This is a genomic window from Pseudomonas sp. TH10, from assembly GCF_016651255.1.
Classification (GTDB): Bacteria; Pseudomonadota; Gammaproteobacteria; order Pseudomonadales; family Pseudomonadaceae; genus Aquipseudomonas.
Map to the genome: position 1 here is coordinate 1 of NZ_JAEKEG010000029.1, position 57,671 is coordinate 57,671.

Annotated in this window: 42 protein-coding genes and 10 pseudogenes; 27 read left to right on the forward strand and 25 right to left on the reverse strand. The window is 57.1% G+C overall.

Annotation, left to right across the window (positions count from 1 at the left end; all coding sequences use genetic code 11):
* From JFT80_RS03765 to JFT80_RS03775, 3 genes are all read right to left on the reverse strand, one after another.
* Positions 1–879, reverse strand: an 879-nt coding sequence (locus tag JFT80_RS03765; RefSeq protein ID WP_201146964.1) for a VWA domain-containing protein, incomplete at its 3' end; no start/stop codon positions are given.
* 32 nt (positions 880–911) lie between these two features.
* Positions 912–1,757, reverse strand: a complete 846-nt coding sequence (locus JFT80_RS03770) for a MoxR family ATPase (protein WP_201146965.1) — start codon at positions 1,755–1,757, stop codon at positions 912–914.
* A gap of 142 nt (positions 1,758–1,899) precedes the next feature.
* Entirely contained in the window at positions 1,900–2,976 is a 1,077-nt protein-coding gene (locus JFT80_RS03775) for a DUF748 domain-containing protein (protein WP_201146966.1), read from the reverse strand.
* Between the two features lie 127 nt (positions 2,977–3,103).
* Between JFT80_RS03775 and cysK the strand changes: the two genes are divergently transcribed.
* Together cysK and JFT80_RS03785 are read left to right on the forward strand one after the other, a co-directional pair.
* Positions 3,104–4,078 carry a cysteine synthase A gene (gene cysK / locus JFT80_RS03780; RefSeq protein ID WP_201146967.1) on the forward strand — a complete coding sequence of 325 codons (975 nt, stop codon included), beginning with the start codon at positions 3,104–3,106 and terminating at the stop codon, positions 4,076–4,078.
* 328 nt (positions 4,079–4,406) lie between these two features.
* Positions 4,407–5,345 (forward strand): aspartyl/asparaginyl beta-hydroxylase domain-containing protein, encoded by a 939-nt coding sequence (locus JFT80_RS03785; RefSeq protein WP_201146968.1) that lies wholly within the window; start codon positions 4,407–4,409, stop codon positions 5,343–5,345.
* Between the two features lie 112 nt (positions 5,346–5,457).
* On the opposite strand, the pseudogene JFT80_RS23770 reads toward JFT80_RS03785, so the two are convergent.
* The 4 genes and pseudogenes from JFT80_RS23770 to JFT80_RS03805 form a co-directional block, all read right to left on the reverse strand.
* Positions 5,458–6,400 (reverse strand): annotated as a pseudogene (locus tag JFT80_RS23770) (LysR family transcriptional regulator).
* Positions 6,401–6,469: 69 nt separating this feature from the next.
* The gene (locus JFT80_RS03795; protein ID WP_122837863.1) at positions 6,470–7,999 is read right to left on the reverse strand and encodes a tripartite tricarboxylate transporter permease; all 1,530 of its coding nucleotides are present in this window, start codon (positions 7,997–7,999) and stop codon (positions 6,470–6,472) included.
* Positions 7,996–8,529, reverse strand: a complete 534-nt coding sequence (locus JFT80_RS03800) for a tripartite tricarboxylate transporter TctB family protein (RefSeq protein ID WP_122837864.1) — start codon at positions 8,527–8,529, stop codon at positions 7,996–7,998. Before JFT80_RS03800 ends, JFT80_RS03795 begins: the two co-directional genes overlap by 4 nt.
* A gap of 53 nt (positions 8,530–8,582) precedes the next feature.
* Entirely contained in the window at positions 8,583–9,599 is a 1,017-nt protein-coding gene (locus tag JFT80_RS03805) for a tripartite tricarboxylate transporter substrate binding protein (RefSeq protein WP_122837865.1), read from the reverse strand.
* Positions 9,600–10,011: 412 nt separating this feature from the next.
* Here JFT80_RS03805 and JFT80_RS03810 point away from each other — a divergent pair, with 412 nt between their 5' ends.
* From JFT80_RS03810 to JFT80_RS03830, 5 genes and pseudogenes are all read left to right on the forward strand, one after another.
* Positions 10,012–10,968, forward strand: a complete 957-nt coding sequence (locus JFT80_RS03810) for an amidohydrolase (protein ID WP_201147024.1) — start codon at positions 10,012–10,014, stop codon at positions 10,966–10,968.
* Positions 10,965–11,967: pseudogene (locus JFT80_RS03815) on the forward strand (4-hydroxythreonine-4-phosphate dehydrogenase PdxA). Before JFT80_RS03810 ends, JFT80_RS03815 begins: the two are co-directional and overlap by 4 nt.
* Before the next feature lie 253 nt (positions 11,968–12,220).
* Entirely contained in the window at positions 12,221–13,396 is a 1,176-nt protein-coding gene (locus JFT80_RS03820; RefSeq protein ID WP_122476260.1) for an L-rhamnonate dehydratase, read from the forward strand.
* Positions 13,397–13,449: 53 nt separating this feature from the next.
* Complete coding sequence (araD1, locus tag JFT80_RS03825) at positions 13,450–14,445, forward strand: AraD1 family protein (protein WP_122837868.1); 996 nt, start codon at positions 13,450–13,452, stop codon at positions 14,443–14,445.
* A gap of 42 nt (positions 14,446–14,487) precedes the next feature.
* Entirely contained in the window at positions 14,488–16,068 is a 1,581-nt protein-coding gene (locus JFT80_RS03830; RefSeq protein WP_122837869.1) for an aldehyde dehydrogenase (NADP(+)), read from the forward strand.
* 116 nt (positions 16,069–16,184) lie between these two features.
* Here JFT80_RS03830 and JFT80_RS03835 read toward each other — a convergent pair whose 3' ends face one another.
* Positions 16,185–17,093, reverse strand: a complete 909-nt coding sequence (locus JFT80_RS03835; protein WP_201146969.1) for a DMT family transporter — start codon at positions 17,091–17,093, stop codon at positions 16,185–16,187.
* Between the two features lie 129 nt (positions 17,094–17,222).
* Here JFT80_RS03835 and aceK point away from each other — a divergent pair, with 129 nt between their 5' ends.
* The 3 genes from aceK to JFT80_RS03850 all read left to right on the forward strand — a co-directional run bounded on the left by aceK (position 17,223) and on the right by JFT80_RS03850 (position 24,495).
* A complete protein-coding gene (gene aceK / locus JFT80_RS03840) occupies positions 17,223–18,944 on the forward strand; it encodes a bifunctional isocitrate dehydrogenase kinase/phosphatase (RefSeq protein ID WP_201146970.1) in 1,722 nt (573 codons plus the stop codon).
* A gap of 193 nt (positions 18,945–19,137) precedes the next feature.
* A complete protein-coding gene (hrpA, locus tag JFT80_RS03845) occupies positions 19,138–23,049 on the forward strand; it encodes an ATP-dependent RNA helicase HrpA (RefSeq protein ID WP_201146971.1) in 3,912 nt (1,303 codons plus the stop codon).
* 324 nt (positions 23,050–23,373) lie between these two features.
* Positions 23,374–24,495, forward strand: a complete 1,122-nt coding sequence (locus JFT80_RS03850) for a beta-ketoacyl-ACP synthase III (protein WP_201146972.1) — start codon at positions 23,374–23,376, stop codon at positions 24,493–24,495.
* Between the two features lie 238 nt (positions 24,496–24,733).
* Here JFT80_RS03850 and JFT80_RS03855 read toward each other — a convergent pair.
* Positions 24,734–26,057 (reverse strand): annotated as a pseudogene (locus JFT80_RS03855) (putative porin).
* Between the two features lie 282 nt (positions 26,058–26,339).
* On the opposite strand from JFT80_RS03855, the gene JFT80_RS03860 reads away from it, so the two are divergent.
* A complete protein-coding gene (locus tag JFT80_RS03860) occupies positions 26,340–27,464 on the forward strand; it encodes a GNAT family N-acetyltransferase (protein ID WP_201146973.1) in 1,125 nt (374 codons plus the stop codon).
* Between the two features lie 15 nt (positions 27,465–27,479).
* On the opposite strand, the gene aqpZ is transcribed toward JFT80_RS03860, so the two are convergent.
* From aqpZ to JFT80_RS03885, 5 genes and pseudogenes are all read right to left on the reverse strand, one after another.
* Entirely contained in the window at positions 27,480–28,175 is a 696-nt protein-coding gene (aqpZ, locus tag JFT80_RS03865) for an aquaporin Z (RefSeq protein ID WP_201146974.1), read from the reverse strand.
* 203 nt (positions 28,176–28,378) lie between these two features.
* Positions 28,379–30,210: pseudogene (locus JFT80_RS03870) on the reverse strand (ABC transporter ATP-binding protein).
* A gap of 88 nt (positions 30,211–30,298) precedes the next feature.
* Positions 30,299–30,856: a peptidylprolyl isomerase gene (locus JFT80_RS03875; RefSeq protein WP_201146975.1), complete on the reverse strand. Its 558-nt coding sequence runs from the start codon at positions 30,854–30,856 to the stop codon at positions 30,299–30,301.
* 3 nt (positions 30,857–30,859) lie between these two features.
* A pseudogene (locus JFT80_RS03880) lies at positions 30,860–31,664 on the reverse strand (alpha/beta fold hydrolase).
* 14 nt (positions 31,665–31,678) lie between these two features.
* Positions 31,679–32,602 carry a LysR family transcriptional regulator gene (locus JFT80_RS03885; RefSeq protein ID WP_201146976.1) on the reverse strand — a complete coding sequence of 308 codons (924 nt, stop codon included), beginning with the start codon at positions 32,600–32,602 and terminating at the stop codon, positions 31,679–31,681.
* A gap of 49 nt (positions 32,603–32,651) precedes the next feature.
* Between JFT80_RS03885 and JFT80_RS03890 the strand changes: the two genes are divergently transcribed.
* From JFT80_RS03890 to JFT80_RS03900, 3 genes and pseudogenes are all read left to right on the forward strand, one after another.
* Entirely contained in the window at positions 32,652–32,966 is a 315-nt protein-coding gene (locus JFT80_RS03890) for a 3-phosphoglycerate kinase (RefSeq protein WP_201146977.1), read from the forward strand.
* A gap of 230 nt (positions 32,967–33,196) precedes the next feature.
* Entirely contained in the window at positions 33,197–33,796 is a 600-nt protein-coding gene (locus tag JFT80_RS03895) for an FMN-dependent NADH-azoreductase (RefSeq protein WP_201146978.1), read from the forward strand.
* 348 nt (positions 33,797–34,144) lie between these two features.
* A pseudogene (locus JFT80_RS03900) lies at positions 34,145–35,010 on the forward strand (carboxylate/amino acid/amine transporter).
* 63 nt (positions 35,011–35,073) lie between these two features.
* Here JFT80_RS03900 and JFT80_RS03905 read toward each other — a convergent pair.
* Positions 35,074–35,679 (reverse strand): annotated as a pseudogene (locus JFT80_RS03905) (mechanosensitive ion channel family protein); the annotation flags it as partial.
* A gap of 472 nt (positions 35,680–36,151) precedes the next feature.
* On the opposite strand from JFT80_RS03905, the gene JFT80_RS03910 reads away from it, so the two are divergent.
* The 7 genes and pseudogenes from JFT80_RS03910 to JFT80_RS23635 all read left to right on the forward strand — a co-directional run bounded on the left by JFT80_RS03910 (position 36,152) and on the right by JFT80_RS23635 (position 40,472).
* Entirely contained in the window at positions 36,152–36,469 is a 318-nt protein-coding gene (locus JFT80_RS03910; RefSeq protein WP_201146979.1) for a hypothetical protein, read from the forward strand.
* Positions 36,470–36,521: 52 nt separating this feature from the next.
* Complete coding sequence (locus JFT80_RS03915; protein ID WP_242482763.1) at positions 36,522–37,334, forward strand: hypothetical protein; 813 nt, start codon at positions 36,522–36,524, stop codon at positions 37,332–37,334.
* Positions 37,335–37,377: 43 nt separating this feature from the next.
* Positions 37,378–37,602 (forward strand): annotated as a pseudogene (locus tag JFT80_RS25035) (ABC-three component system protein); the annotation flags it as partial.
* Positions 37,599–38,029: pseudogene (locus JFT80_RS25040) on the forward strand (ABC-three component system middle component 2). The pseudogenes JFT80_RS25035 and JFT80_RS25040, both read left to right, overlap by 4 nt.
* Positions 38,029–39,495 carry a hypothetical protein gene (locus JFT80_RS03920; protein ID WP_242482764.1) on the forward strand — a complete coding sequence of 489 codons (1,467 nt, stop codon included), beginning with the start codon at positions 38,029–38,031 and terminating at the stop codon, positions 39,493–39,495. Before JFT80_RS25040 ends, JFT80_RS03920 begins: the two are co-directional and overlap by 1 nt.
* Positions 39,496–39,559: 64 nt before the next feature.
* Positions 39,560–39,847 (forward strand): hypothetical protein, encoded by a 288-nt coding sequence (locus JFT80_RS23775; RefSeq protein WP_242482765.1) that lies wholly within the window; start codon positions 39,560–39,562, stop codon positions 39,845–39,847.
* A 478-nt stretch (positions 39,848–40,325) separates the two neighbouring features.
* Positions 40,326–40,472 (forward strand): hypothetical protein, encoded by a 147-nt coding sequence (locus tag JFT80_RS23635; RefSeq protein WP_207187697.1) that lies wholly within the window; start codon positions 40,326–40,328, stop codon positions 40,470–40,472.
* Positions 40,473–40,618: 146 nt separating this feature from the next.
* Here JFT80_RS23635 and JFT80_RS03925 read toward each other — a convergent pair whose 3' ends face one another.
* The 3 genes from JFT80_RS03925 to JFT80_RS03935 all read right to left on the reverse strand — a co-directional run bounded on the left by JFT80_RS03925 (position 40,619) and on the right by JFT80_RS03935 (position 44,735).
* On the reverse strand, positions 40,619–41,329 hold the full coding sequence (locus tag JFT80_RS03925) for a hypothetical protein (RefSeq protein ID WP_201146980.1): 711 nt from the start codon (positions 41,327–41,329) through the stop codon (positions 40,619–40,621).
* Between the two features lie 211 nt (positions 41,330–41,540).
* Positions 41,541–42,917, reverse strand: coding sequence for a hypothetical protein (locus tag JFT80_RS03930; protein ID WP_201146981.1), 1,377 nt, complete (start codon positions 42,915–42,917; stop codon positions 41,541–41,543).
* Between the two features lie 210 nt (positions 42,918–43,127).
* Positions 43,128–44,735 carry a hypothetical protein gene (locus JFT80_RS03935; RefSeq protein WP_201146982.1) on the reverse strand — a complete coding sequence of 536 codons (1,608 nt, stop codon included), beginning with the start codon at positions 44,733–44,735 and terminating at the stop codon, positions 43,128–43,130.
* 394 nt (positions 44,736–45,129) lie between these two features.
* Here JFT80_RS03935 and JFT80_RS03940 point away from each other — a divergent pair, with 394 nt between their 5' ends.
* Together JFT80_RS03940 and JFT80_RS03945 are read left to right on the forward strand one after the other, a co-directional pair.
* Positions 45,130–46,293 carry a hypothetical protein gene (locus JFT80_RS03940; protein ID WP_201146983.1) on the forward strand — a complete coding sequence of 388 codons (1,164 nt, stop codon included), beginning with the start codon at positions 45,130–45,132 and terminating at the stop codon, positions 46,291–46,293.
* A gap of 35 nt (positions 46,294–46,328) precedes the next feature.
* Positions 46,329–46,424: pseudogene (locus JFT80_RS03945) on the forward strand (transcriptional regulator); the annotation flags it as partial.
* 206 nt (positions 46,425–46,630) lie between these two features.
* Here JFT80_RS03945 and JFT80_RS03950 read toward each other — a convergent pair.
* From JFT80_RS03950 to JFT80_RS03970, 5 genes are all read right to left on the reverse strand, one after another.
* Positions 46,631–48,829, reverse strand: a complete 2,199-nt coding sequence (locus JFT80_RS03950; RefSeq protein ID WP_201146984.1) for a hypothetical protein — start codon at positions 48,827–48,829, stop codon at positions 46,631–46,633.
* Complete coding sequence (locus tag JFT80_RS03955; RefSeq protein WP_201146985.1) at positions 48,829–49,974, reverse strand: hypothetical protein; 1,146 nt, start codon at positions 49,972–49,974, stop codon at positions 48,829–48,831. The genes JFT80_RS03950 and JFT80_RS03955 overlap by 1 nt, the downstream gene beginning before the upstream one ends.
* A gap of 24 nt (positions 49,975–49,998) precedes the next feature.
* Positions 49,999–50,430, reverse strand: a complete 432-nt coding sequence (locus JFT80_RS03960; protein WP_201147025.1) for a pyrophosphatase — start codon at positions 50,428–50,430, stop codon at positions 49,999–50,001.
* A gap of 242 nt (positions 50,431–50,672) precedes the next feature.
* Positions 50,673–51,929, reverse strand: a complete 1,257-nt coding sequence (locus JFT80_RS03965) for a hypothetical protein (RefSeq protein ID WP_201146986.1) — start codon at positions 51,927–51,929, stop codon at positions 50,673–50,675.
* 35 nt (positions 51,930–51,964) lie between these two features.
* On the reverse strand, positions 51,965–52,999 hold the full coding sequence (locus JFT80_RS03970; RefSeq protein WP_201146987.1) for a glycosaminoglycan attachment site: 1,035 nt from the start codon (positions 52,997–52,999) through the stop codon (positions 51,965–51,967).
* 329 nt (positions 53,000–53,328) lie between these two features.
* On the opposite strand from JFT80_RS03970, the gene JFT80_RS03975 reads away from it, so the two are divergent.
* Positions 53,329–54,192 carry a hypothetical protein gene (locus JFT80_RS03975; RefSeq protein ID WP_307833039.1) on the forward strand — a complete coding sequence of 288 codons (864 nt, stop codon included), beginning with the start codon at positions 53,329–53,331 and terminating at the stop codon, positions 54,190–54,192.
* Positions 54,193–54,217: 25 nt separating this feature from the next.
* Here JFT80_RS03975 and JFT80_RS03980 read toward each other — a convergent pair whose 3' ends face one another.
* Together JFT80_RS03980 and JFT80_RS03985 are read right to left on the reverse strand one after the other, a co-directional pair.
* Positions 54,218–55,147, reverse strand: coding sequence for a bacteriophage abortive infection AbiH family protein (locus JFT80_RS03980; protein WP_201146988.1), 930 nt, complete (start codon positions 55,145–55,147; stop codon positions 54,218–54,220).
* Positions 55,148–55,241: 94 nt separating this feature from the next.
* Positions 55,242–55,769 carry a helix-turn-helix transcriptional regulator gene (locus JFT80_RS03985; RefSeq protein ID WP_307833042.1) on the reverse strand — a complete coding sequence of 176 codons (528 nt, stop codon included), beginning with the start codon at positions 55,767–55,769 and terminating at the stop codon, positions 55,242–55,244.
* Positions 55,770–55,986: 217 nt separating this feature from the next.
* On the opposite strand from JFT80_RS03985, the gene JFT80_RS03990 reads away from it, so the two are divergent.
* From JFT80_RS03990 to JFT80_RS04000, 3 genes are read left to right on the forward strand one after another with little or no spacing between them, the layout of a single operon-like run.
* Positions 55,987–56,490 (forward strand): hypothetical protein, encoded by a 504-nt coding sequence (locus tag JFT80_RS03990; RefSeq protein WP_201146990.1) that lies wholly within the window; start codon positions 55,987–55,989, stop codon positions 56,488–56,490.
* A 3-nt stretch (positions 56,491–56,493) separates the two neighbouring features.
* Positions 56,494–57,222, forward strand: coding sequence for a metallophosphoesterase family protein (locus JFT80_RS03995; protein ID WP_201146991.1), 729 nt, complete (start codon positions 56,494–56,496; stop codon positions 57,220–57,222).
* A 16-nt stretch (positions 57,223–57,238) separates the two neighbouring features.
* Positions 57,239–57,643, forward strand: a complete 405-nt coding sequence (locus JFT80_RS04000; protein ID WP_201146992.1) for a hypothetical protein — start codon at positions 57,239–57,241, stop codon at positions 57,641–57,643.
* Positions 57,644–57,671: the final 28 nt, after the last annotated feature.

Below are 57,671 nucleotides of genomic sequence, written 5' to 3' on the forward strand. Positions count from 1 at the left end.
CTGGGTTGACGTGCGCTCGGAGGTGCGGCGCATGTTGTTCTTCCACACCGATTCATAAATGAAGTTGTGGAAGTAGAAGTACTCCAGGTGTTTGAACTCGGTCTTGCAGGCCGAGAACAGCTCCTCGCAGATCTTCACGTGCGCGTCCATCGAGCCGCCGATGTCAAACAGCAGCAGCAGTTTGACCGTGTTGCGCCGCTCCGGGCGCATCTGAATATTCAGCAGGCCGGCGTCGCGAGCGGTGTGGTCGATGGTGCCATCGATGTCCAACTCTTCTGCCGCGCCTTGGCGAGCGAATTTACGCAGACGGCGCAACGCCACCTTGATGTTGCGCGTGCCCAGCTCCACCGAATCGTCGAGGTTCTTGTACTCGCGCTGATCCCAGACTTTCACCGCTTTGCCCTGGCGCTTGCCGGCATCGCCAACCCGAATGCCTTCCGGGTTGAAACCGCCGGAACCGAACGGGCTGGTGCCGCCGGTACCGATCCACTTGTTGCCGCCGGCGTGACGTTCCTTCTGTTCTTCCAGACGCTTCTTGAACTCTTCGATCAGTTTGTCGAGACCGCCGAGGGATTGGATCTGCGCGCGTTCCTCGTCGCTCAGCGAACGCTCGAATTCCTTGCGCAGCCAGTCTTCGGGAATCAACGCCTGCAAGTGATCGTCGAGTTTTTCCAGACCATTGAAGTAGGCGCCGAACGCGCGGTCGAACTTGTCGAAATGGCGCTCGTCCTTCACCAGAATCGCCCGCGACAAGTAATAAAACTCGTCCATGTCGGCGAACGTCACGCGCTGCTTCAGCGCGTTGATCAAGTCGAGCAGCTCGCGCACCGACACCGGCACCTTGGCTGCACGCATTTCATTGAACAGGTTGAGCAACATGGCTATCGCCCTCTATCTTGTTAAAAGAGGGATCAGCGGGTGCCACGACGGCTCATGAACGCCAGACGCTCGAGCAATTGCACGTCCTGCTCGTTCTTTACCAGGGCACCGGCCAGCGGCGGGATTGCCTTGGTCGGATCGCGTTCGCGCAGCACTGCTTCGCCGATGTTGTCGGCCATCAGCAGCTTCAGCCAGTCGACCAGTTCCGAGGTCGACGGCTTCTTCTTCAGGCCCGGCACTTTGCGCACATCGAAGAACACGTCGAGCGCTTCGCTGACCAGATCCTTCTTGATGTCGGGGTAGTGCACGTCGACGATTTTTTGCAGGGTCGGGCGATCCGGGAAGGCGATGTAATGGAAGAAGCAGCGGCGCAGGAAGGCGTCCGGCAGCTCTTTTTCGTTGTTGGAGGTAATGATGATGATCGGGCGCTTCTTGGCCTTGATGGTCTCGTCGATCTCGTAAACGTAGAACTCCATCTTGTCGAGTTCTTGCAGCAGGTCGTTCGGGAACTCGATGTCAGCCTTGTCGATTTCGTCGATCAGCAGAATGACGCGCTCTTCGGACTCAAAAGCCTCCCAGAGCTTGCCCTTCTTCAAGTAGTTGCGCACGTCGTGGACTTTTTCAGTGCCCAGTTGCGAGTCGCGCAGACGGCTGACCGCGTCGTACTCGTACAGGCCCTGATGCGCCTTGGTGGTCGACTTGATGTGCCAGGTAATCAACCTGGCGTTGAACGATTCGGCCAATTGCTCGGCGAGCATGGTCTTGCCGGTGCCCGGCTCGCCCTTGACCAGCAGCGGCCGCTCCAGGGTGATGGCGGCATTGACCGCCAGCTTCAGGTCATCGGTGGCGACGTAGGCCTGGGTGCCTTCGAACTTCATCTGCTAATCCTCGAACGGTAACGCCGACCTGAGCGGGCAGGGCGGGGGCGAAATAATCGGATGCCCGACTATAACGCGCAGGCCGGTCGACTGTGAACGCAGACGGCTTATTCAGTCTCTGAATGGGGCGTCACCCGGTGACTCAACCCGCATCCGGCTTCGGTCGCTCATAGCGGGCATTGAACGCCTGGACGAATCCGTTGCGCAAAATCTGCAAAAACGCCTGGAAGGCGTTGATATCTTGCCGATGCACGTTGCCGCTCAGCTCGACCCGGGTGGCGAACTGATTTTTGACCTGGTTTTTCAGCACCGTCTCCGAACCGCCGACGATGGCTTCCCAGACAGAGCGGAACAGGCCCTTGTCTTTGTTTTCAACGTCCTGTTGCCAGTTGAACACGTCGACATCCTTGAGCAGTGGCTTGATGTAACCCTTGAGTCGACCCTTGTTGGCTTCCGCTTCGATGACCACGTCGCCATGGCCGGCATTGAAGTCGAACTTGCCATAGGCAGAGGCGAAATCGTTCATGCGCTTGAGTTCGATGTCCCGCGCCCGCAGGCGGAAGTCGAAGTCTTCGAAGTTGCTCAGCGGGTCGAAGGTCGCCGTGGTTTCCAGCGGCGCATGGCCGAGCAGCAGGGCCTTGCCCTCGAAGCGTGCGTCACGCCGGCCTTCGGTATCTACCACGTTGGTCAGGTTGTAGATGCTGGCCTCGACGTTGGTGGCGTTCATGTTCACTGGTGGCTTGGAATTGAAGTTGCGGAAACTGATCTTGCCGTCGTGAATCTGCACTTCGTCGAGAGTGATCGGCAGCAATTTTCCCAGCTGGGCGCGCCAGTCAGTACCTTGACCGGTCTGGGAATTCTGCTTGTTGCCTCCACCATCGACGAAGTTGACCTCGGGATTGAAGAATTTCACCTGCGCCACCACGGCATGGTCGTACCACAGCGAGTGCCAACTGACCGCCAGATCAATCACCGGTGCATTGACGAACGGCACCGGCACTTTGCCGTCGACCTTGACGATTTTCAGCCCGTTGATGGTGTAAGCGCCGCGCCACAGTGCGAGGTCAACGTCGGTCACCTGGCCACGGTAATCGCCCATGTTCGCCAGTTTGTCGTTCAGATAGTCGCGCACCACATAAGGCAGGGCGATGTGCAATGCGATCAGCAGCACAACGATTCCTGCGAAAGTCCATAACGGCCAGCTGTAGCGACGCTTCATGGGGGCGATTCCCTGACGGTGTAAAGCGATTGACTACTGCGTGTTGCAGACGTTCGCTCCGACTGGACTGTAATGGGCAACAGGCATACCTTTGGCGCTGAATTCAATGCTGCATAAGGACCCAGCCATGAGCCGTATTTTTGCTGACAACGCCCATTCCATCGGCAATACGCCGTTGGTGCAGATCAACCGTATCGCGCCGCGTGGTGTGACCATCCTGGCCAAGATCGAGGGGCGCAACCCCGGTTATTCGGTCAAATGCCGGATCGGCGCCAACATGATCTGGGACGCCGAAAGCAGCGGCAAACTCAAGCCGGGCATGACCATCGTCGAACCGACTTCCGGCAACACCGGCATCGGTCTGGCGTTTGTCGCTGCCGCTCGTGGTTACAAATTGATGCTGACGATGCCGGCCTCCATGAGCATCGAGCGACGCAAGGTGCTCAAAGCCCTTGGCGCTGAACTGGTCTTGACCGAACCGGCCAAAGGCATGAAAGGCGCGATCGAAAAGGCCGCCGAAATCGTCGCCGGCAATCCCTCCACTCACTTCATGCCTGCGCAGTTTGAAAACCCGGCCAACCCGGCGATTCATGAGAAGACAACCGGGCCGGAAATCTGGAATGACACCGACGGTGCGGTCGACGTGCTGGTAGCGGGAGTGGGAACCGGTGGAACTATCACCGGTGTTTCGCGGTATATCAAGAATACCCAGGGCAAACCGATCCTTTCCGTGGCCGTGGAGCCGGTGTCTTCTCCGGTGATCACCCAAGCGTTGGCCGGTGAAGAGATCAAGCCGAGCCCGCACAAGATTCAGGGCATCGGTGCCGGTTTCGTGCCGAAAAACCTCGATTTGTCGATGGTTGATCGCGTCGAACTGGTGACTGACGAAGAATCCAAGGCCATGGCTTTGCGCCTGATGCAGGAGGAAGGCATCTTGTGTGGTATCTCCTGCGGAGCGGCGATGGCCGTCGCGGTGAGACTGGCCGAGACCCTGGAGATGCAGGGCAAGACCATCGTGGTAATCCTGCCTGATTCCGGTGAGCGTTATCTCTCGAGCATGTTGTTCAGTGATTTGTTCACCGAACAGGAAAACCAGGCGTAACAAGCATCATCGCTATTTTTTGGATGTGCCTTTGTGGGAGTGAGCCTGCTTGCGATGGCGGTAGATCAATCGGCATTGATGTTGAAGGGTTCGCCGCTATCGCGAGCAGGTCGCTCCCACAGGTTGCAGGTTGCAGAGGGCTGCGGGGCTTGACCCAAGTCAGCCCTCGTTCAGCAACTCTGTGCTACTAATTAATTTGTTACTGAATCCTTAACACTGAATGTCGAAATTTGCGGGTTTTTCCCGAAGCCGGTAGTGTTTATCATGGCCGGCTGCCATGCCGGGTACATGGCATTGCGCAGCGTTGTCTTTTTTCAAGGAGTTGTTGATGACCTTTTCGTTTGCCGCCAAGGCGTTTGTGCTGCTGCTGTTTCTGGGCAGCACGCTCTATGTGCATTTGCGCGGCAAGGCGCGCTTGCCGGTATTGCGCCAGTTCGTCAACCACTCGGCGCTGTTCGCTCCGTACAACGCTTTGATGTACCTGTTCTCCAGCGTGCCGTCCAAGCCGTATCTGGATCGCAGCAAATTCCCGGAACTGGATGTGCTGCGCGATAACTGGGAAACCATTCGCGACGAAGCCATGCACCTGTTCGACGAGGGCTACATCCGCGCTGCGGAAAAGAACAACGACGCCGGTTTTGGCTCGTTCTTCAAGAAAGGCTGGAAGCGCTTCTACCTCAAGTGGTACGACAAACCCCTGCCATCGGCCGAAACCCTGTGCCCGAAGACCGTGGCGCTGGTCAGTGCAATACCCAACGTCAAAGGTGCGATGTTCGCGTTGCTGCCGGGCGGCAGTCACTTGAATCCGCACCGCGACCCGTTTGCCGGTTCCCTGCGTTATCACCTCGGCCTGTCGACACCGAACTCCGACGATTGCCGGATCTTCGTCGACGGTCAGATCTACGCCTGGCGCGATGGCGAAGACGTGATGTTCGATGAGACTTACGTGCACTGGGTCAAGAATGAAACCGAAAAGACCCGCGTGATTCTGTTCTGCGACGTTGAACGTCCGCTGAGCAATCGCCTCATGACCCGGATCAACCGTTGGATCAGCGGCTTGCTGGGCCGTGCTACCGCGCCGCAGAACCTGGATGACGAGCGGGTGGGCGGGATCAACCAGGCCTATGCCTGGAGCAAGAATTCCAGCGATAGATTCAGTGGTGTGATCAAGCAGTGGAAGCGGCGAAATCCCAAGGCCTACAGGGTGCTGCGGCCGGTGTTGGCAGTGGTGGTGTTGGGGTTGCTGGGGTATTGGCTGTTCGGCTGAAGCCGTCCGTGAAGCCCCCAGGCACTTTCATTTTGCAATCATGACCTGTGGCAGCAACGCCTGCTGGCGATGGAGTGATCAGGGTCAACGGATTCCATAGGCTGCCGGCTCGTTATTTAGTCAAAACATGCTCCGCCCGCACCGAATTCATGAACGCCTGCATCGCAGACGACTGAATCCGGTGCCTGCGGGTAATCAAGCCGAACGGTGGCAGGCGTGCCTCGAACTTGATCGGTAACACGGCCAGCAGATCGCGCCCCGGATAATCTTCCACCACCGAAACGGGCGTCACGCCCAGCATGTCGGTCTGCTGGATCAGGGACAGCAAGGTCATGATCGACGTGGTCTCGACGATGCTGCTGGGGATATCGACCCGCGCGTTGTGGAACACCTGATTGATGATCGCGCGCATCGGGCTTGGGTGTTGTTGCAGCACCCAGGTCATGTTCTGCAATTCCGCCCAGCTCAATTGCTTTCTCCTTGGCCAGCGGGTTCTGCGCGCCGGCGATGACGCACAAGGCTTCTTCGCCCAGGCTGTCGAACAGCAGTTCCTCGGCTCGCGCCCCGGCTGGAATTCGTCCCAGCACGATGTCCAGTTGATCTTGCAGCAAGGCCTGGACCAGCACGTCGCTGGTGTCGACCTGGATGCTCATGGACAACCGTGGATGGCTTTGTTTCAGCGTTGCGATGGTACGGGTCAGCAGCCCCGAGGCGAGGGCCGGGATGGCCCCCACCGCAACCCGGCCCAGGTTGCCTGACTCGAGAGCGACCAGTTCTTCACGCATGCCACTCAGTTCGGCAAAGACCATGCGCGCGTAATAGGTCACGGTCTCGCCGAAGGGTGTTGAACGCATGCCCCGGGGCAAGCGCTCGAACAGTTCGACGCCGAGCAGGTCTTCGGCCTCGTGCAGCATCTTGGTGGCAGCAGGTTGGGTCATGCCGATATGGTCGGCGGCGCGGCGCAAAGAACCGAATTCCTGCAGCGCCAGCATCAGCCGCAGTTGGCGCAGACGCAGTCGGCTGTGGATCAAATTGGCATCAGGAATTCGGGTCATGGGCCGCACTCGCAAGAAAGACTGCGGCAAGCCTGACAACAATTGTCAGGCGTTGCCAGCATTGCTGTGTCATAGCACCGATTTTGGTTTGGCAACCGCTGGCTTGCGCAGGCCCAGCAGGGTTTGCAACACCTTGGAGATCAACGGCCAGAACAGCATCAGCAGCGCTGCCGTGGTCAGCCCGCCCACCAACGGGTTGGACCAGAAAATACCGATGTGACCGTCAGAAAACAGCATCGATTGACGGAATGCATCTTCTGCCTTGTCACCCAGCACCGCCGCGAGCACCAGTGGCGCAATCGGGTAGCCGAGTTTCTTGAACAGATAGCCCAGGGCGCCGAAGCCCAGCATCAGCACCACATCGAAGAACGAGTTGTGCACGGAGTAGGCGCCGATGGCGCAAACCATGATGATGATCGGCGCAATGATCGAAAACGGAATGCGCAGGATCGAGGCGAACAGTGGCACAGTGGCCAACACCACGATCAGGCTCACCACGTTGCCCAGGTACATGCTCGCGATCAGGCCCCAGACAAAGTCATGTTGCTCGACGAACAGGGTTGGCCCAGGGTGCAGGCCCCAGATCATCAGGCCTCCGAGCATCACGGCGGCCGTCGCTGAACCGGGGATGCCCAAGGTCAGCATTGGCAACAGGGCGCTGGTGCCGGCGGCATGGTCAGCGGTTTCCGGGGCTATCACGCCTTCGAGTTCGCCTTTGCCGAAGTTCTCGCGGTTTTTCGAAAAGCGCCGCGCCAGGCTGTAGCTCATGAACGATGCCGCCGTCGGGCCGCCGGGGGTGATACCCATCCAGCAACCCACCATGGTGCTGCGCACAATCGTCCACCAGTAACGCGGCAGCTTCGCCCAGGTGCGCAGGATCACCATTGGCGTGATTCGAGCATGTTCGCCACGGAACACCAGGCCTTCCTCGACAGTGCAGAGGATTTCACCAATACCGAACAGGCCAATCACTGCCACTTCGAAGCTGATTCCGGTCATCAGGGTGGGCATGTCGAACGTCAGGCGCAGGTTGCCGGACACCGTGTCCATGCCGACTGCCGCCATGGCAAATCCGATCATCATCGCCACCACGGTTTTCAGTGGCGGGTTCTTGCTCATGCCGATGAACGTACAGAACGCCAGCAGGTACACCGCGAAGAATTCCGGTGAACTGAACGACATGGCGAATTCGGCAATGCGCGTCGACAGGAAGGTCAGCAGCAATACGCCGGCCAGTGCGCCAATCAAGGCGGAGCTGAAGGCTGCGGTCAGTGCTTCCGCCGCACGGCCTTCGCGCGCCATCGGGTAGCCGTCAAAGGTGGTTGCCACCGATGAGGGCTCGCCGGGTATGTTGAATAGAATCGAGGTGATCGAGCCGCCAAACAGCGCGCCCCAATACATGCAAGAGAGCAGGATGATCGCCGACACCGGCGACATGGTAAACGTCAGCGGCAACAGTAACGCCACGCCATTGGGGGCGCCCAGACCTGGCAACACGCCGACCAGGATGCCCAGCAGCACGCCAACCACCATCAGGCCAATGTGGCCCGGGGTGAGGATCAGGTTCATGCCTTGCAACAGGGAGTCGAATTCGCTCATTTGAAGTATCTCCCGGCCAGGGCAATCCAGTCGCCCAACGGGCCGGCATCCAGCGGGACCTTGAACCACAGCGCGAAAATCAGGTAACTGGCCAGCACCGCACCGAGGGAGATGCTGGCGATTTTCCACTTGCTGTACGGCGTGGCGCGCGCTTTGTCGCTCCACATGAACCACGCAATGAAGCAGGCCGAGGACACGTAGATCCCCACCAGCGGCATCGCCGCGACGAACAGCGCAATCGGAATGAACACCGACAGCACCTGGCGAAACGCACTGCGGCTGACGAACGCCACGCCCAGCGCATTCCAGCGCACCAGCGTCAGCACTGCATTACCCAGGCTGGCGGCGCTCAGCAGCAGGCCGATATAGAAGGGAAAGTAACCCGGCTCAGGGCCGGAATCGCCCCAGCCGATACCCTGTTCGATGCTGCCGAACATCACCACCACACCGATCAGGGTGGTGAAGACGGTCAGGCCAAGCTCGACCCAGCGGGTACCGACCAGCGCCGGTGAATCCGAAGAATGGGACATGAAAACACCTCCAGCAGGTGACGGCCGTACGCAGTCGAACGGCCGCGGGCGACTCAGTTTTTCAGCCAGCCGGCTTCCTTGAACACCGGCGTGACCCGGGCGGTGTCCTTTTCAATGTAGGCGGTCAATGGCTCGCCTTCGAGGAACGTAGGCACCAGCGCGTTCTGTTTCACGTAGGCCTTGAACTCTGGTGTCTCGGTAACTTTGCGCAACAGTTCGACATAGAACGCGCGCTGCTCGGCAGTGACTTCACCGGGCATGAACACGGTGCGCGGGAAGCGGTACTGATCGATGCCCAGGCCTTGTTCGTGACACGTTGGTACGTCGGCCCAGGATTTGTCGCCAGCGACTTTCTCGGTGTAGGTCATGCGCTCTTTACTGAACACACAGAGTGGTTCGATCTGGTCGCCGCGCCATTGGCTGATGCTTTCGCTGGGATTGTTGACGTTGCCGGCGATGTGTTTGCCGGCCAGTTGAGTCGCGGCCTCACTGCCGCTCTTGAACGGGATGTACACCAGTTTGCTGTTGTTGGTCTGGTTGAGCAGCAGGGTCAGGGTCTGGTCGACATCCTTGGACTGGCTGCCACCCATGCGCATTTTCGCCGGGTCGGCCTTGGCCGCTTCGTAGAAGCCTTTGGCGTCTTTCCAGGGCGCATCTTTATAGCTCCAGAGGATGAAGTCATCCTCGGCAACGGCGGCGACCGGGGTCAATTCCTGCCATTGGTAACCGAGTTTGGAAACCAGCGGCAACAGGTAAATGTTGTTGGTGCCAATCACCAGTTTTTCCGGGTCGCCCTTGTTCATTTTCAGGTCGAGGAACGCTTCGGCACCATTGCCGCCGCCCTTGTTGAGGACGATGGTATTGACCTCGAGCAGCTTGTGCGTGGAGATGATCGACTGGATCAGCCGGCCGAGCTGGTCGGTGCCGCCACCGGGACCACCAGCGACGACGATTTCGACGTTTTTGTCGGGTTGCCAGGCTGCGTTGGCGAGCGCCGGGAGGACGCCAGCGGCGACCAGCGAGCAGCCGAGGAACAGACGGGACGTGCGACGGACGAATGCATTTCGCATGGAAGGGCCTCGTTTTTGTAGTTGTTATGAGTGGCTTGTCTGAGCGCTTAAGCCGCAAGCCTGAGTGAGTGTGGGAAGGTGCAAGCCCCGCGTCTAGTCAAAACAATACATACACCGATAGCCTGAGGTTATAGCTCGGCGCATCAAAAATCGCATCAACCGCCAAGAGCTCTGTGCCAGAGCCATTTGAGGGAAAGTCGCTCACAGCGCAATATGCTCGCAGTCATGTGAAAGGTGGTTGTGACATAACCTAAGGCTATCGGCTTATTTCAAGTTTTGATTGGACGGTTATCACCCAGCCTTCGATAGTGCTCGTCATCGCCGTTTTTCGGCGGTGTGTAGCGTCCAGAACAAAAATAAAACGAGGTATGCGCCATGGCCCGTTTCAGTGCTTTTTGCTGCGAGGTGCATGATGACTGAACTGTGGAGCGGCCCGATCATCGATGCCCATCAGCATTTCTGGGACCCGTCGATCAACCCCCATCCGTGGCTGGCTGCAGATGCCGACCTGGCTTTTCGCTACGGAAATTACAGTGCGATCAAGCGTCGCTATTTACCTGACGATTATTTCGCCGATGCTGGCGCCCATCACGTTGTGCAAACGGTGTACATCGAATCGGAATGGGACCCGCAGGACCCGATCGGCGAAACCCGTTTCATCGAGCAACTGGCCCGACGTTATGGCGCGCCCAATGCAATCGTCGCGCAAGCCTGGCTCGATCACCCGGACGCGGTTGCGGTGCTCGCCGAGCAAGCGAGCTACAAGTGCGTGCGCAGCGTGCGTCACAAACCCGGTGGCCCGACCACCCGGGCACAGGTCGGGCATAGGCGCAGCCTGATGAGCGATGAACACTGGCGCCGCAGTTACGCGGCGCTGCAAGAGCTCGGGCTGCATTTTGACCTGCAGACGCCGTGGTGGAATCTGCACGAGGCAGAACGCCTGGCGCGGGATTTTCCCGGCACCACGCTGATTCTCAATCATGCCGGGTTGCCCAGTGACCGCAGCGCCGAAGGCCTGGCCGGATGGCGCCTGGCGATGGCGCGACTGGCCGAGTGGCCGAACGTGCAGGTGAAAATCTCTGGCCTCGGCCAGGCCGGCCAAGCGTGGCGCACCAAGGACAATGCCTGGATCGTGCGCGAAGTCATCGCGATGTTCGGCCCGGGTCGGGCGATGTTCGCCAGCAACTTTCCAGTGGACAGCCTGTGCGGCTCGTTCGATGTCATTTACAACGGTTTCAAATCCATCGTTGCTGATCTGCCGCGGGCGGACCAGGAGCGTTTGTTCTACAGCAATGCGCAGCGCGTATATCGCTGCGAGCCTGGCACTATCGACCGGACACGGCCTGAACCTTTGAGGAGTGAAGCATGAACAAGACATCCATCGCCATGGTCCTCGGCGACCCGGCGGGCATTGGCCCGGAACTGATTGCACGACTGCTCGCCGAGCCTGCGGTGCGCAGTCAGGCCAACGTGATCCTGATTGCCGACGAAGCGGAAATGCAACGCGGCATGCGCATTGCCGGGGTGGAATTTCCCTACCGGCGCGTCGAGTCCCTGGAGCAGTTGTCGTTCGTCGATGACACTCCGCTGTTCTACGACTATCGGGGGACACCCTCGGTGAGTTTGCCCGCAGTGAAGCCAGTGTCACCGGTGGTCGCTACAGCCTCGACACGCTGGAAAAGGCACTGCGCCTGACCGAAGCCGGCACCACCGATGCGGTGCTGTTCGGCCCGTTGAACAAGACCTCCCTGCACATGGCCGGCATGGCCCACAGCGACGAGTTGCACTGGTTCGCCGAGCTGCTGGATTTCCACGGGCCGTTCTGCGAATTCAACGTGCTCGACAACCTCTGGACTTCCCGGGTGACCTCCCACGTGGCGCTGGCGCAAGTGCCCGGCATGCTGACCCAGGAACGTGTGGTGGAAGCGATCCAGCTGATCGATACCGCGCTCAAGCGCAATGGCCTGGAAAAACCGCGCATTGGCGTGTGCGGACTCAATCCGCACAACGGTGACAACGGTTCGTTCGGCCGCGAGGAACTGGACATCATCGGTCCGGCGGTGCGCTCGGCCCAGGCGTTGGGTATCGCGGCGGAAGGTCCGTATCCGGGAGACACTATTTTCCTCAAGGTCCAGGAGATGCCAGTGCCTTTGACGCGGTGGTGACGATGTATCACGACCAGGGGCAGATCGCGATCAAGCTGATGGGGTTCTCCCGTGGGGTGACGGTGCAGGGTGGCTTGCCGATCCCGATCACCACGCCGGCCCATGGCACGGCGTTTGATATTGCCGGGCAGGGCAAGGCCAATGTCGGCGCGATACGCCAGGCGTTCGAAATCGCCTGCCGGATGGGAGCCAACAACTACTAAGGGGTAGAGATCAAAAGATCGCAGCCTTCGGCAGCTCCCACAGGTTTTGTATTCCCTGTAGGCGCTGCCGAAGGCTGCGATCTTTTGCTTTTCCCTATAACCTTCTTTCAGCATAAATTGCGAATTGCGATCACCCCAGGTTATCGCCGGATACGCATAAGTGATTATCCGCGCCCCTACGCGCTGGCTAAAAGTCGCCCCATCTAATCAGCGACTTAATAACAAGAAGCCGGCAGCGCAAGGAACAGTACCCATGAAAATCAAAGCAATCCGAACCCGAGTTTTTGAGTGGAAAGGTAAAGTCGTTCCACCTCAGGCACACTTCTGCACCAACGCCAGTGACATCCTGTTCGAACGCGGCGATGCCATGGGCTCGTTTCGTTTCCATGGCTGGCTGGTGGTGGAAGTCGAGACCGACACCGGTCTGGTCGGCATCGGTAACTGCGCCCTGGCGCCGCGAGTGGCCAAGGAAATCATCGACACCTACCTGGCGCCTATTGCCATTGGCGAAGACCCGTTCGACAACGAATACATCTGGCAGAAGATGTACCGCCAGAGCCACGCCTGGGGTCGCAAAGGCATCGGCATGGCAGCGATCTCGGCGATCGACATCGCCATCTGGGACATCATGGGCAAGGCCGTGAACAAGCCGGTGTTCAAACTGCTCGGCGGGCGCACCAAGGAGAAGATCTGGACCTACGCCTCCAAGCTCTACGCCAACGACAACCTCGACCTGTTCCTCGAAGAAGCCCAGGGTTATCTGAACCAGGGTTTCACCGCGCTGAAAATGCGCTTCGGCTATGGCCCTAAGGACGGCCCGGCGGGCATGCGCAAGAACATCGAGCAGGTGCGCGCGCTGCGTGAACTGGCCGGCCCTGATGTCGACATCATGCTCGAATGCTACATGGGCTGGACCCTGGAGTACGCCCGTCGGATGTTGCCAAAACTGGCAGAGTTCGAACCGCGCTGGCTTGAAGAACCGGTGATTGCCGACGACATCGAAGGCTACATCGAGCTGAAGAAGATGGGCATCATGCCGATCTCCGGCGGCGAGCATGAATTCACTTCCTACGGTTTTAAAGACCTGCTGGAACGCCGCGCCATCGACGTGATCCAGTACGACACCAACCGCGTCGGCGGCATCACCGCGGCACGCAAGATCAACGCCATGGCGGAAGCCTGGTCGGTGCCGGTGATTCCCCACGCCGGGCAGATGCACAACTACCACCTGACCATGTCCACCACCGCCTCGCCGATGGCCGAATTCTTCCCCGTGTTCGACGTCGAGGTCGGCAACGAACTCTTCTACTACGTGTTCAAGGGCGAGCCGCAACCGGTCAACGGTTACATCCAGCTCGACGACAACACGCCGGGCCTGGGCCTGGAAATCTCCGATGAATACCTGAGCGACTTCAACATCATCGAGTGACCTTGCAGCGCCGCTCACGGCGGCGCCATCCCCCGACTCTGTGGAGGGCCGACATGCGCCTGATTCAATTTGAAAACACTGCCGGTGAACGCCACGTCGGCCTCGTCGACGGGCCGTTGGTCCAGGTACTGCGCGACACTCGCAACACACGTGAACTGGCACTGGCGGCGATTCGCGCCGGACGAAGCCTGCAGGAAGAGGCCGCGCTGCGTGGCACCGAGCCTGGCCCGGACTACGCGCAACTGCTGGCGCAGGGCAAAGTCCTGGCACCGCTCGACCACGAAGACCCGGCCCATTGCCTGATCAGTGGCACCGGCCTGACCCACCTGGGCAGCGCTTCGGCGCGGGACAAGATGCATCAGCAGGAGGGCGTGGTGGAGGCCGGCATGACCGACACCATGCGCATTTTCAAATGGGGCCTGGAAGGCGGCAAGCCAGCGGCCGGGCAGGTCGGGGCGCAACCGGAGTGGTTCTATAAGGGCGATGGCAGCATTGTTGTGCGCCCCGGTGCCGATTTTCCGGTCCCGCCCTTCGCCGAGGATGCCGGTGAAGAGCCGGAACTGACGGGCCTCTACGTCATAGGCGACGACGGCCTGCCGTACCGGGTCGGGTACGCCTTGGGCAACGAGTTCTCCGACCATGTGATGGAGCGCCGCAATTACCTGTACCTCGCCCACTCGAAACTGCGCTTCTGCGCCTATGGTCCGGAGTTGCGCGTGGGTGAATTACCCCGCCACCTGGCAGGCACCAGCCGCATCACGCGCAATGGCGAAACGATCTGGGAAAAAGAGTTTCTCAGCGGCGAAGACAACATGTGCCACAGTCTGGCCAATCTCGAATTCCACCACTTCAAGTACGCGCAATTCCTGCGCCCTGGTGATGTTCACGTGCATTACTTCGGTACCGCCACGCTGTCGTTCGCCGACGGGATTAAAACCCAGCCGGGTGATCGATTCCAGGTCAGCCTCGATGCGTTCGGCGCCCCTCTGGAAAACGGTATCGGCGAAAGTGCCCAGCCGCTGGAAATAGGCCAGGTTCGTGCACTTTAAGCCTTCAATTCCCGGCGCTGTCGGCCGGCCAAGGACTCTTTCATGACCACGCATACCGGACACAACTACATCGGCGGGCATCGCAGTGCCAAGGGTTCTTTGCAACTGCACAGCCTTGACGCAAGCACCGGCGAGCCATTGCCGGGAAGCTTTTTCCAGGCAACCGAAGCCGAGGTGGACGCTGCTGCCGAAGCTGCCGCAGCGGCTTACCCGGTCTACCGAAACCTGAGCGCCGGGAAGCGCGCGCAGTTCCTGGACGCGATTGCCGATGAAATCGACGCGCTGGGCGATGATTTTGTCGCCATTGTCTGCCGTGAAACTGCGCTGCCGGCGGGGCGTATCCAGGGTGAGCGCGGGCGTACCAGCGGGCAGATGCGTTTGTTCGCCAAGGTGCTGCGTCGTGGCGACTTCTACGGCGCGCGTATCGATCAGGCATTGCCGGATCGCCAACCCTTGCCACGTCCGGATCTGCGCCAGTACCGAATTGCGCTGGGGCCGGTGGCGGTGTTTGGCGCGAGCAACTTTCCCCTGGCTTTTTCCACTGCCGGTGGCGATACCGCATCAGCCCTGGCCGCGGGCTGCCCGGTGGTGTTCAAAGCGCACAGCGGGCACATGGCAACGGCCGAATGGGTGGCGGATGCGATCATGCGCGCTGCCGAACGCACGCAGATGCCTGCGGGCGTGTTCAACATGATCTATGGCGGTGGCGTGGGCGAGTGGCTGGTCAAACACCCGGCCATCCAGGCCGTAGGTTTTACGGGTTCCCTCAAGGGCGGCAATGCCCTCAGCCAGATGGCTGCCAGCCGTCCTCAGCCGATCCCGGTATTTGCCGAGATGTCGAGCATCAACCCGGTGTTCCTGCTGCCCGAGGCTCTCAAGGCCCGTGGCGAGCAGATCGCCGCGCAGCTCGCCGGCTCGGTGACGCTGGGGTGTGGGCAGTTCTGCACTAACCCGGGCCTGGTCATCGGCCTGCGTTCGCCGCAGTTCAGCCAGTTCCTGCAAACCTTTTGCGCGAGCATGAACCAGCAACCGGCGCAGACCATGCTCAACGCCGGTGCACTGGCCAGCTACAGCCGCGGGCTGGGTGAATTGCACGAACATCCCGGCCTCAAGCATCTGGCGGGTAAACCGCAAGAGGGCAATCAGGCGCAGCCGCAGGTGTTCCAGGCGGATGTCAGCCTGTTGCTCAAGGGCGACGAATTGCTGCAGGAGGAGGTGTTCGGGCCGACCACTATCGTCATCGAGGTTGAAGATCAGGCGCAGTTGGCGGCAGCGCTCGATGGCTTGCGCGGGCAACTGACCGCGACGCTGATCGGTGAGGCTGCGGAGTTGATGGAGTATCGCTGGCTGGCCGAACGGTTGCAGGAAAAGGTCGGGCGGATTTTGCTCAATGGCTATCCGACCGGGGTCGAGGTGTGCGAGGCGATGGTGCATGGCGGGCCGTATCCGGCCACTTCGGATGCCCGCGGGACTTCGGTAGGCACACTGGCCATAGACCGATTCCTGCGGCCGGTGTGCTTTCAGAATTACCCGGATGCCTTGCTGCCTGAGGCATTGCAGAATGCCAATCCGCTGGGGATTCGGCGGTTGGTGGACGGTGAGGTGAGTCAGGCTGCCTTGTAGGGAGGCTGTAAGGCCGCCATCGCGGGCAAGCCCGCTCCCACAGGTGGCTTCAGTGATCCACAGGTATGTGTTCACAGGAGCACCAATGTGTGCGGGCTTGCCCGCGATGGCGACAATCAGCCTTGAACAAATCTACCGGCCAGCCCCCTGGCCGGTTTCAACACCAGCCACAACGCCACGGCAATCAACATTCCGCCGTAGATATGCGCCATCGACAACGGCTCATCCAGCAACAGCGCACCCCACAACACGCCGAACGGCGGAATCATGAAGGTCACGGTCATTGACTTCACCGGCCCGACTGAAGTCAGCAGGCGGAAGTAAATGATGTACGCGAAAGCCGTGCACCCCAGGCCCAATCCCAGCAGCGATAACCAGACATTCCAGCCGCCCCAGCTTGCGGGAGGTTGGGTGGCCACGCTGTAAGCAAACAGCGGCAGCAGGAACAGCGTCGCCCCGAGCATGCTGCCCAAGGCCGACAGACGGCTGTCGAGGCCGCCAGCGTGATCCAGCCAGCGCCGTGCGAGGAACCCGGCAAAGCCATAACAGGTGGTCGCGAGCAGGCAGGCGAGGGCGCCCATCAGCAGTTGCATATCGAACGCCACCGGCCCGGCACGGGTCAGCACACCGACGCCGAACAGGCCGAGAAACACTCCGCCCAATTTCGCCGGAGTGAGTTTTTCACTGAAGAACAGCCCGCCGATCAGCACGCCCATCAACGGCGTGGTGGCATTGAAAATCGCCGAGTAGCCCGCCGGCAGCACCTGGGCTGCAACCGAATAGAGGGTCGCCGGAATGCCGGAGTTGATCACCCCGAGCAGCATCACCGTCTTGAGTTTGCCCTTGAAATCCCAGCTGATGCGCATCAGTCCCAGAATCACCAACAGCCCGGCGGCGGCGATCGACACCCGCAAGAACCCGGTGGGCACGGTGCCGATGACCGGGGCGATGATGCGCATGAACAGAAAGCTCGCACCCCAAATGGCCGCCAACGACAGCATGCGAAAAATATCGACGGGGTTCACGGCACGTTCCTTCGTTGATTGGCGCGCAAGTGTCGCGCCAGTCGGGGCACAAGGCAATGGTTGCGTTGCGTAACAAAGGGCCACTAAGCTCAGGCTCCAATGACAAGAACAGCCGCCGAGGTTTTACCTATGCCGCAGCAATGGCCAGCCGCCGACATCGCCCGAATGATCCTCGATGGCTTTGACGATTACCGCGAGCATTTCCGCCGGATCACCGATGGCGCGCGTGAACGCTTCGAACACGCGCTGTGGCAGGAAACGCAATCGGCGTCGGCCGCGCGGATCAATCTCTACGAAGACAAAGTCGGTGAGACGGTGGAGCGCCTGCGCGCCTCTTTCCAGATCGATGCGTTGATGAATGTCAGCTGCTGGCCGCTGGTGAAAAGCGCTTACATCAGCGTCATCGACCTGCGCTTCGACGATGAACTGTCCGAGACCTGGTACAACTCGATTTTCTGCGGGCTGTTCAGCCATGACCTGATCAGCGACGGCTGCATGTTCATCCACACCACCCGCCCGAGTTTGCGCCGTGCCCGCGCCGCACAAACCCGCACTTACAAGCCGCAGGGCCAGTTGTCGGGGATGCTCGCGAGCATTTTTGCCGACTACCGCTTCGGCGAGGATTACGCCGATTTGCCCGGCGACTTGCGCCGCCTCGAAGCGCAACTGCGCGAGAACCTGCCGGACTGGGTGTGCAAGGATCCGGAACTCAGTGTCGAGTTGTTTTCCTCGGTGCTGTACCGCAACAAGGGCGCGTATCTGGTCGGGCGCATTTACACCCGCGATGAGCAATGGCCGCTGGTGATTCCGCTGTTGCACCGCGAAGGGCGCGGGATTCAGATCGATGCGTTGATCACCGATGAAGCAGATGTGTCGATCATTTTCTCTTTCACTCGTTCGTACTTCATGGTCGACGTGCCGGTGCCGGCAGAATTCATCGGTTTTCTGCGGCGCATTTTGCCGGGCAAGCACATCGCCGAGCTGTACACCTCGATCGGCTTCTACAAGCACGGCAAATCCGAGTTCTACCGCGCGCTGATCAATCACCTGGCCAACACCGACGATCAATTCATCATGGCCCCCGGTGTCCGTGGCATGGTCATGAGCGTGTTCACCCTGCCGGGCTTCAACACGGTGTTCAAGATCATCAAGGACCGCTTTTCGCCGTCGAAAAACGTCGACCGCGCCACGGTGATCGAGAAGTACCGACTGGTGAAAAGCGTCGATCGGGTAGGGCGCATGGCCGATACCCAGGAATTCGCCGATTTCCGTTTTCCGCTGAGCAAATTCGATCCGGCATGTCTTGAGGAATTGCTCGAAGTGGCGCCGTCGACGGTGTCGGTCGACGGCGACACAGTACTGATCCGCCACTGCTGGACGGAACGGCGGATGACTCCGCTCAACCTCTATCTGGAGAACGCCAACGACGCCCAGGTGCGTGAGGCGCTGGAGGATTACGGCCTGGCGATCAAGCAGTTGGCGGCGGCGAACATCTTTCCCGGCGACATGCTGCTGAAAAACTTCGGCGTCACCCGTCACGGGCGTGTGGTGTTTTATGACTACGACGAGATCTGCTTTCTCACCGAAGCCAACTTCCGCCATATTCCGGCACCGCGTACGCCTGAGGACGAAATGGCCTCCGAGCCGTGGTATTCGATCGGGCCGCTGGATGTGTTTCCCGAAGAATTTCCGCCGTTTCTGTTCGCCGATTCCGGCCAGCGCAAGTTGTTCGATCAACTGCATGGCGAGTTGTACAACGCCGATTACTGGAAGAGCCTGCAAGAGGCGATTCGGGCGGGGAAAGTCATTGATGTCTTCCCATACCGGCGCAAAGGCCTCGATAACGAATAACGCCACAACCCTGTAGGCGCTGCCGAAGGCTGCGATCTTTGGATTTTGTTGCTCAAAAGCACCGACAAAATCAGGATCAAAAGATGCAGCCTTCGGCAGCGCCTACGCATGCCCCGCTTTGAACATCCGCAATCCATAGTAAATCTGCGACAATCGGCCCCCTGCACAAATAGACGACCGAATTGCGTACCCGATGACCGACGAATCGCCCTCCATCGACAAACTGCTGAAAAACCTCGACCACGCCATGCTCGCCGACCGCCATCGGCTGCGGCGGCAGTTGCTTGAGCTGCGTAAAAAGCCCGATGAGGCCAAGTTGGCCCTGTGGGTGACGCGGATGCAGGCATCCTGTGATCAGGTACTGGCGCGCAAGGCCAGCCTGCCGGTGATTCGTTACGACGACAGCCTGCCGATTGCGGCCAAGCGCGACGAAATCAAAAAGGCGCTGGAACAGCACCAGGTGCTGATCATCGCGGGCGAAACCGGCTCGGGTAAAACCACGCAGTTGCCGAAAATCTGTCTGGAAATCGGTCGTGGCCAGCACGGCTTGATCGGGCATTCCCAGCCACGTCGAATTGCCGCACGCAGTGTCGCCAGTCGCGTCGCCGAAGAACTCGGCACGCCGCTCGGTTCGTTGGTCGGCTATCAAGTGCGCTTCGAAGATCAAAGCGATTCCAACACCCTGATCAAACTGATGACCGACGGCATCCTGCTGGCGGAAACCCAGAATGATCGCTATCTCGAACGTTACGACACGATCATCGTCGACGAAGCCCACGAACGCAGCCTCAACATCGACTTCCTGCTCGGTTACCTGAAAACCCTGCTGCCGCGTCGCCCGGATCTGAAAGTCATCATCACTTCGGCGACCATCGATCTGGAGCGTTTCTCCAAGCATTTCGACGATGCGCCGATTGTGGAAGTGTCCGGCCGTACCTTCCCGGTCGATACCTGGTATCGCCCGCTGACGCTGGAGCAGGACGAAGAGGGTAATCGCGTCGAAGATGACTTGACCGTGGATCAGGCGATCCTCGCCGCCCTCGACGAAGTCGCCGCGTTCGAGCGTAGCGAGCGTAAAAGTCCCGGGGATGTGTTGGTGTTCCTGCCCGGCGAGCGGGAAATCCGCGACGCCGCCGACATGCTGCGCAAGGCCCAACTCAAGCACACTGAAATCCTGCCACTGTATGCACGGCTGTCACCGGCCGAACAGCAGCGCATTTTCCAGTCGCACCCGGGGCGCAGGGTGGTGCTGGCTACCAACGTCGCGGAAACCTCGCTGACAGTGCCCGGCATCCGCTACGTGATCGACAGCGGCACCGCGCGCATCAGCCGCTACAGCTATCGGGCCAAGGTCCAGCGCCTGCCCATCGAAGCCATTTCCCAGGCCAGCGCCAACCAGCGTAAAGGCCGTTGCGGTCGCGTCGAACCGGGCATTTGCATCCGCCTGTACAGCGAAGAGGATTTCATCGGGCGCCCGGAATTCACCGATCCGGAAATTCTGCGCACTAACCTCGCCGCCGTTATTTTGCAGATGCTGCATTTGCGTCTCGGCGAGATCACCGCATTCCCGTTCATCGAGCCGCCGGATGGCAAGGCGATCAGCGACGGTTTCAACCTGCTGCAAGAACTCTCGGCGGTCGATCGCAACAGCCAGCTGACACCGCTCGGTCGCCAGCTGGCGCGGCTGCCCGTAGACCCGCGCATGGGCCGCATGCTGCTTGAAGCGGCAAAACTCGGCAGCCTGCAGGAAGTACTGATCGTCGCCAGCGCCATGTCGATTCAGGACCCGCGCGAGCGTCCGCCGGAGCGTCAGCAAGCGGCAGATCAGGCCCATGCGCAATGGAAAGATGTCGATTCCGACTTCGCCGGGCTGGTCAATTTGTGGCGTGGTTTTGAAGAGCAGCGCCAGGCGTTGACCGCGAGCCCGCTGCGCAATTGGTGCCGGAAGAACTTCCTCAACTATCTGCGTCTGCGCGAGTGGCGCGATTCCCATCGCCAGTTGAGCCTGATCTGCCGCGACATGCAGTTGAGCCTCAATAAAGAGCCGGCGGATTACCCGAAACTGCACAAAGCGGTGCTGGTGGGGCTGCTCAGCCAGATCGGCCAGAAAACAGAGGACGGCGATTACCTTGGCGCGCGGCAGCGCCGTTTCTGGATTCATCCGTCGTCGGGCATCGGCAAGAAACGCCCGCAATGGCTGATGACCGCCGAGCTGGTGGAAACCACCAAGCTCTATGCGCGCATGGTCGCCAAGATCGACGCCGACTGGATTGAACCGCTGGCCGGGCACCTGATCAAGAAAAACCACTTCGAACCGCATTGGGAGAAGAAGCGCGGTCAGGTCGTCGCGTTCGAGCAGATCACGCTGTTCGGGCTGATTGTGGTCGGCCGTCGGCCGGTGCATTACGGCCCGGTGGACCCGGTGGTCTCGCGTGAACTGTTTATCCGCGAAGGTCTGGTGCGTGGCGAGATTCAATCGAAAGCCAAATGCCTGTCGGCCAATGCGCAGTTGCTGGAACAACTCGACGAACTCGAAGCCAAGGCCCGTCGCCGGGATATTCTCGCCGACGAAGAAACCTTGTACGCCTTCTACGATGCGCGGCTGCCGGCGGAGATTCACCAGACCGCGACCTTCGACAGTTGGTATCGCGTCAACAGCCAGAAAGATCCGCAACTGCTGATCATGCGCGAAGAAGACGTGCTGGCCCGCGAGGCCAGCGAAGTCACCGCGCTGCATTACCCGGACACCTTGCACATTGGTGATCTGGAACTGGCGCTGACCTATCACTTTGAACCCAATCACCCGCGCGATGGCGTGACCCTGCGCGTACCGGCGCCGTTGTTGCCGATGCTGCCGCCGGAGCGTCTGGAATGGCTGGTGCCGGGGCTGATCGAGGCCAAGTGCATCGCCCTCGTGCGCAACTTGCCGAAAGCGTTGCGCAAGAACTTCGTGCCGGTGCCCGACTTCATCAAGGCTGCGTTGCAACGCATGACGTTTGCCGAGGGTTCGCTGCCGCAAGCGCTGGGCCGCGAGCTGTTGCGCATGACCGGTGCGCGGGTCAGCGACGAAGCGTGGGCGGAAGCTGCGCAGCAAGTCGAAGGGCATCTGCGGATGAACCTGGAAATCGTCGACGGCCAAGGCAAGTTCCTTGGCGAAGGGCGTGATCTGGCCGAACTGACCGCACGGTTTGCCGAAGCCAGTCAGGCCGCGTTGGCCGTGCCGCAGAGCGCGAAAAGTCAGCAACCGGTGGAAGCGAAAGTCTTCGCGCCGGTGGCGGAAAAGACTCAGCAGAAGATTGCCGGGCTATCGATGACGGTATATCCGGCGCTGGTGGAAGAGGGCGGCACGGTCAAGGAAGGGCGGTTTTCGACCCCGGCCGAAGCCGAGTTCCAGCATCGTCGCGCGTTGCAGCGGTTGTTGATGCAGCAACTGGCCGAGCCGGCCAAGTTCTTGCGCGGAAAATTGCCGGGGCAGACTGAGCTGGGCCTGCTCTATCGCGACTTGGGTCGCGTCGATGCGCTGGTCGAGGACATTCTGCTGGCCAGTCTCGACAGCTGCATCCTTGAAGGCGAAGACCCGTTGCCGCGTGATGGTGCGGGGCTGGCGGCGCTGGCTGAGCGCAAACGCGGCAGTTGGACCGAGCACGCCGAGCGTGTGGCGCGGTTGACCCTGGAAATCCTGAAGATCTGGCACGGTTTGCAAAAGCGCTTCAAGGGCAAGATCGATCTGGCCCAGGCTGTGGCGCTGAACGACATCAAGCAGCAGATCAGTCATCTGGTCTACCCGGGATTCGTTCGGGAAACGCCGATGCAGTGGCTCAAAGAGCTGCCGCGTTATCTGAAAGCCGTTGAGCAGCGTTTCGAGAAACTCGGCGCGCAGGTGCAGAAGGACCGGGTCTGGAGCGGTGAACTCGCCGGGCTCTGGGCGCAATACCAGACTCGCGCGGCCAAGCACGCCCAGGAAGGTAAACGCGATCCGCAACTTGAGCTGTATCGCTGGTGGCTGGAGGAATACCGGGTGTCGCTGTTTGCCCAGCAGTTAGGCACCAAGGTTCCGATCTCCGACAAACGCCTGAATAAGCAATGGACCCAGGTCGAGCCGTAGCCCCGGCAGCTCCTGCATGGGGCCGCCGAAGGCGATCTTTTGATCTTCCAGTGTCGCGACAAAAATCAAAAGATCGCAGCCTGCGGCAGCTCCTACGTTGGGGCCGCGTAAAATCGTTGGGTCGTGCAATATAGGGCGAAAACCCGGTGTTTATGGCAAACTTCGCGCCTATAAACGCCGGCCCTGCGGTTTTGAGCCTTCGCGGCTACAGGCGGACCGGAGTAAAGCGATGCCAGGTTTGCGTCCCCCGGATGGGAATAGACCCTTTGTGTGTTGGTACGACGGTTCCAGCACTTTCTGCCTGAACAGATTAGAGAAACGACCATGCATAACGTCGTCATCAGCGGCACCGGCCTGTACACCCCGGCCAACAGCATCTCCAACGAAGAGCTGGTGCAGTCTTTCAATACCTACGTCGCGCAGTTCAACGCGGACAACGCCGAGGCCATCGCCAGCGGTGAAGTCCAGGCCCTGACCGAATCCAGCGCCGCGTTCATCGAAAAAGCCTCGGGCATCAAAAGCCGCTTTGTCATGGACAAGGACGGCATCCTCGATCCACAGCGCATGGCCCCGCGTCTGCCGGAGCGCTCCAACGACGAATGGTCGGTACTCTGCCAAATGGCCATCGGCGCTGCCGAACAAGCCTTGCAGCGCGCCGGCAAAACCGCCGCTGATATCGACGGCGTGATCGTCGCCTGCTCCAACCTGCAACGCGCTTACCCGGCCATCGCCATTGAAGTCCAGGAAGCGCTGGGTATCCAGGGTTTCGGTTTCGACATGAACGTGGCCTGTTCTTCGGCGACCTTCGGCATTCAGGCGGCAGCCAACAGCGTACAACTGGGCCAGGCCCGGGCCATCCTGATGGTCAACCCGGAAGTCTGCACCGGCCACCTCAATTTCCGTGATCGCGACAGCCACTTCATCTTCGGCGACGCTGCGACTGCGGTGATCATCGAGCGCGCTGACACCGCGACCTCCAAGCACCAATTTGACGTGGTCAGCACCAAACTGCTGACCAAGTTCTCCAACAACATCCGTAACAACTTCGGTTTCCTTAATCGCGCGGCGGAAGAGGGCATCGGCACTCGCGACAAGCTGTTCGTGCAGGAAGGCCGCAAGGTGTTCAAGGATGTGTGCCCGATGGTCGCCGAGTTGATCGGCGAGCATCTGCAAGAGAACCAACTCAACGTCGGCGACGTGAAACGCTTCTGGCTGCACCAGGCCAACCTGAGCATGAACCACCTGATCGTGCGCAAGCTGCTCGGTCGCGAAGCCACTGAAGAAGAGGCACCGGTGATCCTCGACACCTATGCCAACACCAGCTCGGCGGGTTCGGTGATTGCGTTTCACAAGAACCAGGATGACCTGGCGGCGGGCTCGCTGGCAGTGCTCAGCTCGTTCGGTGCGGGTTACTCGATTGGCAGCGTGATACTGCGCAAGCGCTAAACGCCCACACCTGTAGGCGCGAGCTTGCTCGCGATGGTCGTCAACGATACCGCGGGGAGCCTGGCACCCTGCGGCGTCCTCACTACCATCGCGAGCAAGCCCGCTCCTGCAGTGGGGCAGGGAATGCGCGAGCGCAAAAACCCGCTATGCACTATCGGACAGATGATGGGGACCGATAGCGCAAGCGGGTTTGGAAAGGCGACTCAGGCATCCCTGCCCGAGCCGGACAGCGGGATTATCAGAACTTGGCTTCAGCATCCAGTTGCAGGGTGTTGATTTTCGAGTCGCGCAAAGTGGCGTTGGTATAGTCGGATTTCGCCATCAGGTAAGTCGCGCCGAGGGAGAAGTTCTTGTCCAGCTCGTAGCTCACTTTCAACTTGCTGCCGCGCGAACCGGTGAAACCGTTAGCGAAGTCAGAGTCGGTGAAGGCGCCAACCACGGCGTTACGCTGTACGTCGCGATAGTTGTAGTCCAGGCCGAAGCCGTAGACCTTGGTCTTCACACCCGCCAGCCAGCCCATGTCCTGGTCGTTGCTGGCATCCTGGTTATTGACCACCTGACCGTACAGCGACAGCGGCATCGCCAGGCCACCGATGTCCAGCTGACCAAAGCCTTCGTACAGTTTGAACTGCTCGTTCGGGGTGTTGCCGTTGGTGGCCAGTACCGATGGGATGCTGGTGCCGCCGGCGGTGATGTCTTCGTCATTCTGGTAGGCGTAGACGCTGCCGCCGAGGGTCAGTTTCAGGTTGTCGGTGAGCGCCAGGCGGCTACCCAACTGGCCAGCGGTCAGACGCAAGTCGTGACGGAATTGCACGCCTTCGCCGTCGACGTTGTCCTTGAGGGTGTAGTTGCCCAGGCTGCCGAACAGTTCGGCGCTCGCGCCCAACGGGTATTTGTAAGTGACGGCCAGGCCTTCGGGGCTGATATCGCTATCCCAGATGATGTCGCCCATGCTTACTCCATTGCTGCGGCATCTTGCCGCCAACGATGTGCAGGTTCTTGATCGCATCGGGGTGGTAGTCGACGTAACCCTGATCCAGCCAGATCGATTTCTTGTCGAAGTAGTTGTCCAGGCTCTGGTTGGTCGAGCGAGCGTCATCGCCGCCGCCGGTGGCGATACGGATGCCGGTGTCGACCTGCGGGTTGATCTCGCTGTAGGCACCCAGACGGGCACGGATGCGTTGGCGATCCTTGTCGCGGCCGCCATTGTTGGACTCGCCGTCGATCTTGACGGTCTCCTGACGAATACGCACATCACCCTTGAACTGGGTCTTGGCGGCCCACGCCAGTTTCTGGTCGAAAGCGCTTTGTTCGTTGGTCTTCTTCGCGACAGCCGCGACTTGTTCATTGGTCTCTTGCTGCGCCTGCTGCGCGATTTGCTGAGCCTTCTGATCCTTGGCCAGTTCAGTTTGCAGTTCTACGTACTGCGCTTGGGAAATCGAACCGTTGGCCTTGAGCATGTCGAGCAGTTTGGCGTCGACTGCGGCACTGGCCGGAACACTCATGGCCAGCAACAGGCCACCGCACAGGGCCGCCGCAGTTTTCGTGGAAGCAAGACGCATAGCAATCTCCGAAGATGAGAGAGGATGGCTGAACCATCCTGGGCACAACCGACGATTTGAACGTCGGAAAACAGTGTCCGGGTAGAACCCGGCGCTCTAAAAACAGGCGCCAGTATCGCGATGGTTTATGACAGAGCAGTGGCAAAGTGATGGCGTTGCGATGACGATACGAATTCAACTGGAAGACCCCGTCCAGAGCACTGCGGTCGGATAGGTCGTGTAGGTTGCGTCGCGATAAGCGATACTCGCGAAGCTTTCACGCATTCAGGTGAAGAGGAATTTATGCCGCTGCAGCGACTGGAAAATCTGTCCGACATTGCCCCGCGCACCTGGGATGCCCTGGTGCCGGAGGCCCAGCCGTTTTTGCGCCATGCCTTTCTCAGTGCCCTGGAAGACAGCGCCAGCATCGGCCCGCATTCGGGTTGGCAAGCCGAGCATCTGTTGCACGTCGAGGGTGACCGGCTGATCGCCGCGCTCCCCAGTTACCGCAAGTGGCACTCCTACGGCGAATACGTGTTCGATCACGCCTGGGCGGATGCCTGCGCACGGGCGGGCATCGACTATTACCCCAAGCTGTTGACAGCGGTGCCGTTCAGCCCGGTCAGCGGGCCGAGGCTGTTGGCGGCGAACGTCGAGGACGGTTTCGAGCTGCTGAAGAGCTTGCCGGGGTATCTCGAAATCGAAGGGCTCTCCAGCGCGCACATCAATTTCACCGACCCGTTCACCGATGCCGCGATGGCCGAGCAATCGGATTGGTTACAGCGCATCGGCTGTCAGTATCACTGGCAGAATCGCGGTTACCGCGACTTTCAGGATTTCCTTGATGTGCTCAGTTCGCGCAAGCGCAAACAGATGCGCAAGGAACGCGAGCAAGTGGCGGCGCAGGGCTTCGAGTTTGAATGGCTGCAAGGGCGCGAACTGGACGAAGCGCAGTGGGATTTTGTCTATGCCTGTTACGCCAATACCTATGCGGTGCGTCGGCAAACGCCTTATTTGACGCGGGAGTTTTTCAGTTTGCTGGCTGAACGTATGCCTGAATCGATTCGCGTGGTGCTGGCGAAACAGGGATCACGGCCGGTGGCGATGGCGTTCAGTCTGGTCGGTGGCGACAGCTTTTACGGACGTTATTGGGGATGTCTGGCGGAGTTTGACCGGCTGCATTTCGAGACGTGTTTTTACCAGGGCATGGATTACGCGATAGCGCAGGGTTACCAGCGTTTCGATGCCGGTGCTCAAGGCGAGCACAAACTGATTCGCGGTTTCGAACCGGTGATCACCCATTCCTGGCATTACCTGCGGCATCCGGGTTTGAAAGCAGCAGTGAAGGATTTCCTGCAACAGGAGCGTCTGGGCGTGCTGGCTTACGCCGAGGAAGCGAGGACCGCCCTGCCTTATCGACAGGAATGATCCTCGCCCCCGGTCTCAGCTGTCTTCCTTGCCCAGCCAGCGGTATGTCACCCCGCCGACCACCGCGCCGAGCAACGGCGCGACCCAGAACATCCACAGCTGTGCGATCGCCCAGCCGCCCACCAGCAGTGCCGGGCCGGTACTGCGGGCCGGGTTGACTGAGGTATTGGTCACCGGGATCGAGATCAGGTGGATCAGCGTCAGGGCCAGGCCGATGGCGATCGGTGCCAGTCCTGCCGGCGCGCGCTTGTCGGTGGCACCGAGGATGATCAGCACGAACATCGCCGTCATCACCAGTTCACAGACGAAGCCTGCTGCCATCGAGTACTTGCCGGGAGAGTGTTCGCCGTAGCCATTGGAGGCCAGCCCCGTCGACAGATCGAACCCTTCCTTGCCGCTGGCGATGTAGTAGATCAACCCTGCAGCAATAATCGCGCCCAGCACTTGGGCGATGATGTAGGCGGGCAGTTCTCTGGCCGGAAACCGACCTCCGACAAACAGACCGACCGACACGGCCGGGTTGAGATGACATCCGCTGATGTGACCAATGGCGAACGCCATGGTCAACACCGTCAAACCAAAGGCCAGGGCCACCCCCAGCACGCCGATTCCCAGTGGCGACGACGCGGCGATCACCGCACTGCCACACCCACCCAATACCAACCAGAACGTACCCAGCAACTCCGTGACTGAACGTTTGAACAGAGACATGAGAAGAGTCCTTGATAGCGCTGCTATCGAGACTGCATCGGGTTGTGCGTCCTTGCAGACTTACGACAGGCTCCGTTCCGAAGCCTTGGCTGAGTACAGCAGGGTTTTTGTGGAATGCCAGCGCCGAAAAAACCGCCAGGGCCCGTGGTCTGAGGCCTGTGGCGGTTTGACAGGGTAAAGGAACCCCTGTGGGAACATTCAACTCAGTCGATCCCGACAAACCCTCCGGTCTGGTGCGCCCACAACCGCGCATACAACCCGCGATGCGCCAGCAGTTCGGCGTGGGTGCCGCTCTCGGCAATCTTGCCGTTCTCCAGCACCACCAGCCGATCCATGCGGGCGATGGTCGAGAGCCGGTGCGCAATCGCGATCACGGTTTTGCCCTGCATCAGGGTTTCCAGGCTTTCCTGAATCGCCGCCTCGACTTCCGAGTCGAGTGCCGAGGTCGCCTCATCCATGATCAGGATCGGAGCATCCTTGAGCAGCACCCGTGCGATGGCGATGCGTTGACGTTGACCACCGGACAGCTTCACCCCGCGCTCACCGACGTGCGCGTCGAAGCCAGTGCGGCCTTCCGCATCCGACAGCAACGGAATGAACTCATCGGCGCGCGCCTTGTGCACCGCGTCCCACAACTCGGCATCGGTGGCATCCGGTTTGCCGTACAACAAATTGTCGCGGATCGAACGGTGCAGCAACGAGGTGTCCTGAGTGATCATGCCGATCCGTGCGCGCAGGCTTTCCTGGCCGACGTCGGCGATGTTCTGGCCGTCGATCAGAATGCGTCCGCCCTCGACGTCGTAGAGGCGCAGCAAGAGGTTGACCAAGGTCGATTTACCGGCGCCGGACGGCCCGATCAGGCCGATTTTTTCACCCGGTTTGATAGTCAGGTTGAGGTCGCCGATGATGCCTTTCTTCTTGCCGTAGTGAAAATCGACGTGCTCGAACCGCACCTCGCCATGCGGCACGGTCAGCGGCTTGGCCTGGTCGCGGTCGGTGACGCTGACCGGTTGCGCGATGGTCTGCAGACCGTCCTGGACCATGCCGATATTTTCAAAGATGCCGTTGACCACCCACATGATCCAGCCGGACATGTTGACGATGCGGATCACCAGGCCGGTCGCGAGGGCAATGGCGCCCACCGAGATCAGCGACTGCGTCCACAGCCACAGCGCCAGAGCGGTAGTGCCGACGATCAGCAGGCCGTTCATGGTGGTGATCGCCACGTCCATGCTGGTGACTACACGACCGGCCATTTGCGCTTTGACGGTCTGTTCTTCGATGGCTTCCCTGGCGTAGTGCTGTTCGAAATTGGTGTGGGCGAACAGCTTCAGCGTGGCGATGTTGGTGTAACCGTCAACGATCCGTCCCATCAGCTTCGAGCGGGCGTCGGAAGCTTCTACCGAACGTTCTTTCACCCGTGGCACGAAGTAGTAGAGCGCGCCGATGTAAGCGGCGATCCACACCAGCAGCGGGATCATCAGACGCCAGTCGGCCTCGGCGAACAACACCAGCGCACTGATCGCGTAGATCACCACGTGCCATAGCGCATCGACCGCTTGCACTGCCGAATCGCGCAGCGAGTTGCCGGTCTGCATGATGCGTTGGGCGATGCGCCCGGCGAAGTCGTTCTGGAAGAAGTTAAGGCTCTGCTTGAGCACATAGCTGTGGTTCTGCCAGCGGATCATGCTGGTCATGCCGGGGCTCAGGGTCTGATGCACCAGCAGGTCGTGCAGGCCGAAGAAGATCGGGCGCAGCACGAGGGCAACCACCACCATCCAGGCCAGCTCGATGCCGTGCTCCTGGAAAAAATTCGGGTTCGGCGTGCCTTGCGCCAGGTCGATGATGCGGCTCAGGTAACTGAACAGCGCCACTTCGATCAGCGCGGCGAACAAGCCGACGACCAGCAGGGCGGCAAAGCTCGGCCAGACCTGCTTCAGGTAATAGGTATAGAAGGGAGAACACGATCCGGCGGGGAAGCGGTGGGGGCGTCACGGAAGATGTCGATAAGTTGTTCGAAACGGCGATAGAGCATCAGATAACCGCCCGGAGTACGGGCTCTCCTTTTATCGGTGTGAGCGGCGTGAGGTTGAGTTCACGCCGCTCGATACGCCCTGTACAGCTTAGTCGATGACTTTGGCCGACTTGATGAACACAGGGTCGGAAGGCACGTTTTGCATGCCTTGTTTGGTGGTGGTTGGCGAGTTGACGATGATGTCGACGACGTCCATACCTTTGACCACTTTGCCGAACACTGCGTAGCCATCGCCCTGGTCTAGGAAGTCGTTGTCCTTGACGTTGATGAAGAACTGGCTGGTCGCCGAATCAGGTACGGAAGTGCGAGCCATGGACAAGGTGCCACGAACGTTGGCCAGACCGTTTTTGTGTTCGTTCTTGATAGGAGCCTTGGTTTCTTTTTGCTGCATCTGTTGAGTGAAACCGCCGCCCTGGACCATAAAGCCCGGGATCACTCGGTGGAAAATCGTGTTGTTGTAGAAGCCGCTGTTCACGTAATCCAGAAAGTTTTTGGTACTGATCGGCGCCTTGACCGGATCCAGTTCGATTTCGATCTGGCCGTTGGTGGTCTCCAGCAGCACGTGCGGTGCCTTGGCTGGCGTGGCAGCCATCAGGTTGGCGGCGAACAGCACGGTACCGGCGGCGAGGGCGAGTTTTTTCAACATGGGTCAGTGATCCTGAGATTGAATATCGGCTGCGGCAAGAAACTCCAGCAGCGTTTGATTGAAGCGTTCGGGTTGATCGAGCGGGGTGGCGTGGCGCGAATCGGCGATCACCACCAGCCGCGCATTCGGTAGCAGTTTTACATAGGTTTCTTTCAGTGCCACCGGGGTGTAGTCACGGTCGGCGCTGATGATCAGCGTTGGACAGGTCACTCGGGAAAGTCGTTCCTGAACCCCCCAACCCACAATCGCATCGAAGCTGGCGAGATAAGCACGTTTGTCGTTTTTTGCCCAGCGTTCGGCCATCTTCTGCCGCAGATCGGCTTGTTCCGGTTTCGGAAAAAGTTTGCTGCCCAGCGCTTTGCCGATGGTCGCCAGACTGAGCACGCGCATCAGGCTCCAGCGTTTGAACCACTGCCAGTAGTCGTCCTCGGCTGCGCACTTTGACTTCGGGGGCGCTGTTGACGATGGTCAGACTCTTGAGCCATTGCGGCTGATCGACGCCGAGCTGGAAACCGATCATGCCGCCCATCGACAGTCCGACATAGTGCACCGGGCCAAGATTCAAATGCTCGATCAGCGCGACCAGGTCGGCGCTGAATCCCGCGATGCTGTAGCGCTCCCGGGGTTTTTCGGAACGGCCGTGGCCGCGGATGTCCGGGACGATCACCCGGTAGCGGGCTGATAGCGCCGGGATCTGCATTTCCCAGTCCAGCGTGCTCGAGCCGAGCCCGTGAACCAGCAGCAGCGGGGTGCCGTGGCCATATTCCTCATAGTGCAGGTTGCAACCTTCATGTTCGAAATAGGCCATCGGTGAACTCCGTGTCAGGCTTGTTCGGGCGCGGCAAACGGCGCGTCCAAAGGCAAGGTATCGAAAGTGCGCAGCAGCTCGATAAGGATTTGCGTCGCCGGGCCCAGGGGTTTGTCCTTGTTCGAATACAGGTAGAAGCTCGGATTACGGCTGCCGCCCTGATCCAACGGTAGCAGCTTGAGCGAACCTTCCTTCAATTCGCGTTCGATCATGTGTCGGGGCAACCAGGCAAAACCCAGGCCGCTGCTGACAAAAGTGGCGGCGGTGGCCAGGCTGCCTACCGTCCAGCGCTGTTCCGCCCCCAGCCAGCCGACATCCCGCGGCTGCTGGCGGCCGGAATCGCGAATCACCACCTGCATCTGGCTTTCCAGGTCCTGAAAGCTCAATTCACGGTTCAGGCGATGCAACGAATGATCGGGGTGAGCCACGGCGACAAATTCGACGTCGCTCAATTCCGCCCCCAGGTAGCCGGGAATGCTGAAACCGGTGATGGCCAGGTCGGCAACCCCTTCCAGCAATACTTCCTCGACGCCGGACAGCACCTCTTCGCGCAGCCGCACCCTGCAGCCACGACTTTGCGGCATGAATGCGGTCAGGGCGCGCACCAGGCGGGCACTCGGGTAAGCGGCATCGACCACCAGCCGTACTTCAGCTTCCCAGCCTTGCTCCATGTGATGGGCAAGGTCTTCCAGTTGACTGGCCTGTTTCACCAGTTGCCGCGAGCGGCGCAGCAACACGCCGCCGGCCTCGGTGAGCACCGCTTTACGCCCATCGATGCGCAGCAGCGGCACGCCGAGCTGGTCCTGCATGCGGGCGACGGTGTAGCTCACCGACGATTGCGAACGGTGCAGGGCCTCGGCGGCCTGGGCGAATCCGCCGTGGTCGACCACGGCCTGCAATGTTCGCCATTGATCAAGGGTCACGCGGGGCGCTTTCATCATTAGCTCCTCTTGTCCTAAGCTGGCCGTCCCTCATGGAGACTGCCGAATGAAAAAATTCTGTTGTGTGCTGCTGGCGCTGCTTCCGCTGACCGCTTTTGCATACCCGATCGACGTGCAGAAAAACCTCAATGGCATGAAGATCGACTACGAAACCTACGATACCGATAACGACATCGGCTCCATCAAAGTCGTCAACTACGGTGATGTGGATGCACTCTGCAAAGCGGTGTTCAGCAATGGCCCGGAAGCGCCACGCACCCGCAGTATCGAGGTGCCGGCCGGTAAGCATAAAAACGCCACGGCCAAGTTTTCCCGCTCCATCATCAAGCTGCGCATCGAACTGAGCTGCACCCCGAAATAACACCGTATTTACCTGTGGGAGCGAGCCTGCTCGCGAAGACGTAGTGCCAGTCGACACATTCCTTGACTGACACACCGCTTTCGCGAGCAGGCTCGCTCTCACATGCTCTGGGTGCATCTAAACGAATTATTCGATGCTTTGCAGCAATTATTTGCGCTTTTTCATCGATACAACCCTGTTTGACCTTCACTCCATCGACCTACAACATTCTCGGATGGAGGCTACACACCATGTCCCGCGTTCTGATCATCGAAAGCAGCGCCCGCCAGCAAGATTCGGTATCCCGTCAACTGACCCAGACCTTCATCAGTCAGTGGAAAGCCGCGCACCCCGACGATCAGATCAGCGTGCGTGACCTCGCCGTGAACCCGGTTCCGCACCTGGACAGCAACCTGTTGGGCGGCTGGATGAAACCCGCCGAACAGCGCAGCGACAGCGAACAATCGTCGCTGGACCGCTCCAACCAGTTGACCGATGAATTGCTCGCCGCCGATGTGCTGGTGATGGCCGCGCCGATGTACAACTTCGCTATCCCGAGCACTTTGAAAGCCTGGCTCGACCACGTCCTGCGTGCCGGCGTGACCTTCAAATACACCGAAACCGGCCCGCAAGGTCTGCTCAGCGGCAAACGTGCCTACGTGCTGACCGCTCGCGGCGGCATCTACGCCGGCGGCCCGGCCGATCATCAGGAACCGTACCTGCGCCAGGTCATGGGCTTCATCGGCATCCATGACGTGACCTTCATCCACGCTGAAGGCATGAACCTGGGGGGCGACTTCCAGGAGAAAGGCTTGAACCAGGCCAACGCCAAACTGGCCCAGGTCGCTTGATATGTTAATCGCCAGATAATCGCTGGATGGTCTAGTGCTCTGGCGTGACCCCTTCAAGGTTCCACGCGCATCGAACCTCCCTTTGCACTTGTTGCTCCTGAGTGCTGTAGCCCGATTGAACGCTTTAGCGAGATCGGGCTTTTTTTGCCTTGAGGTTTTGGGTTTGTGGTGAGGGCTACCTGCGGCCGTTGATTTCTCGGTAGGAGCTGTCGAGAGAAACGAGGCTGCAATCTTCTGATCTTGCTTCGGATACATATCCATCACCCAGAAAGGGATATGCACACGAACTCAACATCGCGATAACCGAAAAACCCGCTATCGTCGCCGCCATTCGAAACAGAGGCGACCATGGGCTATCTACTTTTTGTCACGCTGATCCAGGCGTTTTCCTTCAGCTTGATCGGCGAATACCTGGCCGGTCATGTCGACAGTTACTTCGCCGTGCTGGTGCGCGTGGTGTTGGCCGGGCTGGTCTTCATCCCCCTGACCCGCTGGCGCTCGGTTGAACCCGCATTCATGCGCGGCATGCTACTGATCGGCGCCCTGCAGTTCGGCGTCACCTACGTCTGCCTGTACCTCAGCTTCAGGGTCCTGACCGTGCCCGAAGTGCTGTTGTTCACCATCCTCACGCCACTGCACGTGACCTTGATCGAAGACGCGCTGAACCGCCGCTTCAACCCCTGGGCCCTGGTCGCTGCCCTGGTAGCCGTGCTTGGCGCCGCAGTCATTCGTTATGACCGCATCAACCCGGACTTCTTCATGGGCTTCCTGCTGCTGCAGTTGGCGAACTTCACCTACGCCGCCGGGCAAGTGCTTTACAAACACCTGGTCGCCAAACACCCCAGCGACCTGCCGCACTATCGGCGTTTCGGTTACTTCTACCTGGGCGGATTTGCCGTGGCACTGCCCGCGTTCCTGCTGTTCGGCAAAGCCGACTTCCTGCCCGAAGCGCCGCTGCAATGGGGGTGCTGGTATTCCTCGGGCTGGTCTCGACCGCGCTCGGCTTGTACTGGTGGAACAAGGGCGCGTGCATGGTCAACGGCGGGACGCTGGCGGTGATGAACAACCTGCACGTGCCAGTGGGGCTGCTGCTCAACCTGCTGATCTGGAACCAGCATGAAGAGCTGGGACGGCTGCTCTTTGGCGGCATGGTGATTCTGGCAGCAGTGTGGATCAGTCGGCTGGGTATCAGGCCAGACCCGAAACGGGTGTAGGAGCTGCCGAAGGCTGCGATCTTTGGATGTTGAAGATCAACAGATCGCAGGCTGCGCCAACGCCTACATCACGTGTTTCTCCGGTTCTGGAACCGCACTCGCGCCCAGCACAGCCGGCAACAGCCCCGAACGCAAATCCCCACCACTCGGCTGTTGATACAGACTCAACCCGAACTCCGGCAGCACCGCCAGCAGATAGTCAAAAATATCCCCCTGAATCCGCTCGTAATCGGCCCACACCGTGGTGCTGGTGAAACAGTAGATTTCCAGCGGAATACCCTGCGCCGTGGTTTGCATCTGGCGGACCATGCAGGTCATGTTCGGTTGCACCTCCGGGTGGCTCTTCAGATAGGCCAATGCATAAGCGCGGAAGGTGCCGATGTTGGTCATGCGCCGACGGTTGGCCGACATCGCCGCGACGTTGCCCTGCGCCTCGTTCCACGCCTTGAGCTCGGCTTTCTTGCGGCTCATGTAGCCGCTCAACAGATGCACCTGGCTCAGCTTTTCCTCTTCATCGTCACGGATGAAACGCACGCCGCTGGCGTCGATGAACAGACTGCGCTTGATCCGTCGGCCGCCGGATTGCTGCATGCCGCGCCAGTTTCGGAACGACTCGGACATCAGGCGCCAGGTCGGGATCGAGACGATGGTCTTGTCGAAATTCGGTACGTGTGAGCTCAATACGTAAATGGACATGTCAAACCCATACAAATCAGCAGCTTGAGATTTTCTGTCCATTGTCCATTTTTCTTCAAATCGATGGACAGCCCTGCCGCCCCACAACGCTCGCAGCCCCATAACCCTCCGTCCTACCCCGAGCGCCCCGACCCTTCCGGATAGGCCCTAAGCTGCACCATCGGGTTCCCCGGCATCGGGTAATGACGATAGTATTGTGCTATTACGTAGGGACATCAGGATGCCCAGCACCTTTCGCCTAGCGAATGAGGGGGGCGGTAGGAGCTCGGCATGGATCAGCCACACCACAGAAACGTAGACAGACAACCATCATATCCCGAGGCGGTTACTTGGGAGCCTTCGTCGTGCCTGCAATTTTCCGAGCCCCTGTTCAATAGCCCAATAACTCTAGACCCCAGACGAATCATCAATACGAACAACATCTCAATAACCAAGGTACTCATGCATGAGTGAGCAGCAACAGGAAGACGGGCAGGAAAACGAGCAGGAGCGGAAGCAGCAATACGTTTTTCATCCCGCTGATCTGGTCGAATACGCGATGGACAAACCCATTGGAGTAGCCCGCGCGGCGCTGATAATTGGTCTGGAAGGCGCTGATGTTTACCCTGATATCATCATTGATGAACTGGTTGGGAACATGGAGTTGAACCTACGTTTCCTGAAAAAGCTCACGGGTGCTTTGCGGAAGAATCCGAATAAAATTATTGGTGATATGTCATATCGTATACGGGCTGTTCAGCTGGAGCGCGAACTCGGTTTATGATGTTCTCATATTGTAATTTAGTAAGCACAGTAACTTTCCGGAGGTGCTGCTAATGCCAATTGGTGAGAAACCCATCAAGACTCCTCCGGCCCCTACGTTCGAGCTTACCGCACTAGACGTGGAGAAAGGGGCGCCAGTTCTGCCACTAGATCGTTTGCAGATCATGTCAGCGCCTGAATGGGAGGTTTTTACCTCCGAATTCGTATCTTACCTGGATAAGGATTACGATTCGGTAACGCTGTGTGGCGGCGGGGGTGACATGGGGCGTGACGTGATCGCCAAGTTCGCAACAGGGTGGGACAACTTTCAATGTAAGCACTATAAAGAGAAGTTGAGCATTGCCGACGTCGCTGCCGAACTGGGCAAGCTCGTTTACTATACCTGGAAAAAAGAGTACACCCTGCCACGCAAGTACCGCTTTGTGACCCCGAAAGGGTGCAGTGCGCCTTGCATGGCTATATTCACCAAAAAGTCTCGCATCCAAGGTGAGATCATCAAGCGCTGGGATAAAGTGTGCAAGAATAAAATTACTAGCAAGGAATCAATACTGCTAGAAGGCGATCTGCTGGAATATCTAAAGATCATCGACTTTTCGTTTGTTGATGAGATGTCTTCGCTAGAATTGGTAAAGATGCACGCTCGGACACCGTATCACACGTCCCGATTTGGTAGCTATCACCTAAAACGTCCAGTAGTTCCAACGGTTGCACCAACGCCTGTCGCTGATAACGAGAAGTTATATATTGGGGCTCTCTTGGAGGCGTTTTCAGAGGCGGATGGAGCTGAGTACTCATTTGAAAGCATTATGGAAAGTGAGTATGAGAACATCCTGGATCGGGCTAGGATAAACTTTTTTCAGCGCTGAATACTTAGAAGTATTTTCGCGGGATGGGTTTCCTGCTGACTGCTATGACAAACTCAAAGCAGAATGCCGTGAGGCCATAGATAGTGTTTTGTATGAAAAGCACGATGATGGATTTCAGCGGTTTCTAAAAGTGAGCTCGCACTCTGTACGTGTACAATACGACTCTCATCCGCTCCGCCATTTCTTGCAAGTCGCCGATCGTAAGGGGTTATGCCATCAATTAGTGAATGACCGCAAATTCACTTGGGTGAAGAAGAAAAAATCATGAGATCAAAAGATTTGTACAATAGCCCTGTGGAGATTGGGGCGCGTATTGTTCTATTGCTCGCTGGCCTTTCCCGGACGCTTGATCTGGATGAGCTGATCTTCTTGGACTACGCATCAATTTATAGTGGTGACTTTAAAGGGGGCCAAGTCTGCATCCTATGATGGTAAATCGTCTAACTGAGTTGGTTCGTCGGCGAGAAATCTTCCCTGGTGCGATCAAGCTTTTTACCGCGAAAGGGTTGATGACTTCTCAGGTTGATGAGCGTGGCGTCCGATATTCCATCACTAGTGCAGGCAGTGCGTTTACCGCCAAGTTGACTACTGAATATCACGAAGATTTCAGACGGCGCGTATCTTGGGTTGAGGGTAATATTAATTACCTTACGGTTCAGCGTCGCACCATTTATAAAGTTGAAAGGGCGGTCTGATGTTTATTGAAAGTGTTATTGTGAGTGGCCCTGACCTTGCAGATGCTGCTGTTTTTTTTGAAAAGGGCGCAAACGTTGTTCAGGGTGGTTCCAATACTGGTAAGTCATACATTGTTCAATGCATAAAGTTTGCGCTTGGTGCGACCACGCCACCGAAACCCATTAAAGAGTCGCGAGGGTATACCACCGTCAAGGTTAAGTTTGTGCACGATGATGGGCGTTTTTTCACCATCGTGAGGGGACTTTCTGCAAGCTCCAAGCCAAATTTTTATGATGAAGAAGGTAAGGTGCAAACTCTTGGGGTTAAGCATAATACTAGGAACATGAGTTCGGTCTCTAACCAGATTTTGAACAGAATGGGGTTGAATGGAAGGCTTTTGCTGAAAGGCACAGCTTCTCTGAGTAATGCTTCTTTCACACTTCGCGACTTCGAAAAAGTTTTTTTGATGGATGAGACGCGAATTGTGGCTGATTACTCTCCTCTCGGTACAGGCCAGAATAATGAGGGCCCTAAAGAGAAATCCATCCTAAAACTGCTGCTTACGGGGAGGGATGATGCAGGGGTTAAACAGGCCAAAAAGGAGCTGGCGTCAAAGGGGGCTTTGAAGCACCGGTTCAATGCTGTCGAAGAAATCATCAAGCAGTTTTATCCGGGTAACGACGCCGCTGAAAGCCTTGAACTTCAGAAGCTCAATTCGTTTGCCGACCAGGTCGCGCTTCGGCTGAAGTTGGCTGAAAATGAACTGGAAGGCGCGTTCCATTCGAGTGAAGACTTGTTTACCCAGAAAGCCAACCATATCGCTGAACTTGAGGTGGTCGAAGGCAAAATAGCTCAAGACAAGGCACTCTTTAGCCGATTTGACATGCTTGCTCAAAAGTACGAATCAGACCGCCAGCGTCTGCAGGGTATTGAGCAGGCGGCAGTCTTGCTCGATGAGTCGGACGCCGTGCTTTGCCCAACCTGTGGCAACCATTTCGACTCCGAGTCATGCGCGACGGACGTAGATGACATCAAGAAAGGGGTCTCCTTTGAGTTGGATAGAATTTCGAAAAACATCCACGAACTTGCGGAAGCCCAAGTATCTCTGACGGCAGCGATTGAACGGAACACTTCAAGTGCTGAGAACACCAAGACCTCCATCGCGGCAGCGGAGAAACTGATCACCTCGGATCTCCAGAGTTCGGTGCAGGCAGTGAGTGACTTGAAGGAGCTTGCCTCGTGCCTCAAGCATGATCACTCGGTGCTGAATAGACTCGTTACCGATAAGGCGAAGCTGAGGGAGGAGCTGAAACGACTGGGTGTTCTACTGCTTGAGGAGCAAAACACCTATACCCCTGAGAGCTTTGAAGAGTCTGCCAAGCCTCTGGTGAAAGAGATTCAGGACATCCTGCAGCGCTGGAGCTTCCCGAATTACTCCCCAGTGGAATTCGACTTCGGAGCTTCGGGACATCACCATTGGTGGTAGCGCGAGAGGCAATTTCGGCAAGGGGTATCGAGCGATCGCTTCCTCTGCGTTTGCTTTGGGGCTGATGAATTTACTGAAACTTTCTGGGCGCCACCCTGGCTTTGTAGTACTTGATTCGCCACTGACCACGTACAAGGAAGGGGATCCGGAGCCTGAGGAAGGTGATGAGGAAGTAGCTGCGGACGTGATTTATGCGTTTTATCAGGATATTGCCGATAACTTCAAAGATTCTCAAGTGCTTATATTTGAGAACAAGGAGCCTGATATGGCGCTCATCCCACATATGAATTATCAGCACTTCACGAAAAGCAGAAAAAGTGGGAGATACGGCTTCTTCCCACTAAGAGGCTGATTCGATTTTACAATTTATCGGTCACCGCGCCAATGGCGCGGGTGATCGACTTACTAAGCGCCTGGTCTCTTCAAACACGGTTGAGTAAAGGTAAAGGTAAAGGTGAAAGCTTTCCCTATCAACACCATGGCTATTTATTATTGATGGCTGCTAACTTCGTTACAGCCCTCTCAGCATGACTACACCTGAGCCTGAGAAGCCGCACTTCACACGAGCGTCTGGTTGAGAAGGGGGCTAACGAACGCCCAAGCTAGAGCGTTGTAAGCCCCGAGCCCCGAGCCCCGAGCCCCGAGTCAGAGTCATAGAGTCATAGAGTCGTGGAGAGCTCTTAACGCTCAAGCAGTGGCTGGTGGGCTTAGGCATGGGCTGTCACCCGCGCAGGTCAGCTAAAAAGCGTGTTATCTGCCTGACGAGCTATTGAGGTCTTCTCCGCAGCCCTGAGCCTATGAAATGATCAGTCGAGAAATTCTACGGTTGCATGCGCGAATTGCTGGCCGTCCTCATTCCTCCAGAAGGTATTACTGCATTGCTTACACTGATGCTGAGTCATCGATGGGTCAATTCTTTGCTGCTTGGCTTCGAGGTCATGGCCATGGCATACGCTACAGAACAGTTCCCGATCTAACCTAGCGGATGCCCACTGCGATAAATTGATTTTGACTAGAGGTAGTGAGGCCTCGATGAGTGAGGCAAAGACCTCCGCCCATGCCTCGAACCGCGCCTGTTGGAATATATGACCTTCCCACTCGCCTCGATCTAGACCGGTGTTGTTCAGTTTCTCTTCGCTACCATGGATATACCCATTGAGCAGGCTGTAGGCATCGGAAATTGTAGTTTCCAACTCTGTCGAAATGATCCCTGCTTTTTCAGACGCGAGAGAACTCCGTCCCTGCCACGTATCGAAGGCGGTTGGTACTCGTTGGATTTCCATTTCTTGAACAGCTCGGGTTGTCTGCAAAAATAGATTGGTAAAATAACGCTTTCGATGAAGCCGCGCAGCACTTGCATGGACTGACGGTAGTACAGCGCGCCCGCCAGCTGTACGGAGCACATCAGATCAGACCGGGTTTCAAGCATGTGTGAAAGAGAAAAATATCCTGCTTCGGACAAGACGTTCCCGATGGTCTCTTGCCAAGCTATCAATGTCTTGGCCAACCGTCCGAACACTTGGTCATGCTCAAAGTCGACCACTACGGGTGTTTGGGTTCGTGCACCAGGCGCCGGCATTGAATGATTTGCGGTCTCTGCGAACCGGTCTGCTAAACCTAGGGCTTGATTGATCGCTCCCTCTAGCCTTTCGTCTGCCTGATCTTCATAACCCGTACCTGCAAGCAGTCTGTGAATGAAGGTATGCAGGTCGTTTCCTGCGGCCCAGGCTGATATGGCCTCCGGAACGAATGGCAATATTGAGAGCGCGTCTTGCGGGAAAATTTCCTCTGGGCTCGCGTCAGTAGAGAAGGTAGCTTCAAAAACACTGTCCATGAATTCCGATTTCCTTGGGTAGATTTTGAAAATGCGAGCCTTCAGCGGCGAGGGTAATCATCCCCAGCTTAATTCTATCGTGATGATCAGATCTTCCACATGCTGGCATCCGTGGATTTGGAGGAGCAATGTGAATCCAGGAAGAGGATTACCTCGCGGAAATTTTTCAGCGCCCCGGTTAAGCGATCTTCGGCTCCAGGGGGGCAGTGAATCACGGTGCCGGCAGCAGTGAGTACCGCTCAAACAGCGAGCGATAGAATGCAATCAGCACCTCCTCCGCATTGGGCTGCCCGAGCTCATAAGCGCCAAAACGATAGACCTCATACCCCACTAGCCTCAATGCCCTGTCAGCTGCCATCATCTCTGCGTAGAGGCGTGGATTTGGGCGTCCGTTTGCGTCGGAATAGTGGTGTTTGCCATCAATCTCGATGACAACCCGCACCCCGCCCGGAAGAAGCAGAAGGAAGTCCATGCGCGACCTCAACAGTGCCTCCTTACCGCGCCGTGAGACCGTTTGGGGATCCCAGTGAAACCAGACCTCGGGCAGCAAGACTGGAAGATCAGGAATCGCTGTCGTGAAGGCTTTGAAGAAGCTGCTAAAGGCCAGCGCTTGAGGGGGCGATGATTTCGGCAAGCTCGCTTCCAGACGTCGATACAGGTTTTTTTTGGCTTGGTTTTCCTCGACGCCAAAAGCTTGGGAGTACCAAGCCTGCAAGTCCCGCCACAGGAGACCAGAACTCCCGATCGGACGGTCATAGATCAGGACATCCCTTGGGTCAGACATCACCTCGATATCGTTGTCCAGGGCGTTGCCCAGTCGCAGATCTGGCTTCGTGGTAGAAGCAAAGATGAGGTTCTTGGGGGATGACTGTTTGCCTGCTCCTACGTAGGCCAAGGAGGCAGTCAGGAACGCATCCTCTCCCACCCCTACGACAACGTGGACTCCACATGCTTTGAGGATGTCGTTAACGATTTCGATGAATTTTCGTTGAGCTGGTTCGTTGGGCAATACCCGCGACGAAGCCAGGGCTTCGACGAATCGCTTAAATCGGGGATGCGAGGACTGAAACGCCCCGAGTTTGTCGAACAGCGTCACCGCATCCCAGTCGGGGTTTTCGATGTAGTGACGGACAATTTCTTGGCGAAGTGTCGGGGTCGGTCGGATCAAGTTCACGAACGACATCGTGTCGATTCGCCAGAACTCGTTGAGCACCTGTTCGAACGCATCCCTTTCCATGTACAGGTCTATGGCGTTGAGCTTTTCCGCCAGCTCTCGACGGTAGCGACCTGGAATGACAGGTGCTGTCCCATCGTCCCACACAAGCTCTTGAAGCTGGTCGCGCTCATGAACCTCGAAGCCAATTAGCTCTAAAGCCCTCTGAGCGGCAGCCACTATTTGGACATCCCCCGCAGCTTCTACTGCTTTCTGGAGATGCCGCCTTTTGGAGTCGTACTCAGTGCAGTCATCAAGACCCAGCTTGAAGAGCAATTCAGGGATCCGTGCATCCGTGTAGTGGTCTTTTTGATTACCAAGAATCTCGCTGAAGGCGTCTCTCAGCTTGGTGAGGTTTTGCTGGGTACGAGGCATGCTCTAGGGTTCGGGCTGATGTCGTTCTGGCGATGCTAACACTTGCAGCTGAATCATTGAGTAAGCCAGCATGTCATTAGCTTCGGTCTTATAGCCGGATCGAGACGGGGAGACCAAACATCCATCCTGATACTGCACGACGCGTGGCTGCGTGCCAATGGGAGTTGGATGCAGCGCTATAGCATTCATGCCTGATGGAGCTCATCTAGGTCACCCTAGTTCTATATTCGGCCCATACGTCAGAATATCCACCAGACGCAGCGCCTTTCGTGCATCCGTTTTTAGGTTGGCGAACTCTGGTTCTTGCAGGGCGGTGATGAGCATTGACCGATCACCGGAATCAGTTGCGGCTATGAGCAACTGGCGAGTCCAGTACTTTTTTGAATCTGGGTTATTTGACGCATACACCGCAGGAAATGCCTGACCGGCAGTGATTTCGCGGGCGTATAACGCCGCTAGTGGCGGGATTGCCTCCAAAGAGGCTTCACGAACAGTGCCTTCGTTGCGATCCATCGAGTCGGGTATTTTTTCTCGTGCGGCTTCAGCTGCAGCAGTTTGTGCGACAGTGAAGGTCGCAATCTCAGTAGCGGGCGCAAGTGTGCGCTCCTGTCTTTTGGATTCAAGGGCCCTTATGGCTGCGGTGCAGCGCTCTTTGAACTGATCCTGACGCGACACCGCCACAGCCCTGCGGAGCTGGCCGATTAGCTGGCCGATGTCGTCGACCATCGATACAAGAAACCAGTATGGACGCTCTGTGCCCTGCTGGCTCAGAGCGGTGGCAACGAAAGGCCAGACCTCCTGTCCTGTGAGTGTTTGCCTCTGCAGGGTCTCGCGTAGCTGCTCAGGGCCCTGAAGACACAGATCAAGCAGGAAGGACTCTGGGGGCAGATCCAAGTTTCCTTGATCTAGTCGGCCATTAGCATTTCCCACATCTGCGCCAAATTGCTCACGCGCATGTCCAAAGGCCTGTCGCATATCCTGCAAGGCGATAGGCAACGCGTTTGGGTCGTTTGGTCGGACGACTACTGGCAGCGCTTGGCCCTCTGCATTAATGCGGCGGAACCTCATAGGTGCTGCGTGCTGAAGGGTTTCTAAAAGCAAGGTGATGTCGGCTGGGCGGGGTGAGACCACGGATCGGTCAAAAGCTTCAAGCCACTCCGGTGCTTCCTGGGGTACTTCAGGTAGGATCAGGAACAAAGACCGTAAGGCATTTACCCGCTCGGTCATGGCATCGTTACTTTGGAATTTCTGTATGAGGTCATCGATCAGCACATTCTGGTCGATGACTTCATCCGGCGGTATTGGCAATCGATCCATGTAAGGTCGGATGCGAGTTGACTTGGTTAGAAGCTCAAGGAAGCCGTGAACCTTAAACGCTTGCTTCAGCGTCACTGTACGAGAAACGCCAAGGCCAGCATGGAGCCCGGTCGCCCTGTAGGTGAAGAGTACCGAAAATCCTTCTGATGCCTGGAGAATCGTCTCGCGATGTTGAGCCGGGTTGCCTACGCCTGCGGTCAAAAATGAGCTGGCTGGGATGGGCGCGCGGAGTAAATCCCTAATGTCCGACAAGATCTGTCGAGCACTTTTGTACTGGGTTGGAGAAGTGGCCAGCGCTTCATCGCCCCGAACCTGCACAATGATTGCAGCCAAAGCCTGCTCAGCGGCGGCTCCGATTAGTCCAATCGCGGGTGAGTATCGAGCTACCTCAACTCTCAGGCTTCCTCGGTTTGGTGTGCCGAGACAATGCAGCGCCAAGGCTAAGGATTCTTGGCTGGCTTCCAGGAGGCGTATTGCGCTGTTGCTGAGGTATCTGGGCATCGCGAATCCTTGCACTGCTGGTAGTAGCTCGACGCTGGATGGGTGCAGCGCGTGGGGCATCGCGCTGCCAGGCGGTTACAGCGGTGAGTCGATACTCATGTCGAAATTGGTCGAGGCTAGCAGTCTACTGGCGCGAAGCGCTGTTGCAACTGGGGACGAGAGAACTCCCGTCAGCAGAGTCGCCTGAGGTCGAGTAAGGCTTGAAGCCGAGCAAGGTCTGACTGAGCAAAGCCAGAGGTTGAGCAGGAGGGGAGGGGGCATTGCCATGGTGGTGCCTGTTTACGGGGCGTTGGCCAAATAAATTAGTCCTCGGGACAAATATTACTTAAAATCCGTTACTGAGCTGCCCTCTAATCCTCCTCATTGAAAATATTTTATTCAGAAGGCATATGAGATGGATCTTTTTAAAACAAAGCTGCCACAAAATAGACTGCATGAATCTTTCAAGAAAATCTCCAGTGACCCTTGTTACGCTCCAGTGAAGGACGTGATCCAGTCATGGGGAAAAGGGCTGCTGGAGAGATCGGGAGAGCAAACAAAATTCATCAATGAGTTTCAAACTACCTTCAACTCTGCATTTTGGGAGTTGTATCTCAATAGGATGATCATTGATCTTGGCTTTTCTGTCGACTACTCAAAGGGGAGCCCCGACTTTTGCGTCAGCACGCCAAGCGGATGTCAGTTCAGTATTGAGGCGGTCGTATCAGATCGCCCAAGCGCTACTGCTCCCAAAGCAAACTCGTTGAACGAGAAAGAGTTTAGGGATCACTGCACCTTTAAGCTCATGGGGAAATTAAAAGACAAAAAAGATCTTTTTGCTGGGGCCAATGGGAAAAAATTCCCCTACTCGTGCCTAGAACACGTGCGCGACAGGCCGTTCGTCATTGCAATTGCTCCATTCGATAGTGATCTATCGCTTACGCAAAATAACGAAATAATAAACCGTGTTCTTTTTGGTATCGAACCTCCAGACGCATATGCCCTTCAAACAGGAAAGCAACGAAAGGTCTCAAGTATTAACAAGCCGTCGGGCGCGCCAATTGAGTTGGGTATATTTACAAATGACTCCTACAAGGAAATTAGCGCAGTAATTTTTTCTACCACTGGTACTTTCGGCAAGGCGGTAGTGGAGAGCGGTATCGAGAGAATTGTTAGGGCTACAAATTTCAGACAATTCAATAAGGATGAATTCATCGCCCTTCAAGGGTTGAACGGCATGGGGGTAACAGGCTATAAGCTAGGGTCGTTGAATTATCTTATCTCTACTCGAAGTGATTTTGGCAGTAGTGTGGCTGGTTCTGATATGCATATTTACCATTCATCCTACCATCGAGAGACTCATTTTGATGGCCTGCATATATATTACAATCCATATGCCACCACTCCCTTTGAGGCCAACATCATAGATGTTAAGGGTGTTACTCATAATTTTTATGATGTCGAGTCTGATTGTCCTATTCAGGATCATCCTGATGGTGCAATGGTATCAAGGCAGGTGTACGAGCCAACAGTCAGCAATTTAAAGTTTCTTCTAGATGCGTACTCAATAAGGTATTAAGTTACGCCGCGTAAGGTCTACACAAAACCCCACTCGGCGAATTTATCGAGACCAAGGGAGGGAATCACAAAGGCCTGAAGGCTTGGAAAGAGCAGTACGGCGCGGATACTATTGAGTCGTGTCTCAATTGATCCATCAGCTTTACGGCGGGGCCTCAGCCTATCGAGACCGGGCAGCTCATGCCGCCAGTCACAACTGATGCTTCTGGCTGGCTCGGGCATCTGTTGCTCAGCAGGCTCAGCGGACTGTTGAATCGGCTCACTGAATTTTCCCTATTGGTTTGATCCCCTGTATTCGGCATGCCCTGGCTGGCAAGCCGAACACTTAGCGGGTCATCTTAGCGACTTGCTTGCGTAGCCAGCACAAGCATCCCGAGCAATTCGGACTCCTGGCCAGCGTGTTGCCTCAACGCACCGTCCAGTAGCGTCTCCATATCCGTCTTCGCAAGCCGAAGCGAGCCCAAAGCGATTGCGGCGGCGAACTCCAGGGCTGCATCGCCGAAGTCCTTGTCCGAACGTGCAAACACCTTTACCAAAAGCTCTTTCATCACCTTGCTGAGCTCAGGGCTGGATGAGTAGTCCAACTCCGCTGGATGGCATGCCCTCAACATGCACGCTTGCAGGATGGCTTCGTTGAACCTGAGGAAGCACTCTGGGGCCAATACGACCGACTCGTAGCCATTGGGGCAGAGGCGCCTTTCGTGATCTTTGTGTTCCCGGGCGTTTTGTAGCACGGCTGATATGGTGAGGTGCACCATGCTGGGCTCAACGTCGGCGTAGCGCTTGGCGATATCGGTTTTGTTCCCAAAAAAGAGAAAACCTTCCGAAAGGCGCAGCGTGTTGCCTCGTGGCGAAAGCAAAAAACCTCGAAACGCGTTTAAGGCTGCTTTACCAGCTAGATCGAGGGACGGCAGGATGTTGGAGGTATCGGGCAGGTGCCCAAGGCCTAATTCACTGATGCTTTGATCCGAATTAGTCTTGTGAGTCGCGATCAAGCGATGCCAAGAGTTGTCATTGGAGTCTTCGCCAAGGGGTAGCTGGATCCAGTTGGAGAAGCCATAGTCCCTGGTCGTGGGGTTTCGAACCAGGAACATGCGCAATTGGTTCCATGACGCGTTCGTCTGGGGGATCCCGATCGGGGAGAGAAAATGCCTCGGGATGTACGCTTTGATGTACGAGCGCAGATCGCGACTGATCTCGCGAAGTACGCCGCCATCTCTGGCGACGGTGGAAACGATCACTACGCCAGTGGCGTCTTTGCAGTTGTCCTTCTCCAGTTCTTGGTACGGAAGCACCGTAATCGACGAACCAGCAGCCAGGCGAGTGCGCAGGCGAGCCACGACGATCCCCGCGAGAGCCTTGGAAGCCTCGTCATCGGCGTGGATAACGTGACTGACGGTCAGGGGGAATGACCAGTCAATTTCTGCGTCGAGCCATTTCTGAAACTCTGCGTCCTCCAGCACCGTGATGACATCAAGCTGCAGTAGCTTGCTCTTTGTTCCGACTTGGGTATTGAAGGGGTGTATCGAGAAACCAAAGTATTGATGGAAATCGGCCAGGGCTTTCGGAGTATGTGGCTGACCGAGAACGACTGGTCGAGGAGGCTTGGCTTTGGACGAGAAATTCTCGCCGATGATCTCGATCAAGGTGCCGTCGCTGACTTTCAAGTCCGGGAAGGCGACCCCCATGTTATCAAGCGCGACCATTACGTCGCCGGCTCGTCCTTGGGACGTCACATCGACGATGGTGGCGATTCGCCGGGGATCCCACACGCTGCTTGCCATCTTTTCTGCCATGCTTCCGGAGGTCGAGGCGGAGACAATGCAGAAATAGGGATCCGATGGAGGATTGATCTTCTCCAACTCATCATAGGAGTGGAAGCTGACGATCTCTGCCTCGGAGCGGCACAGGGCCAGGGCGCACTTGACGTAGGCATAGATACCCATCGTATCGATGAAGACCTTAGTGCTGCCTTGCAGGGCGCGCGCGTGGCATAGCGTGATCAGGTACGCGACGACGTACAACTCTGCCTCACCTGAGGCTATTTCCCTTGCTTGGATGAAGACCTTGTTCCGCCGTTGGGAAGGGTGCTTGAACACATGCCCAGAGGGAGCCTGGTGGATGGCATTGTTCTTCTCTATGAGGCTATTTACGCCATGGGTCATGAGAAGCTTCAGATCCACGTTGTAAGGGCCCGGATGCGCTCCAAGGGCGTGGTGGTTGAAGTTTGTGCCATCCCACTCAACGAAGGTGTATTGCTTCACGAAGTCAAAGCCCGCCTTCATGCCGCGCTTTATCATGGTTTGCAGGTGCGTATTGGCCGGATCCCAGGCTGCCTTGAACGTGTTGTATTGCTCGGTAGAGCCCACGATGTACACGCAATCTGGAAGATTGGCATCACTCTTGAGGGCAGTCTCTACATCCGCATAGACATTCCCTTCGGTCAGTCGGCAGCTTTTGTAGCAAAGCAACAGGGCTTCAATGGTGCCGTGCAAGGGGCAGTGCTTCAGATGCCGCCAGGAGTAGAAACGTTCCATCACTGAGCCCTCAGCGGTACGAGAATAGAGATAACCGCACCTTGAACGGGCGAAAGGCTGGTTTCAGTCCAGTCATTGAAAGCAAAGAGGTCACGGTTATCACCAGGCGTAAAGGCGTTGAACATCGACAGCCGCCCTGTGCGGATCCTCATGAGTCCACCTATCTGTCTCAGCTCTTGCAAGACCGAAGGCAAGCCTTCACCTGCTGCTGTCTGGGATTTCGACGTCGATTTGTGCTGCAGGCATCGGAGCAGCGCCCGCCGTTCGTCTTCGAGTGACATCTCCTGCACTGGCTTGCCGGTATAGCGGCTGACTAGCCCTGGCCCTGAGTCAAAATAGCTGACCTCGAATGCCCGGAGGCTTTTGGCGCCAGTTTCTGTTCTGGCAGCCTCATCATTCCAGTATTTGATTAGCTCGGGGTGGCCGGAGAAGTCGTCTTTGAAGGTCGACTCGTAAAACCGTGTCCAGCCCATCAGCACCCCCTCGACATGCGAGAGATAGGGCCTGCCAGTATGGTCTGTGACCGCGTGCTCTTGAGTATTTTGGATAAGTTCAGCAGAGAACAAGGCGAGCGCATCGACCAGGGATTCAGGTACTTTGGCCCTGCTTTGCTGCGTTGTACGAGCAACTAGCGTGCGCATCACTGGGGCCATGTCGTCTTTCTCTTTAGCCTTGCCTCGCGAAGAGAACAGTGGCTTCAGATACTGGATTTTGGAGCCTCCGACGCACAAGAGGTCGACGCAGCGGCCTTTGACGAGCTCGTCAAAGTCTTGAGCGTCCATCGCTTGCATTCGTTTGGTCGCGAAGGTCAGGACATCTCGGCGATCAATTTCCTTGCTACCAATCCGTATACCCTTAGACAGCCGGACACCCGCAATCCCAGGTGAGTAATCACAGACGGCCTCCTGAGCGACCAGTTCTTGAGCGTTCGGATGAATGTCCAGGTAGTCATCTTCGAGCTTTTGGCGAGCGAGAGTAACGACCATCTGCAGCCGCGATGCGTCATGCATCGGACTGTGTCGAGCACCGAGGGTGTCTATAGGGAAGCGAAAGACTGTTTCGCTGTCGGAGGACTCGATCTGGGAGATGATCTCCTCAATCTCAACCAGGCTCCGGCACTTCCCCACGTAGTTAACGGTTGACAAGCTATCACCTCTGAATCGTGGGGGTTACTTTTGGGCTGGTAGGCTCGCCAGGAGCTGCTTGATTTGGGGTTCGGGCTTCCAATAATTGGGGCCCTTGAGGAACTTCCCATTCTCATCGTAGATGGGTTTGCCATCGGCTCCGAGCTTGCTCTCGTTGCTGTCCATGATCAGATCTAGGACGGCTTCAAGAGGGATGCCGTACTTCATGGCCTCGGAGCGGCAGTACACGATGACGTCGCCGAGAAGGTCTGCAATTGCGACCTGGACATCGATGGCATCGTCCCCCCGACGAATCTGCTCAGCAATGTCATCGATTTCGGCAACCTCATCGAGCAGCGTCCGCTTGAATTTCAGAAGACGATCCTCCGCATCTGAGAAGAGGTGCGGGGTCTCATGGATGGGCAGCTTGTACATCTCATTCATTGTCTGGATGCGGTCGCGAAAACTTTTGCTCATTGATCCATCTCTGTTGGTGAGGCTTTGGCAGCAGACACTACGCTTCTTTTTCAGAACAAAGCAATCCCAAACACCGTGGCCGACCATGATCATTGGCAAGGCTCTACGGACGCCCTCACGACCCTTTTGCTTCGCGGTTTGAGGTTAAGCTGGATGCTTTCATGGGCGCGGACGCCGTTACCAGCAACGTCCACCCACCTTGAGAAACCTTGGGGGGATCCTTGGTTATGCCATGCCCATTCTCATTTGCTGCCTTGGGCTTCGGCTAGGTTCGATGCGGATGTCCCCGGTACCAGCCGGCTGAAAAAATCCTGAGCCGTTGTAAACCATGAGCCGTACCAACCCTCGTAGTTTTCGGCGATCGGATACTTGTGGTCATAGTCGAAAATGTCGTCAAACCAGTTAGTACCGGCAGCGTTGGTTTTCTTCATGAAAAGTGCAGGGTGGGTTTGCCCTGATAGGATGTCGGCATGCTCCTTGGGGCCAATCACCCTGCCATAGATTCGCTCCCGGTAGTCGTCCGCCAGCTGTTTGAGCATGTCGTACACCTCTGGGATTTGGTGGTGATCTCCCCACCAGGCCGCGAAGTTTATGTCGAACACTACGCTGTAGATCTTCCAGTTCTTTGAATGCATGTGAGCCAGTACTACCAACTGTTGAGTTTTGTCGTTGATCAGCACGTGAACCGATGCTGGGCATGCGTCCTTCAACCACTTCATTTGTTCCCAGTGGTAAGTAGATATGGATTCTACTGAGAACATATCCCTTTCCCCATGGGTTAGCCATTCGGCGCAGACGCCCGTGGCTTTGCAGACACTGGCTATCTCTGCCTGGCTCATCTCGATCGTCTCAGACTCCAAATAACCGAGTCGCTGTTCGCTATCGTAATCGATCAGGTCGACGAATTGACTTGGTGACATCGACAGACTCGTTCTCACGGCGATAACCCGTATACCGCAGTTGTAAAAGCGTTTTTTCGTCTCGCTAGGATCTGCAATGGGGAGCGGCTTTTGCTCTGCATCCAGCCTCTTTCTCACCGCCGAAATTTCCACAGCGCAAAGGGCTTCGGTGATCTCAGGGCTTTCATTGGCAAGGTAAGCCAGCCGATCAAGGGAGTAGGTGGTTGATGCCCAGCCATGGCGGGCACATGCTTTGCGAAAAATCGCCTCGCTCGTGCCCACTGAAGCCGATACGCAGATAACGACTTCGTCGATCTTGTCGCGGATTTCGCAATCCTTGCGCTGGAGCTTTTCAATGTCGTCCAAGATCTTTACTTTGAGACCGGGGCCCTGACCGCTGCAGAGTACGGCTATGTAACGGTCATCAGCCTTCTTGTAGGCCAGCAGATCAACTGGGCCCTTTGTTACCCGACCCAGGTAATTCAGCGTATCGGTCAAGCACTCGTAATCGCTGGACACGGTTGGCAGCAGTCGACGCACGAACTTTTCGAGCTCTGCGCCGTGCAGCAGCCCGATCTTGGACTTCAGTAGTTCAATCAAATCTATCCATCCCTATCTGCAAGAAAATCCGGTCTTTAGACCTGCTCCGGAATATCAGTGAGTTTTACCGTTTGCAGCATCCTCAATAGCAAAAAATCGTCCGGGGCGTTCATGATGAGCTCTCCGTCCGGGGCGACGTTTACTTCACACAAACGAGGGTGACTCAGCAATCCCGGTGGCAGGGGGTGCCGAGCGAAGGGATTGTGGAGTACATACAATCCATCCATCAGATGTTCGCTGTAGTCTCGTTTTATCGCGGAACGCATGATCGGATGCAGGCTTCCTAGGTTGGGGTGGAGCGTGCAGTAAACGGAGAGGGCATCAGGGTTCTCGGCTAATGCCCTTAATTTCCCCCAGGTCGCAAGACTGCTGTAGACGATAGCGGAGACCTCGGCATACGAGTCATCGCAAAATAACCCGACTTCGATGTTGGTATTGGCATTTTTCGGGGCGGCTGTGACGTTGTAAGAGGCGACGTGTGTATCGCCAGATTTGGTCGCAGCTTCATCGTGATACAGCCCATAGAGTGCGGCCATGATCGGGCGGCCGGCTGCAAAATGCGCGTGCGGTCTGTCGAATGATGCAATGCCTATGACGAAGGGTTTGTCTTGAGCGTGCCCAAGTTTTGAGTAGCTGTTCCTATATTTCCTGACCTTTGCATCGAAGCTGTTGCAGATCCGCAAGGTGGACTCGATGTTGAAGTCTGTGAAGTCTTTCGGTGGATGGGCCATGGAGAAGCCGTAAGCGGGCTGCCCTCCAGCCGGCGGGTTTGCGATCGTCGCTTCCAGGCAAAATGGGACTTCACCCTCAACGACAAAATCGGGCGCGTGGTGACGAGGATCAATCGGCAGCCCCCATTCCTTCAGAGCCGCGAACAGATACAGCTCCCAAAGCGAGGACTCGAAGGTGGTTTGAAGTTCTTTTACAAACTTTCCATCACGATCTTCGAAGCCCTCGGCCCATTCAGACAGCACGGCGCGTTCAGGGCCATAGATGGCTGCTGTCATCATCTGGAAGATCGGATGCTGCGCGGCGGTAGCGACCTGAGGGGAAAACAGATCAATGGGCATACGCTGAGCACTCCATCATGGCGATTTCAAGATTGATTGCGGGGTCACTACCAATATCGAGCATGGAGTCTTCCTTGTGTCCTGAGTGCTCATCGGCGCATTGAACGGCCAGCTTCGTCCTCGTCGGTAGCTGTCCTTGATGACGGCCATTGTAGCTAAAGGCCATCAGCTTGGCAGGAGGCCCCTGATGCTAGGATCGGCTTGACTCTTGCCGGGGCGAATGAGGAATCCACTGAATTCTGACCAGCCGCTCCGTGCCTTTGGATACCCTGTTGGCGATCCACGCGAGAACAGGCGATGATTGCCCCCCATCAAAACGGAGGTGTCAGGTGTTGCTCACAAACAAGGACGTAATCAAGGCGTTCATCGCAGATTTCAAGTCGATGCATCATGATGATCAGCAGCCCGATGTGGTGTGCGATTTCGACGGTGATCCCGCCACGCTTGCCCAAATCGTGGAGATCGCTGGCAAGCCAACCCTGAGGTTTTCCTACCGTTTCGCGGACAGTGCCGTGAACGATCACAGTGATTTGTTTTACTGCTTGATCATCGCTGGCCATGAGCTGGCTCACTGGGCCAATGCCCATACCAAGCATCTGGATAAAGACGATCTCGACAGCAAAGCCATCGAGATGTGGGCTGATTTCTTCGGCACCAGGCTCGTGTTCACCGCTGTGGCACGCTGCACGAAGGTTAAGGAAATCATCACTGGGCGATTGCGTACTCCCGCTTTCGATGCCGTCGGGCCAGATTCTTTGCTACCGGAGTACGGAAGGGCCCTACGTCGTGTGTACGACACCGTGTTCGTGCCTGCTGGTATTTCACCTCAATACCCATCGCCCAATGAACGGGCGCACATCTGCGCTGCCGGCGTCACCTCCTTCTTCAATCGGCATCTGGGTCAAATGCATCAGGGGAGAACCATCGTCGCATTGAGGAGCGTTCTTCTGGAGCCGTTCAAGGATCTCCTCGACCATTTCCAGCAGGACGTCACTGCGGACGATAGCGATGAACTCACCTTCCGGAATATCGAGATTCATCTGGGGCTTAAGCAAGGTAGGGCGCTGATCACTCCCGGCATTCGGCCTCAATTCAACCAACTGGTTGGCACTCATTATCTCGGGCATGACGAAAATATAGCCCATCGCGAGCAGCTTCGAGATACGGTTCGGGCTTGGGGCGTTGACATCTAGATCTCGGCTTCTGGCATCCCGTACATTAGCGACGTTGGTCAGCCACGATGGCGTGGAACTCGCTCCATAGCCTGTAGCGGATTCGCTCAGGGGGGACGCCGACCGCTTCAAGGCGAGCTGTCTTTTCTCCGACATCGTCATCCGGCAGAACGGCGACTATCCACGGCACCAGTCTGTGCTTCAACGCTTGCACTACGGCTGCGAGGTAAGGGCCATCCACTGGACTGAGCGAATGCCCAAGCACCACGACCTGATCTACCTCTTCCAGGCCTGCAAAGAAATCGGCGTTGTCTTCGATGATTTGTTTGGAGGGCTTGAAGGTGTCTGAGAAATAATCATCCAAGGACTGCATGGCTTCGATGAGACGATGGTCTGAGTCTTCGCAATTTACGACTTCGAACAGAGATGTCCGTTCTTCTGGGGCCCAGGCGTGGCCAAGTACAAGCTCGGAATCGGCGTCCGTCGACTCACCATGGATGTGCAAGATGTTATCGGCGGGCACATGGTAGACGCTGGTCAGCGTGCTGGTGTAATTGAACGTCAGGTAGGTGGCGTTGATGTCCAATCCCGCCAGGCGGTTATGGGCGCTCCGGGCGTCGGGGATCTGAATGGTGTTGACCCATTCGGCAAAAAGCTGGTGGAGCGTCCCTCCCAATCCACCTGCCACCCGGTCGACTTCGTATTGGAAGTCATGGTGGCCAGAGTCGCTCCACTCCTCTTCGGCGTACGATCCCATGAAGTGTTCAAGGCTGCTGACGATATGGTCGGTGTCCAGGTAAGCGAGAGCCACTTCCAGATCAGCCCAGCTTTCACCCGCCGGCACATAGTCCTCAATCCAGTCATAGACGTCGCGATCATGGGATCTGACATAGGCCTTGAAATGCCCGTATCCGGTGGGCAAGCGGTGGTTCAGATCGAACCCGTTGCCGATGATGTAGAGGGTCTTGGTGAGCATGCGTGAGACCTCATCGATTAGAGCCCTACAGTGCTGCCCAAGAATGGCCGGCTGTGGAAGCCACCGCTAGAGCTAAGCCGCGAGGTACTTAGACTCATTGACTGGCGGCGGATCCAGAATCTGAATGCCAAATTTTATGAACGGTTGAAGCAGCCATCCCTAGTTTCAAAGATGTCTGCTTCTGCGTCATTCCTTCAGCTTTGCAGGCAAGCACGGCCTGAATTCTCTCTACCGGTATAGGTCGCTTGCCGGCTTTACCTGTTACTAAATCACCGCCTTCAAAATGGCTCGGTAAACCAGAGAGAACCCCTAGCGCTTCAAGCTTTTTCATCTCTGCGAGCAGACGGGCATTGAACGAAGTGAGAGATTCTTGGCGCTCGTAAATGGATGCCATCGCCAATAAAGCAAGTGGGTCGACATCCAGTCGCGCGCTGATGCGCTCGAGCATATCGAGTGTGATGTTGGACTTCGCGTGCTCGACATTGTGCAAATGCCGCGCTTCCACTGCGCCACCTAGTTGCTCTTGAGACAGCCCTCGAGCAGTTCTGATCGAGCGTAGGATCGCTGCCAGCGTTGATCGCGAAGGCATGGGTGCTTCCCGTAAAGGGAAGGATAAAGCCACATTGATCAATTCCTATCCATGCAATATAGTGCGTCATTGTGAATTTCGGGTGAGTGGCTACGGCCGCACTGCAGTCGAGCCGAAGTTTGGGCTCCGTCGTCAGCAGCGGTTTAGTCCAGATTTGTCAATTTATAGGATTTATCGCTGAGGGAGGTTGCTTGCGAACTTGGCGCGCCGCCTTTCGAACTGCAGCACCGCAAACGAGGAAATCAGCATCATGTTTATTTCAGATGAGGCTTGTATGGTCGGCTTACCGGGCTTCCCTGGGCCTGGCAGCACGGCTTGGCGGATGGTCGAGCGACATTCGGAAGATTTTTGGTATCACGTTCGCTTTCGCATTTGTGAAGGAGCGAGGGTTCGGTTCAAAAAATTGATGCCATCAGACCCTTCGATGCTGAAACACCTACTCTCGCAGCGGAGCCCAGAGCACAAGATTGAGGTGGTTCAGGTTGTGACTTCCCCTTGCATGAATGGGAGTTCTTTAGAACGTATGGAAAAGTTGATCAGTGCGATCGTCGGCTACGACAGAAACGGTGAGTGCGTACTTCTTCATAAAGTCGATAGCGGAGCAATCTACAGCAGCTCGCCCGGCATGATCGACGCAGGCTTGCTCAGCAATATTCGAACGATCTACAACGCCATGACTGCCGCCGGGATGCATTTCCATTGCACCAATTATCAGACCCCGAATCTCTCTGCCGCCACAACCGCAGCAGGTTAATTCATGAAGATCCAAATTTATTCAGACCTGCACAACGAGTTCGCTCCGTTCGAGCCCACCCCAACCGAAGCGGACGTAGTGATTCTCGCCGGCGACATTGATATCAAATCACGTGGCGTTAGCTGGGCGAACGAGGTGTTCCAGTGTCCGGTGATCTACGTGTGTGGCAACCACGAGTACTACGGTGGGCACATCGAACACACTCTGCGCAAAATGAAGGAGGCAGCAGCGACTCATGTCCGCCTACTCGAAAACGAAGTCCTGATACTGAATCAAACCCGGTTTTTGGTCACTACCGCGTGGACGGATTACTCGTCGACCGGCGATGCTGTTGTGTCACAGCGTGTCGCTTGGGAGTCGATGAACGACTTCACCATGATCAGAATCGATGAAAGCTTTCGACGCTTACGCCCGAATGACCTGATAGCTAAATCGAAGGCCGCGCATGCTTGGCTGACTCAAGAACTAGAAAAGCCTTTCAACGGCAAAACAGTTGTAGTCACGCACCATGCTCCAGCCTTGGATCACTTAGGTGATGAGCTTCCTGAAGACCTGATTGCGGCCTATGCCAATGATTGGCCAGAGTTGTTGGGTATGGCCAATCTTTGGGTCTACGGGCATACGCATTTCGCAGCGGATTTCATCAAGAATGGTTGCCGGGTGGTTTCCAATCCGCGCGGGTATCCGAATCAAAAAACAGGTTTTGATCCGAATTTTTTGATTGAGATTTGAGAGCCTTGGTATTGCTATGGTCACGTTGGATGAAATCGCTCAACTGCTCTACGGAACCGAAGGGGAAACTCCTGGTTGGCAAGGCTCTCAGGAAGACCTAATTTCCTTGGCAGCAAAGTCATTCCCAGGCAAAGCATTCTGCATCGTTCGCCAGTGGACTTTGATCGACCTCACCGTGACACCTGATGAAAAGGAAAAGCTCACGAAGCTCGGCCTGCTTCCCATGACCCTATTCGCTCACGAGATAGTCCTGGACAGCGGAGGTCGTTTCCAGCCCGGCATGTGGGTACGCAGCAATTTCGGAAAATCCTTCATTGAAGGCTGCATGTTTGAAACCAAAAATACGGTGTACCTACTTCTTGCAGCAGGCCAAAGAAAAGAAGCAAGCTCGGCTGCCGCGTTTTCGATGTCCGCTGGGTGAATTGGGACGCCGCAAACACATATTGAAT

Excerpts from the sequence above, each read along its gene's own strand:
- JFT80_RS03770 (WP_201146965.1), bottom strand. The coding sequence starts at position 1,757 with ATGAAGTTCGAAGGCACCCAGGCCTACGTCGCCACCGATGACCTGAAG.
- JFT80_RS03775 (WP_201146966.1), bottom strand. The coding sequence starts at position 2,976 with ATGAAGCGTCGCTACAGCTGGCCGTTATGGACTTTCGCAGGAATCGTT.
- cysK (WP_201146967.1), top strand. The coding sequence starts at position 3,104 with ATGAGCCGTATTTTTGCTGACAACGCCCATTCCATCGGCAATACGCCG.
- JFT80_RS03785 (WP_201146968.1), top strand. The coding sequence starts at position 4,407 with ATGACCTTTTCGTTTGCCGCCAAGGCGTTTGTGCTGCTGCTGTTTCTG.
- JFT80_RS03795 (WP_122837863.1), bottom strand. The coding sequence starts at position 7,999 with ATGAGCGAATTCGACTCCCTGTTGCAAGGCATGAACCTGATCCTCACC.
- JFT80_RS03800 (WP_122837864.1), bottom strand. The coding sequence starts at position 8,529 with ATGTCCCATTCTTCGGATTCACCGGCGCTGGTCGGTACCCGCTGGGTC.
- JFT80_RS03805 (WP_122837865.1), bottom strand. The coding sequence starts at position 9,599 with ATGCGAAATGCATTCGTCCGTCGCACGTCCCGTCTGTTCCTCGGCTGC.
- JFT80_RS03810 (WP_201147024.1), top strand. The coding sequence starts at position 10,012 with ATGACTGAACTGTGGAGCGGCCCGATCATCGATGCCCATCAGCATTTC.
- JFT80_RS03820 (WP_122476260.1), top strand. The coding sequence starts at position 12,221 with ATGAAAATCAAAGCAATCCGAACCCGAGTTTTTGAGTGGAAAGGTAAA.
- araD1 (WP_122837868.1), top strand. The coding sequence starts at position 13,450 with ATGCGCCTGATTCAATTTGAAAACACTGCCGGTGAACGCCACGTCGGC.
- JFT80_RS03830 (WP_122837869.1), top strand. The coding sequence starts at position 14,488 with ATGACCACGCATACCGGACACAACTACATCGGCGGGCATCGCAGTGCC.
- aceK (WP_201146970.1), top strand. The coding sequence starts at position 17,223 with ATGCCGCAGCAATGGCCAGCCGCCGACATCGCCCGAATGATCCTCGAT.
- hrpA (WP_201146971.1), top strand. The coding sequence starts at position 19,138 with ATGACCGACGAATCGCCCTCCATCGACAAACTGCTGAAAAACCTCGAC.
- JFT80_RS03850 (WP_201146972.1), top strand. The coding sequence starts at position 23,374 with ATGCATAACGTCGTCATCAGCGGCACCGGCCTGTACACCCCGGCCAAC.
- JFT80_RS03860 (WP_201146973.1), top strand. The coding sequence starts at position 26,340 with ATGCCGCTGCAGCGACTGGAAAATCTGTCCGACATTGCCCCGCGCACC.
- aqpZ (WP_201146974.1), bottom strand. The coding sequence starts at position 28,175 with ATGTCTCTGTTCAAACGTTCAGTCACGGAGTTGCTGGGTACGTTCTGG.
- JFT80_RS03875 (WP_201146975.1), bottom strand. The coding sequence starts at position 30,856 with ATGTTGAAAAAACTCGCCCTCGCCGCCGGTACCGTGCTGTTCGCCGCC.
- JFT80_RS03885 (WP_201146976.1), bottom strand. The coding sequence starts at position 32,602 with ATGAAAGCGCCCCGCGTGACCCTTGATCAATGGCGAACATTGCAGGCC.
- JFT80_RS03890 (WP_201146977.1), top strand. The coding sequence starts at position 32,652 with ATGAAAAAATTCTGTTGTGTGCTGCTGGCGCTGCTTCCGCTGACCGCT.
- JFT80_RS03895 (WP_201146978.1), top strand. The coding sequence starts at position 33,197 with ATGTCCCGCGTTCTGATCATCGAAAGCAGCGCCCGCCAGCAAGATTCG.
- JFT80_RS03910 (WP_201146979.1), top strand. The coding sequence starts at position 36,152 with ATGAGTGAGCAGCAACAGGAAGACGGGCAGGAAAACGAGCAGGAGCGG.
- JFT80_RS03915 (WP_242482763.1), top strand. The coding sequence starts at position 36,522 with ATGCCAATTGGTGAGAAACCCATCAAGACTCCTCCGGCCCCTACGTTC.
- JFT80_RS03920 (WP_242482764.1), top strand. The coding sequence starts at position 38,029 with ATGTTTATTGAAAGTGTTATTGTGAGTGGCCCTGACCTTGCAGATGCT.
- JFT80_RS23775 (WP_242482765.1), top strand. The coding sequence starts at position 39,560 with ATGAATTTACTGAAACTTTCTGGGCGCCACCCTGGCTTTGTAGTACTT.
- JFT80_RS23635 (WP_207187697.1), top strand. The coding sequence starts at position 40,326 with ATGCGCGAATTGCTGGCCGTCCTCATTCCTCCAGAAGGTATTACTGCA.
- JFT80_RS03925 (WP_201146980.1), bottom strand. The coding sequence starts at position 41,329 with ATGGACAGTGTTTTTGAAGCTACCTTCTCTACTGACGCGAGCCCAGAG.
- JFT80_RS03930 (WP_201146981.1), bottom strand. The coding sequence starts at position 42,917 with ATGCCTCGTACCCAGCAAAACCTCACCAAGCTGAGAGACGCCTTCAGC.
- JFT80_RS03935 (WP_201146982.1), bottom strand. The coding sequence starts at position 44,735 with ATGCCCAGATACCTCAGCAACAGCGCAATACGCCTCCTGGAAGCCAGC.
- JFT80_RS03940 (WP_201146983.1), top strand. The coding sequence starts at position 45,130 with ATGGATCTTTTTAAAACAAAGCTGCCACAAAATAGACTGCATGAATCT.
- JFT80_RS03950 (WP_201146984.1), bottom strand. The coding sequence starts at position 48,829 with ATGGAACGTTTCTACTCCTGGCGGCATCTGAAGCACTGCCCCTTGCAC.
- JFT80_RS03960 (WP_201147025.1), bottom strand. The coding sequence starts at position 50,430 with ATGAGCAAAAGTTTTCGCGACCGCATCCAGACAATGAATGAGATGTAC.
- JFT80_RS03970 (WP_201146987.1), bottom strand. The coding sequence starts at position 52,999 with ATGCCCATTGATCTGTTTTCCCCTCAGGTCGCTACCGCCGCGCAGCAT.
- JFT80_RS03980 (WP_201146988.1), bottom strand. The coding sequence starts at position 55,147 with ATGCTCACCAAGACCCTCTACATCATCGGCAACGGGTTCGATCTGAAC.
- JFT80_RS03990 (WP_201146990.1), top strand. The coding sequence starts at position 55,987 with ATGTTTATTTCAGATGAGGCTTGTATGGTCGGCTTACCGGGCTTCCCT.
- JFT80_RS03995 (WP_201146991.1), top strand. The coding sequence starts at position 56,494 with ATGAAGATCCAAATTTATTCAGACCTGCACAACGAGTTCGCTCCGTTC.
- JFT80_RS04000 (WP_201146992.1), top strand. The coding sequence starts at position 57,239 with ATGGTCACGTTGGATGAAATCGCTCAACTGCTCTACGGAACCGAAGGG.